General features: G+C 45.9%; 57 protein-coding genes and 1 pseudogene. 32 read left to right on the plus strand and 26 right to left on the minus strand.

Translation table 11 applies throughout. From position 1 onward, the window contains the following. Positions 1–220 precede the first annotated feature (220 nt). Positions 221–466, minus strand: coding sequence for a hypothetical protein (locus AB4274_RS10980; RefSeq protein WP_017072318.1), 246 nt, complete (start codon positions 464–466; stop codon positions 221–223). A 301-nt stretch (positions 467–767) separates the two neighbouring features. Here AB4274_RS10980 and AB4274_RS10985 point away from each other — a divergent pair, with 301 nt between their 5' ends. The 5 genes from AB4274_RS10985 (at position 768) to maiA (ending at position 7,243) form a co-directional block, all read left to right on the plus strand. Beyond that, positions 768–2,816 (plus strand): DUF3466 family protein, encoded by a 2,049-nt coding sequence (locus AB4274_RS10985; protein WP_372112026.1) that lies wholly within the window; start codon positions 768–770, stop codon positions 2,814–2,816. A 452-nt stretch (positions 2,817–3,268) separates the two neighbouring features. Further along, positions 3,269–4,342, plus strand: a complete 1,074-nt coding sequence (gene hppD, locus AB4274_RS10990) for a 4-hydroxyphenylpyruvate dioxygenase (RefSeq protein WP_017082912.1) — start codon at positions 3,269–3,271, stop codon at positions 4,340–4,342. Next, positions 4,335–5,465: a homogentisate 1,2-dioxygenase gene (locus AB4274_RS10995; RefSeq protein WP_102424054.1), complete on the plus strand. Its 1,131-nt coding sequence runs from the start codon at positions 4,335–4,337 to the stop codon at positions 5,463–5,465. Before hppD ends, AB4274_RS10995 begins: the two co-directional genes overlap by 8 nt. A 12-nt stretch (positions 5,466–5,477) precedes the next feature. Then, positions 5,478–6,515 carry a fumarylacetoacetate hydrolase family protein gene (locus AB4274_RS11000; protein ID WP_372112028.1) on the plus strand — a complete coding sequence of 346 codons (1,038 nt, stop codon included), beginning with the start codon at positions 5,478–5,480 and terminating at the stop codon, positions 6,513–6,515. Between the two features lie 38 nt (positions 6,516–6,553). Continuing rightward, positions 6,554–7,243 carry a maleylacetoacetate isomerase gene (gene maiA, locus AB4274_RS11005; protein WP_136982538.1) on the plus strand — a complete coding sequence of 230 codons (690 nt, stop codon included), beginning with the start codon at positions 6,554–6,556 and terminating at the stop codon, positions 7,241–7,243. A gap of 253 nt (positions 7,244–7,496) precedes the next feature. Here maiA and AB4274_RS11010 read toward each other — a convergent pair whose 3' ends face one another. The 4 genes from AB4274_RS11010 to murQ are packed head-to-tail and all read right to left on the minus strand — an operon-like array spanning position 7,497 to position 12,801. Further along, on the minus strand, positions 7,497–8,489 hold the full coding sequence (locus AB4274_RS11010; RefSeq protein WP_136982537.1) for an OmpG family monomeric porin: 993 nt from the start codon (positions 8,487–8,489) through the stop codon (positions 7,497–7,499). A gap of 21 nt (positions 8,490–8,510) precedes the next feature. Further along, positions 8,511–10,406 carry a glycoside hydrolase family 3 protein gene (locus tag AB4274_RS11015; protein WP_372112031.1) on the minus strand — a complete coding sequence of 632 codons (1,896 nt, stop codon included), beginning with the start codon at positions 10,404–10,406 and terminating at the stop codon, positions 8,511–8,513. Positions 10,407–10,418: 12 nt separating this feature from the next. Beyond that, complete coding sequence (gene murP / locus AB4274_RS11020) at positions 10,419–11,870, minus strand: PTS N-acetylmuramic acid transporter subunit IIBC (RefSeq protein WP_372112033.1); 1,452 nt, start codon at positions 11,868–11,870, stop codon at positions 10,419–10,421. Positions 11,871–11,898: 28 nt separating this feature from the next. Beyond that, complete coding sequence (murQ, locus tag AB4274_RS11025) at positions 11,899–12,801, minus strand: N-acetylmuramic acid 6-phosphate etherase (protein WP_372112035.1); 903 nt, start codon at positions 12,799–12,801, stop codon at positions 11,899–11,901. Between the two features lie 237 nt (positions 12,802–13,038). Between murQ and AB4274_RS11030 the strand changes: the two genes are divergently transcribed. Beyond that, the gene (locus AB4274_RS11030) at positions 13,039–13,893 is read left to right on the plus strand and encodes an SIS domain-containing protein (protein ID WP_017065115.1); all 855 of its coding nucleotides are present in this window, start codon (positions 13,039–13,041) and stop codon (positions 13,891–13,893) included. A gap of 47 nt (positions 13,894–13,940) precedes the next feature. On the opposite strand, the gene AB4274_RS11035 is transcribed toward AB4274_RS11030, so the two are convergent. After that, entirely contained in the window at positions 13,941–15,980 is a 2,040-nt protein-coding gene (locus tag AB4274_RS11035) for an acetoacetate--CoA ligase (protein WP_372112036.1), read from the minus strand. Positions 15,981–16,179: 199 nt separating this feature from the next. Between AB4274_RS11035 and phhA the strand changes: the two genes are divergently transcribed. The 20 genes and pseudogenes from phhA to rlmJ all read left to right on the plus strand — a co-directional run bounded on the left by phhA (position 16,180) and on the right by rlmJ (position 36,509). Beyond that, positions 16,180–16,974 (plus strand): phenylalanine 4-monooxygenase, encoded by a 795-nt coding sequence (phhA, locus tag AB4274_RS11040; RefSeq protein WP_017065113.1) that lies wholly within the window; start codon positions 16,180–16,182, stop codon positions 16,972–16,974. Next, positions 16,964–17,302, plus strand: coding sequence for a 4a-hydroxytetrahydrobiopterin dehydratase (locus AB4274_RS11045; protein WP_017065112.1), 339 nt, complete (start codon positions 16,964–16,966; stop codon positions 17,300–17,302). Before phhA ends, AB4274_RS11045 begins: the two co-directional genes overlap by 11 nt. 141 nt (positions 17,303–17,443) lie before the next feature. Beyond that, entirely contained in the window at positions 17,444–18,544 is a 1,101-nt protein-coding gene (locus AB4274_RS11050; RefSeq protein ID WP_372112038.1) for a Fic family protein, read from the plus strand. 179 nt (positions 18,545–18,723) lie between these two features. Next, positions 18,724–19,074, plus strand: a complete 351-nt coding sequence (locus AB4274_RS11055) for a hypothetical protein (protein WP_229647570.1) — start codon at positions 18,724–18,726, stop codon at positions 19,072–19,074. Positions 19,075–19,324: 250 nt separating this feature from the next. Further along, positions 19,325–19,534, plus strand: a complete 210-nt coding sequence (locus AB4274_RS11060; RefSeq protein WP_004732615.1) for a DUF3283 family protein — start codon at positions 19,325–19,327, stop codon at positions 19,532–19,534. A 96-nt stretch (positions 19,535–19,630) separates the two neighbouring features. Then, complete coding sequence (locus tag AB4274_RS11065) at positions 19,631–20,347, plus strand: YebC/PmpR family DNA-binding transcriptional regulator (protein WP_017057670.1); 717 nt, start codon at positions 19,631–19,633, stop codon at positions 20,345–20,347. Between the two features lie 161 nt (positions 20,348–20,508). Beyond that, positions 20,509–20,673, plus strand: a pseudogene (locus AB4274_RS11070) (LysR family transcriptional regulator); the annotation flags it as partial. Positions 20,674–20,685: 12 nt separating this feature from the next. Beyond that, positions 20,686–21,561, plus strand: a complete 876-nt coding sequence (locus AB4274_RS11075; RefSeq protein ID WP_017070192.1) for an NAD(P)-dependent oxidoreductase — start codon at positions 20,686–20,688, stop codon at positions 21,559–21,561. Between the two features lie 454 nt (positions 21,562–22,015). After that, positions 22,016–22,696, plus strand: coding sequence for a hypothetical protein (locus AB4274_RS11080; RefSeq protein ID WP_372112040.1), 681 nt, complete (start codon positions 22,016–22,018; stop codon positions 22,694–22,696). Positions 22,697–22,762: 66 nt separating this feature from the next. Continuing rightward, entirely contained in the window at positions 22,763–23,461 is a 699-nt protein-coding gene (locus AB4274_RS11085; RefSeq protein ID WP_372073623.1) for an ABC transporter ATP-binding protein, read from the plus strand. After that, a complete protein-coding gene (locus tag AB4274_RS11090; protein WP_372112042.1) occupies positions 23,449–24,747 on the plus strand; it encodes an ABC transporter permease in 1,299 nt (432 codons plus the stop codon). The genes AB4274_RS11085 and AB4274_RS11090 overlap by 13 nt, the downstream gene beginning before the upstream one ends. After that, entirely contained in the window at positions 24,740–25,522 is a 783-nt protein-coding gene (locus AB4274_RS11095) for an outer membrane lipoprotein-sorting protein (RefSeq protein ID WP_372112044.1), read from the plus strand. The genes AB4274_RS11090 and AB4274_RS11095 overlap by 8 nt, the downstream gene beginning before the upstream one ends. Positions 25,523–25,531: 9 nt before the next feature. Next, the gene (locus AB4274_RS11100) at positions 25,532–26,824 is read left to right on the plus strand and encodes a hypothetical protein (RefSeq protein WP_136977940.1); all 1,293 of its coding nucleotides are present in this window, start codon (positions 25,532–25,534) and stop codon (positions 26,822–26,824) included. After that, on the plus strand, positions 26,824–27,858 hold the full coding sequence (locus AB4274_RS11105) for a sensor histidine kinase (protein WP_136977939.1): 1,035 nt from the start codon (positions 26,824–26,826) through the stop codon (positions 27,856–27,858). Before AB4274_RS11100 ends, AB4274_RS11105 begins: the two co-directional genes overlap by 1 nt. A gap of 72 nt (positions 27,859–27,930) precedes the next feature. Further along, entirely contained in the window at positions 27,931–28,761 is an 831-nt protein-coding gene (locus tag AB4274_RS11110) for a LytTR family DNA-binding domain-containing protein (protein ID WP_136977938.1), read from the plus strand. Between the two features lie 239 nt (positions 28,762–29,000). Next, a complete protein-coding gene (locus AB4274_RS11115) occupies positions 29,001–31,769 on the plus strand; it encodes a M16 family metallopeptidase (RefSeq protein WP_372112047.1) in 2,769 nt (922 codons plus the stop codon). Positions 31,770–32,047: 278 nt separating this feature from the next. Then, a complete protein-coding gene (locus AB4274_RS11120; protein WP_017072340.1) occupies positions 32,048–32,512 on the plus strand; it encodes a hypothetical protein in 465 nt (154 codons plus the stop codon). 173 nt (positions 32,513–32,685) lie between these two features. After that, positions 32,686–34,485 carry a protein translocase subunit SecD gene (secD, locus tag AB4274_RS11125; RefSeq protein ID WP_372112049.1) on the plus strand — a complete coding sequence of 600 codons (1,800 nt, stop codon included), beginning with the start codon at positions 32,686–32,688 and terminating at the stop codon, positions 34,483–34,485. A gap of 2 nt (positions 34,486–34,487) precedes the next feature. Beyond that, positions 34,488–35,441, plus strand: coding sequence for a protein translocase subunit SecF (secF, locus tag AB4274_RS11130; RefSeq protein WP_017061264.1), 954 nt, complete (start codon positions 34,488–34,490; stop codon positions 35,439–35,441). Positions 35,442–35,642: 201 nt separating this feature from the next. Further along, on the plus strand, positions 35,643–36,509 hold the full coding sequence (gene rlmJ / locus AB4274_RS11135; RefSeq protein ID WP_372112051.1) for a 23S rRNA (adenine(2030)-N(6))-methyltransferase RlmJ: 867 nt from the start codon (positions 35,643–35,645) through the stop codon (positions 36,507–36,509). Between the two features lie 298 nt (positions 36,510–36,807). Here rlmJ and AB4274_RS11140 read toward each other — a convergent pair whose 3' ends face one another. The 3 genes from AB4274_RS11140 to AB4274_RS11150 all read right to left on the minus strand — a co-directional run bounded on the left by AB4274_RS11140 (position 36,808) and on the right by AB4274_RS11150 (position 39,931). Then, entirely contained in the window at positions 36,808–37,896 is a 1,089-nt protein-coding gene (locus AB4274_RS11140) for an alkene reductase (protein ID WP_372054499.1), read from the minus strand. Positions 37,897–37,955: 59 nt separating this feature from the next. Beyond that, positions 37,956–39,164: an MFS transporter gene (locus tag AB4274_RS11145; protein ID WP_372112053.1), complete on the minus strand. Its 1,209-nt coding sequence runs from the start codon at positions 39,162–39,164 to the stop codon at positions 37,956–37,958. Positions 39,165–39,247: 83 nt separating this feature from the next. After that, on the minus strand, positions 39,248–39,931 hold the full coding sequence (locus AB4274_RS11150) for an SDR family oxidoreductase (RefSeq protein ID WP_102320398.1): 684 nt from the start codon (positions 39,929–39,931) through the stop codon (positions 39,248–39,250). Positions 39,932–40,104: 173 nt separating this feature from the next. Between AB4274_RS11150 and AB4274_RS11155 the strand changes: the two genes are divergently transcribed. The 4 genes from AB4274_RS11155 (at position 40,105) to AB4274_RS11170 (ending at position 42,550) form a co-directional block, all read left to right on the plus strand. Then, positions 40,105–41,034, plus strand: a complete 930-nt coding sequence (locus AB4274_RS11155) for a LysR family transcriptional regulator (RefSeq protein WP_102320399.1) — start codon at positions 40,105–40,107, stop codon at positions 41,032–41,034. A gap of 113 nt (positions 41,035–41,147) precedes the next feature. Further along, the gene (locus tag AB4274_RS11160; protein ID WP_017061270.1) at positions 41,148–41,540 is read left to right on the plus strand and encodes a GFA family protein; all 393 of its coding nucleotides are present in this window, start codon (positions 41,148–41,150) and stop codon (positions 41,538–41,540) included. Positions 41,541–41,568: 28 nt separating this feature from the next. After that, the gene (locus tag AB4274_RS11165; RefSeq protein WP_017065091.1) at positions 41,569–42,036 is read left to right on the plus strand and encodes an OsmC family protein; all 468 of its coding nucleotides are present in this window, start codon (positions 41,569–41,571) and stop codon (positions 42,034–42,036) included. A gap of 169 nt (positions 42,037–42,205) precedes the next feature. Next, on the plus strand, positions 42,206–42,550 hold the full coding sequence (locus tag AB4274_RS11170; RefSeq protein WP_017061272.1) for a ribosome recycling factor family protein: 345 nt from the start codon (positions 42,206–42,208) through the stop codon (positions 42,548–42,550). Between the two features lie 144 nt (positions 42,551–42,694). Here the strand turns inward: AB4274_RS11170 and AB4274_RS11175 are convergent, their stop codons facing one another. The 16 genes from AB4274_RS11175 to AB4274_RS11250 form a co-directional block, all read right to left on the minus strand. Continuing rightward, complete coding sequence (locus AB4274_RS11175) at positions 42,695–42,934, minus strand: RNA-binding protein (RefSeq protein ID WP_017061273.1); 240 nt, start codon at positions 42,932–42,934, stop codon at positions 42,695–42,697. 107 nt (positions 42,935–43,041) lie between these two features. Further along, on the minus strand, positions 43,042–43,716 hold the full coding sequence (locus tag AB4274_RS11180; protein ID WP_171732644.1) for an SDR family NAD(P)-dependent oxidoreductase: 675 nt from the start codon (positions 43,714–43,716) through the stop codon (positions 43,042–43,044). Between the two features lie 252 nt (positions 43,717–43,968). Continuing rightward, positions 43,969–44,232, minus strand: coding sequence for a hypothetical protein (locus AB4274_RS11185; protein ID WP_017061275.1), 264 nt, complete (start codon positions 44,230–44,232; stop codon positions 43,969–43,971). Positions 44,233–44,478: 246 nt separating this feature from the next. After that, complete coding sequence (locus AB4274_RS11190; RefSeq protein WP_017061276.1) at positions 44,479–45,021, minus strand: DUF3833 domain-containing protein; 543 nt, start codon at positions 45,019–45,021, stop codon at positions 44,479–44,481. Beyond that, positions 45,018–45,593, minus strand: coding sequence for a chalcone isomerase family protein (locus AB4274_RS11195; RefSeq protein ID WP_017061277.1), 576 nt, complete (start codon positions 45,591–45,593; stop codon positions 45,018–45,020). The genes AB4274_RS11190 and AB4274_RS11195 overlap by 4 nt, the downstream gene beginning before the upstream one ends. Before the next feature lie 3 nt (positions 45,594–45,596). After that, positions 45,597–46,118: a DUF2878 domain-containing protein gene (locus tag AB4274_RS11200; protein WP_017061278.1), complete on the minus strand. Its 522-nt coding sequence runs from the start codon at positions 46,116–46,118 to the stop codon at positions 45,597–45,599. Further along, positions 46,096–47,376 carry a cyclopropane-fatty-acyl-phospholipid synthase family protein gene (locus tag AB4274_RS11205; RefSeq protein ID WP_102428125.1) on the minus strand — a complete coding sequence of 427 codons (1,281 nt, stop codon included), beginning with the start codon at positions 47,374–47,376 and terminating at the stop codon, positions 46,096–46,098. The genes AB4274_RS11200 and AB4274_RS11205 overlap by 23 nt, the downstream gene beginning before the upstream one ends. Before the next feature lie 105 nt (positions 47,377–47,481). After that, positions 47,482–48,288, minus strand: a complete 807-nt coding sequence (locus tag AB4274_RS11210; protein WP_372112057.1) for a DUF1365 domain-containing protein — start codon at positions 48,286–48,288, stop codon at positions 47,482–47,484. Then, a complete protein-coding gene (locus AB4274_RS11215; RefSeq protein WP_372112059.1) occupies positions 48,285–49,556 on the minus strand; it encodes an NAD(P)/FAD-dependent oxidoreductase in 1,272 nt (423 codons plus the stop codon). Before AB4274_RS11215 ends, AB4274_RS11210 begins: the two co-directional genes overlap by 4 nt. Before the next feature lie 2 nt (positions 49,557–49,558). After that, complete coding sequence (locus AB4274_RS11220; RefSeq protein ID WP_372112061.1) at positions 49,559–50,290, minus strand: SDR family NAD(P)-dependent oxidoreductase; 732 nt, start codon at positions 50,288–50,290, stop codon at positions 49,559–49,561. Beyond that, positions 50,290–50,721: a nuclear transport factor 2 family protein gene (locus AB4274_RS11225; RefSeq protein ID WP_017061283.1), complete on the minus strand. Its 432-nt coding sequence runs from the start codon at positions 50,719–50,721 to the stop codon at positions 50,290–50,292. Before AB4274_RS11225 ends, AB4274_RS11220 begins: the two co-directional genes overlap by 1 nt. Before the next feature lie 14 nt (positions 50,722–50,735). After that, positions 50,736–52,151, minus strand: a complete 1,416-nt coding sequence (phrB, locus tag AB4274_RS11230) for a deoxyribodipyrimidine photo-lyase (RefSeq protein ID WP_137001635.1) — start codon at positions 52,149–52,151, stop codon at positions 50,736–50,738. Beyond that, positions 52,148–53,095 carry a DUF523 and DUF1722 domain-containing protein gene (locus tag AB4274_RS11235; protein WP_017060965.1) on the minus strand — a complete coding sequence of 316 codons (948 nt, stop codon included), beginning with the start codon at positions 53,093–53,095 and terminating at the stop codon, positions 52,148–52,150. The genes phrB and AB4274_RS11235 overlap by 4 nt, the downstream gene beginning before the upstream one ends. Before the next feature lie 174 nt (positions 53,096–53,269). Next, positions 53,270–53,950: a ChrR family anti-sigma-E factor gene (locus AB4274_RS11240; RefSeq protein ID WP_137001636.1), complete on the minus strand. Its 681-nt coding sequence runs from the start codon at positions 53,948–53,950 to the stop codon at positions 53,270–53,272. Continuing rightward, positions 53,943–54,590, minus strand: a complete 648-nt coding sequence (locus AB4274_RS11245) for a sigma-70 family RNA polymerase sigma factor (protein ID WP_017060967.1) — start codon at positions 54,588–54,590, stop codon at positions 53,943–53,945. The genes AB4274_RS11240 and AB4274_RS11245 overlap by 8 nt, the downstream gene beginning before the upstream one ends. A 110-nt stretch (positions 54,591–54,700) precedes the next feature. Continuing rightward, complete coding sequence (locus AB4274_RS11250; protein ID WP_017065084.1) at positions 54,701–55,321, minus strand: LON peptidase substrate-binding domain-containing protein; 621 nt, start codon at positions 55,319–55,321, stop codon at positions 54,701–54,703. Positions 55,322–55,573: 252 nt separating this feature from the next. Between AB4274_RS11250 and AB4274_RS11255 the strand changes: the two genes are divergently transcribed. After that, positions 55,574–55,960, plus strand: coding sequence for a tautomerase family protein (locus tag AB4274_RS11255; RefSeq protein WP_102320407.1), 387 nt, complete (start codon positions 55,574–55,576; stop codon positions 55,958–55,960). Positions 55,961–56,115: 155 nt separating this feature from the next. Here the strand turns inward: AB4274_RS11255 and AB4274_RS11260 are convergent, their stop codons facing one another. After that, positions 56,116–56,913, minus strand: a complete 798-nt coding sequence (locus AB4274_RS11260) for a DUF4344 domain-containing metallopeptidase (protein ID WP_104216092.1) — start codon at positions 56,911–56,913, stop codon at positions 56,116–56,118. Between the two features lie 326 nt (positions 56,914–57,239). Between AB4274_RS11260 and AB4274_RS11265 the strand changes: the two genes are divergently transcribed. Further along, positions 57,240–57,596: a YibL family ribosome-associated protein gene (locus tag AB4274_RS11265; protein ID WP_017060971.1), complete on the plus strand. Its 357-nt coding sequence runs from the start codon at positions 57,240–57,242 to the stop codon at positions 57,594–57,596. Positions 57,597–57,671: the final 75 nt, after the last annotated feature.

Genomic DNA, 57,671 nt, shown 5'->3' on the forward strand with positions numbered 1-57,671 from the left:
AAATTAAAGTGAATTAAGACGATAGAGTGAGTTAAGACAATAAAATGAGATAAACCAATATTAGCCCTCGATCGTGTGGGAAATATGGACATTGATTTCTTTATTCATCTTAGGCCATGTATAAGCACTCTTTTGTTAGAAACGAATAGCGAGCTGACAGGGTGCTATACCCCATCAGCTCGCATTGAATTATCACTATTTTAGGATAACCCTCTAACCATTATTGACGTCTTGGTGGTGGTGGCGGAACTTCCTCTTCCGATAGACCACCGCTTCCATCTGCGTCTAGTTTATCAAAGTCATCGGCGAGTGGACCTCTGAGCTCTTCTAATTGTAATTCGCCATCACCGTTTGCATCCATTTCTTCAAAGCTTGGCATTTCTCTTGGGCCTTCACGGCTTTCAGCACACGCTTGAAGCGCGAATGTCGATGTCAGTAAAAGTAATGCCGTCGTGATTTTGTTCATCATTTAATTCCTATTCGTAACCAAATATAAGTGTAATTCTTTGACGCAAATAGGTTAGCGATCAAATTAGCAGAGAAAATGGATAAATCTAGGAGATGAAAGTTAGCGCTTAACTTTATAAGAGCATCAGATCATTAGCCCATCAAGTCAGGTTGTTTAAACCTCCATTGTTTCTACATAGTTTCCACATTTTCTATTTTTATCCTAGTCCACTATTGAACTCATGAATTTAATGCCTTTAGCAATAAAGGCAGAAAGCTATCGTTGGTATTGAAATGGATTATTTTTTAGGAGCCGTAGAATGAAGGCAATGGTAAAAAAATCAGTCGTTGTCTCTTCTACGTTGTTGGTTGCTTCTTATAGTAACGCTGCGCTTTATAGGGTGGTTTTGGAGGAATCACCAGTAGAAACGGAATCGGTGTACGGGGTCGCAGTTGAACCAGAGCTTGGTACAACGGATTGCTTTAGTACCAGTTGTGGTGACACCGACTACGCATTCGCAGGGGAAGCTCAAAATGCAGAACCAGGTTTTTCCTTTAAAGAGGAGGTCCCCTTTGGTATCGATAACACGTTCTACTATTTGGATTATGACGATATCTATAGCTACTGCACGAGCGAACTTGGCTACGCGACTTGTGAAGCTTGGAGTTCTTTATTGTGGTATGGCGATGATGATGCGGGCATTGGAGGCTTGAAAAATGAGCGTGATGCGTATTACGGGCTGAGCTATCAGACGAATTCCACGGCTTTTTATGACTCTTACTCATTAAGTGAGATCCCCGATGTTGGCAGTAACCCACCTGATGTGAGCAGTTATAGTTATTCCTTTGTTGATGGAACAGAGGAGAAGGTCATCACTAAAGTTGACGAGAATGGTTTTGTTCTTGGTAACACCAGCAGTGGTTACTACAGTTATAACAACCAATATATTCAGTTGTATAGGCAGCGTGGTTACTACGATACAGGCACTGAATTTACGGTTCTCCAACCTGAAGCCGATACCAGCATTACGATCAGCGATGCTGACGGCGAAGCGAATATAATATCCCAAATGGGAAGAACGATGGCTTTTGACTCTTTCAGTTATGGAGGGGAAAGCTATGTGGTCGGAAGCGCGTCCGTTGCGACTTTTTATTACAGTGATGGATACAAAGATTATGACTCTCCGTACACATCCGACAGTGATGCTGAGGATCTAGATAATTGTATCGATGAAGATATTGAGCCTGCTTTATATCCAGAGTGTCAGAACTTTGCTTTTGCTAATCGAGCTTTTGTCTGGAATATAACCGATGCGAATGGTCCCAATGATGATGGAAACCGTTTTGCAGTATCCGATTGGGAAACCAGTTCGACCTATTACTCTTACAACGATGATGAAGCTTCAGCACAAGCGAGTGTGAGGGCTGCAACGATTTCGTCTAGAGGGACATATAGCTCTTATCCTGTTTTAGTTGGTTACAATACGGAACTAGATGATTCAGATAACTTTCTTATGCAGGCTGCTGTGTTTAGGCCAAGCAGTACGTCAAATTTCAGCGTTTCGGAAAATGCTTGGACGACTACATTTATCGCTAATGCGACGGTAGAAGTGAGTGATTCATACATTCACAGTAATTCTGTCGCAACAGACATTAATGAAAACATGATGGTTATTGGTTATGCAAAAAGAGATGGTGATTATCCGTCGGATCGTGTGTCTGATAATCGTATGTTCGTCGCTGATGCGAATGACACAACGCCAACAGCCACATTCTTCGCAAGTTTAGGTGAAGACATTTTCTTTGACAGTGCAGAGGGAAAAGCAAGTGAGATCAACAGCTACAATGAAATCGTTGGCTATGTTGACGCCGAAACTCACGCTGAAGTAGACGGACATGAAAGAAGGCATCGCGGCTTCATTTTCCCTTATAACGACACTGGTACCGATGCTGATAGACGTGCAAGATATAATGATCAAGCTTGGTGGTTAGACGACCTAACTAACGGTGGTGACTACAGTGATGCCAACAACCACTTTAGAATATTGGACGCAACCGACATTAATGATGCGGGTGTTATCTCAGGGACGGCAATACAATGTTTTGCGAGTGAAAGTAGCTCCTCTTCTATGGCTTATGATTCAACCGCGCACTTTGCATATTGTAATGATGGAGTAGGTGACGAGAGGGTGGTGGCTGTGAAACTTATCCCGATATCTGGAGCAACAAGTGAAGACATTGCTGAAAGAAGTGATGATAGCGCTGAAGATGTTGAACGTAGTGGTGCCGGTACCGGGTTATTGGTGCTTATCAGTTTGATGTCCGTGCTTTCAGTTCGCTTGAAAAAATCTCGTTCTGTGATTACCTAAATTGATGACGTGCTCACGAGATAAACAACCTCTATTTGACCATCAACCATCAATCATCAACCATTAAAGTAATGGGTTAGAGTTGATGGCTCACCCTATGAGAATACCATTGGGATATGAAGCTTTTTAAAAGAGCATCACCTGTTTTGTGATGCTCTTTTTACGTTCAACATACACTTATCTCTTTCTGCTTTAGCCCATAAAGCTCAAATGTAACAATTCAATAACATTCCTTCTTCTTCTGTAAATCAAACCACCACCTTTCAATCCCTTGATAGCACTCACTTTCTTGTCTTGATGGTTTGTGTGTAACAAATATTTTACAAACTGACAGGGTTTCATCGAAATTGCCCATTTTCCTCCACCCATTCCATTATCTCGGCTTGTGGGCCAAATTTAATTAAGGACAAAAAATACACAACACAAAACCAATAGGTACAAGGAGAAAGTTCATGGTGGATACATACAACCCGCTTGGCACGGATGGATTCGAGTTTGTTGAATACACGGCCGTTGACCACAAGGGAATAGAGCAACTTAAAGCGCTGTTTGTGTCACTTGGTTTTGCTGAGATAGCCAAGCACCGCTCAAAAGAAGCTTGGCTGTATCGACAAGGTGACATCAACTTCATCGTTAATGAACAACCGCACAGCCAAGCGGAAGCGTTCGCTAAAGTGCATGGGCCATCGGTCTGTGGCATGGCTTTTCGTGTCAACGAAGCAACCGCTGCAATGGAACAAGCGTTTAAGGGCGGCGGTGAAGAGTACAAAACAGAAATAGGGCCGATGGAGCTGAGTATTCCTGCCATTTACGGCATCGGTGAAAGCCTGCTCTATTTTGTGGATCGTTATGGCAAGCAGAGCATCTATGACGTCGATTTCCGATTCTATGACGATGCGGAACAGCGCATGGCCGAAGCCAATGTTGGCTTGTATGAAATCGATCACCTCACGCACAACGTGAAACAAGGCAATATGGACCTGTGGTCTGGTTTTTATGAGCGTATCGGTAACTTCCGTGAAATTCGCTATTTCGACATTGAAGGTAAGCTGACAGGCCTTGTGAGCCGCGCCATGACCTCACCATGTGGCAAAATCCGCATCCCTATCAATGAGTCTTCAGACGACAAATCACAAATTGAAGAGTTCATTCGTGAATACAACGGCGAAGGTATCCAACACATCGCACTTGCTACGGATGATATCTACAAAACGGTGAAAACCTTGCGTGATCGCGGCATGGACTTTATGCCAACCCCAGACACCTATTATGAGAAAGTTGACGATCGTGTGAAAGGCCATGGTGAAGACACCGATCTGCTACGTGACCTACGTGTGCTGATTGATGGTGCGCCGACTAAAGACGGCATCTTGCTGCAAATTTTCACGCAGACAGTAATCGGGCCTGTGTTCTTTGAAATCATTCAGCGTAAAGGCAACGAAGGTTTTGGCGAAGGCAACTTCAAGGCGCTGTTTGAATCGATTGAAGAGGACCAGATTCGTCGAGGAGTATTAGACGATGCATAAATGGATCTCGTTTCCTCATCGGGAGGGGGTGTGTTCTAAACAAGCGCATGCCGACTTCCCTGAAGAGGCAATCTATGAGCGAGAGGCGGGTCGAAGTGGTTTCTTCGGCCCTGCCGCTCACTTCCATCACCAACATGCCCCAACAGGTTGGTCGGAGTGGGAGGGTGATTTACGTCCTCGCGCTTTTGATTTTACGCTGGTGGAGAAAGCTAGCCAGATAACCCCTTGGGCGGTGCCTCATCTTTTGCACAATGCGGACTGCAAAATTCGCGTATGGCGCATGGATGAGAAGATGGATTTCTTGGTACGTAACTCCGACGGTGATGAGCTACTGTTCATTCACCAAGGCAGGGCTGATCTCTATTGCGACTATGGTCATTTAGAGGTGAGTGAAGGGGATTACGTGATGATTCCGCGCTCAACCAATTGGCGCTTGGAGCCAAGTGAGCCGATGTTCATCTTGATGATTGAGAACACCGACGCGGCTTATTCCTTGCCAGAGAAGGGCATGGTCGGCAATCACGCGGTGTTTGATCCAGCGGTTCTTGAAATACCATCGATCAACGATCAATTCCGCGCTCAGTATTCAGAAGATCAAACTCAAGTTCAGGTAAAACGCCACGACAAAGTCAGCGTGATCACTTATCCGTTCAATCCTTTAGACGCGATTGGCTGGCATGGTGACTTGGCTGTGGTGAAAGTGAACTGGCGCGATATCAGACCGCTGATGTCACATCGCTACCACTTGCCACCGTCTGCGCATACGACCTTTGTTGGCGCAGGCTTTGTAGTGTGTACCTTTGTGCCACGCCCGATTGAGAGCGATCCAGGTGCGTTGAAAGTGCCGTTCTATCACAACAATGACGACTACGATGAAGTGCTGTTCTATCACGCTGGTGACTTCTTCAGCCGCGATAACATTGAAGCGGGCATGGTGACCTTCCACCCTGCAGGCTTCACGCATGGACCTCACCCGAAAGCCTTTAAGGCTGGGCAAGCGTATAAGAAAAAGTTCACCGACGAAGTGGCTGTGATGATTGATACCCGCCATGCACTGCAGTTCTCTGACGAACTCGATAGCGTTGAGAACAAAGAATATGTCTACAGTTGGCAAGAGAAGTAAGGGGCAACAAGGATGAAATTAGCAACCAAGAAAAATGGTACTCGCGACGGTCTATTGATGGTCGTGAGTAGAGACCTCAAACAGTGTGTGCCAGCGACGGAGATTTTCCACGCGATGCATCTGGCGCCAACCATGCAAGTCGCTCTGGATAACTGGGAAAGCGTTGCACCTCTGCTAGAGGAGTTATACACCTCGCTCAACACTGGCCATGTGACGGGCAGTGAAGTGTTTGCGCCTCAATATTGTGAATCGCCTCTGCCACGCGCTTATCAATGGGCAGATGGCAGCGCGTATGTAAACCACGTTGAGCTGGTGCGTAAGGCGCGTGGTGCTGAAATGCCAGAAAGCTTCTGGGTCGATCCTTTAATGTACCAAGGCGGCTCAGACGCGTTTATCGGGCCGCGTGACAATATTGAGTTTGCCAGTGATGAATGGGGTATCGATTTCGAGGGTGAAGTCGCGGTTGTCACCGGAGATGTGCCAATGGGTGCTAGTGCTAAGCAAGCGCACGATTCGATTCGTCTGCTGATGTTGGTGAACGATGTGTCACTGCGTGGCTTGATTCCAGCAGAGCTCGCGAAAGGCTTTGGCTTTTTCCAGTCTAAGCCTTCTTCGGCGTTCTCCCCGGTCGCAGTCACACCTGACGAGCTTGGCGAACAGTGGAAAGGCAGCAAGGTACATTTACCGCTGATATCGACCTACAACGACCAGCCTTTTGGTTGTCCGAATGCCGGTATAGATATGACTTTCAATTTTGCTGAACTAGTAGTCCATGCTGCGAAGACTCGTCCACTGTCGGCGGGGGCTATTATCGGTTCAGGCACGGTATCGAATAAGCAAGGCACTGACCACGGCACCTCAATTGCCGAGGGCGGCGTGGGCTATTCATGCATTGCCGAGGTGCGCATGATTGAGACGATTCGCGATGGCAAACCTTCGACTCAATTCATGTCGTTTGGCGACTCGATTCGCCTAGAGATGTTTGATACGGCGGGTGATTCCATTTTTGGTGCGATTGACCAAAAAGTTAGCCAATATCGAGCGTTATAACCCATATTATAAAGATTCAGCTCGAGCGAGATCATTGTATGAATCAGAACATGACACTTTACGGTTATTGGCGCTCTTCGGCCGCCTATCGGGTGCGTATTGGATTGAACCTAAAGCAACTCGACTATGAGTCTAAATCGGTGCATTTGGTGCGTAATGGCGGCGAGCAGCATGATCCACAATATCGTGAGCTCAACGCCAGTGAGTTAGTGCCTGTGCTGGTGGATGGTGAAGTTAAACTCAATCAGTCGCTGACTATTTTGCAATACTTGGATGAAAGATATTTATGTGAGAGCAGCCCAGACTCCTTGTTGATTCCCGAGCAAACACCATTGCGCTATCAAGCGTTGGCAATGGCGCAGGATATTGCGATAGAAATTCACCCTCTCAATAACCTTCGTGTGTTGCAGTATTTGGAGCGAGAGTTGTCGTGTGAGCAAGAGGCGAAAATAGACTGGCTTCACTATTGGATGAGCCAAGGTTTTTCGGCATTAGAAGAGAAGCTTTCTAAGCATCGTCAAACATACGCTGATTCAGTTTATAGCCTCACCGATTCACCATGCATTGTCGATATTTGCTTGGTGCCACAGGTGTATAATGCGCTGCGCTTTGGCGTTGATATGTCGCCTTATCCGCTGATTAACTCAATTGTCGAAGCGTGCAATCAGTTACCTGCTTTTATTGAGGCGATGCCAGAGAATCAAGCGGATGCGAATGATTCCATGTAGATTCACTGATGTAAACGCAAATACTTTTCCCTTACGCTACCAAAACCGTTTTTGGACTATTCTGTTCTAGCCTGATTGCTCATTTAGCAATATACGAATATCTTCACGTATTGGAAAGTCGCTTGATTGAGTGTGCAGTTTTATTGGTGCAGATTAGTATCAATGAAACGGGAGAAGTCATGATCATTAGTATACCAACCGGAGAACGCGCCTCCGGTTGGTATGTTGTTACATCGAAAATATAATCAAGCTGTTACCACTTATACTTCCAACCCGCTTGAGCTAGATAGAATTTCTGGCTGTTGTCTGAACCACTGGTTAGGCCCGCAGACTTAGACTCATCCCACTTGGTTTCTTCGTAAGCCATACCTACCCACAACGTTGATTTAGGGCTCAGTTTATAGTCGATATTCAAACCTAAACGCAGCCCGTCGTCTGTCTCATTGACGACGTTGTAGTTGTTTGACGCATCATAGATTTTCTCGTTGATGAAGTAGCGGAAATAAGGCATCACGCTCCATTTGTCATTAATTTTAGTTGGGAAGTACCCACGAATCTGGTTTTGTTCCCAGTTCTTGTTTTGGTCGTTATCCCAAGTCCAATCGGTGTATAGGTAGACTTTTGCTGTGAAACTATCACTGTGTTTATACGCAAAACCATGCTCCGCTTCCCACTCGTAATCGTTCTCTCCTACGAAGCGATCATAGTAGTAAAACGCATCCCAGTAAGAGAATGAGAGTTTATCGGTGATCTTAAACTCACCACTAGGCATTATCCAGTACAGGTTGTGGCTGCCACGAGCATCTGTTCCCGGTGCAGAGTCGTTAGATTCTTTTCGGTATGTAGCGTTCAGATTAAAGACCACATCATCGTTGCGAACTAAGTTACGAGTCGCACCAATCTGAGTACGGTTTCGTTGAAACGAGTTATCTGTGTTATTTAGATCCTCAGTGATCGAACGGCGCGCCACTTTATGTTCAAGAAAATAGCTCCATTTGGAGTTAGGGCTATTAATGAATAGCTGTGCGACTGGGGTGAGTTTGTCTATCACTGCATTGCCATCAGGGTCTCTGTGCCCTTCAAACTTTTCCATTTCCATGTAAATGTTCGACGCAACGTTCCACTCAGAGGTAAAGTTTTGGGTTAGCTCTTCCGTTTCAACTTTTACGGCGTTGTCTTCAGTCGCAAGCGCGAGACTAGGTAGAAGCAGTGCTAGTAGGGTAGCTCCAGACTTTTTATTTATCATTTTTATTATTCCTAGGACGAATTATTGGTAGTTCACTGAATGGCCGAATGGGTAAATAACGTCACCGTTGTCATTTTTTACATCTACTGGAAGAGTTCCTGTTGGTGCGTTCAGAGGCAGTCCCGTTTGAGGGTTTAAAAACAAGGTGCGAATACCAGAGCTAATGTTTGCTTCAAGTGAATTGCGGTCATTGTTGGTCACGTCGAACCCTGTGATACCGTAAATAGCGATGTTCGCTTGTACACCGTCTACATGGGCAATGTCGTAAGGATTACGCGTTGAAATCATCACCAGTTTTTTGCCTTCAGCGTTCGCGATATCTACGATTTTCTGAGCATTTGCCGCGTGGCCCATTAGGTTGTATGTCGACATGATAATCAGATCGGATTTTACAATGGTGCTACGAAGCTCATTTTCATTTAAGTTATCTTCCATTAATGCCGCTTTCTGCTCGCTAATGAACATTGGGTGATTACCTGTCTCTTGTTTCACAACGTTCAGGTACTTGGTTACAAGTGCATTGCGGCTATCTTCATCAGAAATAACTAGGATATTGCTGGCTTCACTTGGATCGACAGGCAATATATTATTTTGGTTTTCAATAAGCGTGATTGATGCATCAGCGACCTTTTTCTCTTCAAGTTTGTTCGCTTCAGAGCCTACTGAGTCGATGGCAAACTGTTTGTCTGTGGTTTGGTAAACCAGACCCATTTGAAGCTTTTTCTTTATAACGCGAGTTGCGGCTTCTTTCATACGCTCAAGGAACTCTGGATTGGTTTCCATTTTGTCTTCTAGGTAGACAAATAGGCTTTCCAACTGTTTGATTTCATCTCGGTTGGTAATTTGAAGCGGCATCAAAGCAATATCAGCACCGGCGTAAAGTGAAGCGTGAACTGCGTAGTTGCGATCAAAGTTGTCAGCGATGGCCCCCATATCGAGCGCATCGGTCACAATTAGCCCATCAAAGCCAATTTTGTCACGTAAAACCCCAGTCAAAATAGGTTTGGAGAACGTTGCAGGGATTAGCATTTCTTTGTCACTTAAGGTCGCTTGGATCATAGTGTCATCCACGCTTGGTAGCGTCACGTGCGCTGACATTATGGAATCGGTACCGTGCTCAATCGCGTACTTAAATGGAGCGAGGTCGATCGCTTCCCACTCTTCTCGTGAGTAGCTGACTTCTGGTAAATCGTAGTGTGAATCGACGCTCACGTTGCCATGCCCAGGAAAGTGCTTCAGTGCACTGATCACGCCAGCTTCATGAATACCATCCATGTAGGCGGTAGACATTTCATTGATCACATCAACATTGCTGCTGTACGAGCGTACACCAATGATTGGGTTGTTCTGGTTCACATTGACATCAACCACAGGGCCGAAGTTGTAGTTAATGCCTAAAGCGGACAGCTCTGAGCCGTGAATCTTGCCAGCAACGTAAGCATTGTTCGCGTCACCAGAGGCAGCTAGCGCCATGTTTCCTGGCATCTCTGTGCCATTCTGCAATCGAGTGACGTAACCGCCTTCTTGGTCAGTGGCGATAAGAAGCGGCAAGTTGCTGCTTGCTTGCTGAAGAGCATCGGTGAACTCAACAATTTGCTTCGAGTTCACTAAATTTTGGCGGAACAGAATTACACCGCCGATATGGTAGTCGGTGATCATCGAACTAATATCGTCATTCATTCGAGTGACAGGGATATCTTCACCTGTGTAGGAATCTTTGCCCCATGAGCGGAAATCCATCATCAGGGTTTGACCAATTATCTCTCGATTGTTCATGGTGCTAACGATGGTTTCAGCGTATTTTTCTGGTTGTTGCTGGTACTGCTCTAGGTCTTGGTTACTGAATTTATTCATGCCACTCGAACAACCGACAACAGACAATACTACTGTACTCAAAATAATCTTATTCAATTTCATCACTGCTTTTACCTAAGTTAAATCAACGTTTTTAGAACCAAATATGTAAGTCGCTAAGAAACCCACGACATACGAAATAAGCAGACCAATAACAAACACCGCCATCCCTGCAAAAATACCGCTGTTAGAAGTCATTAATGGCACAGCGACGATACCCGATGGGCCAAACACTGTGTTTAATCCGACTGGCATCCCTAAGTAAGACACCAAGCCAATAAAGAACCCGCCAGCTGCACCACCAATACAAGCAGTAACAAACGGTTTTACTCGTGGAAGGGTAACGCCATAAATCAGCGGTTCAGCGATGCCCAGTAAGCCAGGAACAATGGCACCTTTTACTTGGGTGCGAAGAAGCGAGTCTTTTTTCGCCTTGAAGTACAACGCCATGCATGCGCCAACTTGACCGCCCCCCGCCATCGCTAAAATAGGGAAGAGTGAGTTAAAACCTTGAGCTTCCATAAGTGCAAAGTAGACAGGTACAAACCCTTGGTGAATACCAAACACTACCGAGATAAGAAACAAGCCAGCAAGAATCGCAGCGCCAAATGGATTGTCGTTTAAGTTAAGGAATAACCAAGTCATACCTTTAAACAACTCGCCACCAATTGGCATGATGATCAAGTAGGTGACCGCACCCATAATCAGAAGCGTTACGACAGAGGTCAGAATCATATCGAGATCATCGGGCATGTACTTACGTACCAACTTCTCGACGTAAGCACCCGAAATTGCCGCAAGCAACACACCAATAATATTGCCGCGAGGATCGATAGAGAATCCGAAGAATTCGTTCATCCCAGAGTAGACACCAGACGTGGCTGCTGGGTCATAACCCAAAACGAACAGTGAAGCTAGAATCGCCCCGTTAACACCAGAGCCACCAAAGGCTTGCATGGCGTTGTAACCAATTAGAATACTCAAAAAGGCAAAAAGACCAGTACCAAACACTTTCATGTAGGCGACAAGATCCAATAGCGTCTTGCTTGGCTCTTGATCGACGATGTATATCTGCTCAAGTAGGGTCGCAAAACCAAGCAACAGACCCGCCGCGATAAAGCCAGGGATTAAAGGGGTAAAAATGGTGGCGAACTTGCTCAGAAATCGCTGCACTCCACTGGTTTGCTTGCTCTTCATTTGCTTTTTTTGTTCAGCCGCAACCGCAGACAAATCTTCCTCTGCATTAGTTTGTTTTACGGTCGCTTCAGGCTGCTCAAGCATCAAGCTGTTCATCAGCTCAGAAGCTTGTTGCGCTTTACCTGGCCCAAGAATGATCTGAAGTTGTTCGTCACTCTCTACCACACCCAGAACGCCTGGGGTTTTCTTGATGGTATCCAGAGACGCTTGATTGATGTCTACGAGGGCTAAGCGTAAGCGGGTCATGCAGTTCCCACATTTACGAATGTTGCCACCGCCGCCAACGGCTGACAGTAGAGTTTCAATCATAGTAGGCGTTATTTTTGCCATTTGAATTACCTTTTATAACTGAATTTAATTATTCGTCGGCGAGTGCAGTTCGGATGAAACCACCGCTTTTATTGAGTCGTGCACAGGCTTCTTCGGCGCTGATACCAGCCAAAATCATGAGAATTGCGGTTTTGCAGTTGCTATCACAAGCTTTAAGTGCGTCTTCAGCGCGTTCGCTATCCACTCCCGTTGCTTCAATCACAATATTGATTTGACGTTGGACGAGTTTGGCGTTGGTCGCCTCTACATCAACCATCAAATTTCCAAACACTTTTCCACTGCGGATCATGGCGCCGCTAGTCAGCATATTAAGAACCAACTTCTGAGCGGTACCGGCCTTCATTCTTGATGAACCCGTCACCACTTCAGGGCCCACTACCGGGGTAATGGCAATGTCTGCTGAATTCGCCATTGGTGAATCTGGGTTGCATGAAATAGACACTGTGGTCGCTCCGACAAATCGAGCATAGGTGAGGCCACCCAACACATATGGAGTTCGACCGCTCGCGGCTATTCCGACGACTACGTCTGACTCTGTTAGCGCCAACGATTTTAAATCTGCTTGTGCGAGCGCAGGATCATCTTCCGCGTTCTCTACAGCTTTTAAGATGGCTTGGTGCCCGCCAGCAATAACGCCAATGACTTGTTCAGGGCTCGTGCCATAAGTCGGTGGGCATTCGCTTGCATCTAAAATGCCTAAGCGCCCAGAAGTGCCAGCGCCGATGTAGATTAATCGGCCACCTTTTGCAAAAGCACTTGTGATCGCGTCAACGGCTTTTGCAATGTGAGGAAGGACTTCTTCTACGGCTAACGCAACACGTTGGTCTTCTTTGTTGATGACGGCTAGCATGTCAATTGTTGATAGCTTATCAATGTCTGCGCTTGCAGGATTGCGGCTCTCTGTAACCAAACGGTTCAAATCGATCTTCATTACTTGTTCTCTTACCCAATACAAACTGAGGGCGATACTAAAGAATAAAATATTCCGTTTGAGTGATAAAAATCACAGTTAGAGTTATTCTGAAGTGGTGATTTAGGTGGAATAATTGTGATAAATTTATACTAAATCCCAGGCATTCCGACTTAAGTGGCGGTTTGAACTGAATATTCATTATTCTTCATTATTCTTCATTAGGAATATTTTATTCTAAAATAATCGAGGTGAAATGTGTCAGTCGTGAATAAAATTGTCAGCCGTCGTACTCAGCTCTCTGCCAATGCGAGAAAAATTGCGGATTGGATAACATCAAATGTGGAACAGGCAGCCTCATTGACAAGCCAAGAACTGGCGCAAGCGACCAACGTGAGTCAATCAAGTATCGTGAAATTTACGCAGCGAATTGGTTTTAAAGGCTACAGTGAATTCAAGCTAGCGCTGACGGAGGATATAGGTCGAAAGCACGCCATTCAAACCACCCCACTGCACAGTAATATTCTGGCCGATGACCCATTCAGCGTTATTTCTCAAAAGCTTGTGCAAGAAAAAACCGATGCGATGATCCAGACAACCAATGCGCTGTCACTTGATACCTGCACGGAAGCTATTCGACTGTTAGATGGTGCCAATAGAGTGCAAGTCGTGGGTATTGGAGGCTCAGCACTCACGGCAAAAGAGTTTAGCTTTAAATTGCTGAAATTAGGCATTACCGCTTTAGCAGAACAAGACAGTCACGTTCAGATAGCGATAGCCCGTACGCTTACCCCGCAAGATGTCCAAGTTGTTATTTCGTTTTCAGGGGAAAGAAAAGATGTGTTAATCGCCGCAGAAACAGCAAAGGAGCAAGGTGTTAAAGTCATCGCTCTTACCTCCGCTCGTAAAAGTAAACTTCGAAGCATCGCGGATTTATCCTTTGATACGATTGCTGATGAAAGCCAATACCGAAGTTCATCGATAGCATCCCGAACAGCTCAAAACATTATTACTGATTTGCTGTTCATTGCATTAGTGAAGCAAAGAGATGAATCAGCAAGACAGCTTATTGATGACATCAACTCAGATATTCGTCAGGTTTCGCATAGATAACTGGTTACTTTACTTTCTTCTAGCTTGGATTTTTTGAGATAGGAACACTAAAGCGAAACAACACTCTTTATCTCTTCCAAAACCTCGGCGTTAGCGATAGCCCCGAGGTTCTCTACATTTTTGCCATTGATCACCTGTTTCACAGCCAACTCCACCAGTTTGCCAGAGCGTGTTTTTGGCACGTCGCTGATCGCAAATATCTGGCTTGGCACGTGTCTTGGCGAACAAGAGGATTTGAGTTTGCTTTTGATGGCTGTCAGTAACTTTTCATCTAAACTCACACCTTGCTGCAGCTGAACAAACAGCCATACCTGTTCATTGCGGTCGATGTTTTTACCGACTGCTATCGAATCGATGATGCCGTCAATGGTGTTCACTTGCTGATAGATTTCGGCCGTACCAATTCGCACGCCACCGGGGTTGAGTGTGGTGTCGCCTCGCCCGTAGAACAGGTAGCCGCCATGTTCGCTCTGTGCGACTTCATCACCGTGATGCCACACATTGTCGAACCTATCCCAATATGTGCTGTGATAGCGCTCTCCGGTGTCATTCCAAAAGCCAGCGGGGAAGTTGGGTAGGGAGTTGGTGCATACTAATTCGCCACGTTCGTGATCGACCTTTTGACCAGACGAATTGAACACCTTGATGTCGACGCCGAGCCCGGCCTGTTGGCACTCACCGCGATACACAGGCGAGATTGGGTTACCCAAAACAAAGCAGCCACAAATATCCGTGCCGCCAGAAATCGACGCTAAATGCAGGTCTTGCTTGATGTGCTTGTAAACGTAATCGAACTGCTCTGGGTAAAGCACAGAACCCGTCGAGCACAGTGTTCTCAAATGAGGAAGCGAGTGACTGTCTATTGGCGAGAGTTCGGCTTTCTCAATCGCCTCTAAATACTTGGCTGAGGTGCCAAATGTCGATACGTCAGCACGCTGCGCTAAATCCCATAGAACGTTAGGTTGCGGGTAAACCGGGCTACCATCAAAGATAACCAAACAAGCACCGCTGGCGAGCGCAGATACGTGCCAGTTCCACATCATCCAACCACAAGTGGTGTAGTAGAACACGCGATCTCTTGGTTTAATATCGCAATGAAGCTGATGCTCTTTTAGGTGGTTGATGGTAGTGCCACCGACAGAATGCACTATACATTTGGGTTTGCCTGTGGTGCCGGAAGAGTAGAGTACAAACAACGGTTCATTGAAGCCGACACGAGTAAATCGAAGAGGTTTTGTCTGATAGTGATTAATGATGCTGTGCCAGCTTAGAATCGACACATCATGTTCAACTTTTTTCTTCTCTAAATCGCTCTTCTCTAAGTCATTACTCGGTTTCAAATAACCGATCTCACACACCTGTTTTAATTCGTTTAAGTGTTCGATGATTTCACGGTTCTTGCCCGCCATATCGAACGTTTTGCCATTGAAGGTGTAACCGTCACAGGTGAACAGCACCTTAGGTTTCACCTGTCCGAATCGCTCAATCACACTCTCTACTCCAAAATCAGGCGAGGTCGATGTCCAAATCGCGCCTAAGCTGGTGGCGGCTAGCATGGCTATCACGGTTTGTGGCAGATAGGGAGTATACGCAGCAACTATATCACCTTGTTTCACTCCGCTATCGACAAGCCATTGCTGAACACTAGAGACAGCTTCACACAGGGTTTCCCATGTATAACTCTGTTGTTCGCCACGTTCATTCTCAAACCAAATCGCAAGCTCATCAGGCATGGTGTGTGCCAAACGCAGCAAGTTCTCGGCGTAGTTTACTTGTGCATTGGGAAACCAAACCGCATCACGGTTCGATTTAGGCTGCTGCCAGCGGCTCCCACCTTGAGCTTTGATGGTCTCGCTTTCTGCCTTGTTAATAGAGTCTTGTGAGCCGACTACTCCACAAAACTGCCACACGTTTTGCCAAAACGATTCCGGCTGAACTACAGACCATTGGTGGAGTTCGGCATAGTTTTTTACGTCCCTATCTAGGTTTAACCAAGACTGTTCAAGGCTATCGATGAATCGGGTTAAGTTGGCATTGGCGATACGCTGCTCGCTTGGCTGCCAAATGGGCTTATTGCTTTCGTGCATTCCTTTACCTTTAACAAAAAGTTAACGTTTTCAGTCTGGTATTTAGGTTTTACAAAGTCAAAAGTTCAGCAAAATAAGCGCTTGGTGGAATTGTGTAAATAAAATGTTACACGATCGCTTGTTTCGAAAAATCGCGCAAATTGGCGCTTATAAGGAGTGGAGATAGGCTTAAAGTGAGACATTCGAAAGGAGGAGTGTAATGACTCAATATCATTCTAAGCCCGTGAGCCAAGAGGGATGGGTTGAGTGGAGCCTCGAAGAAGACGCTATTTGGCACGACTTAGTGAAAAGGCAACTGGACGTGATTAATGACCGCGCATGCGATGCTTATTTGCACGGTTTGACCTTGCTGGATCTACCATTAGACAGAGTTCCCCAGCTGCCAGAGATAAATAAAGTGCTAATGGAAACAACCGGTTGGCAAGTTCAGCCTGTGCCTGCATTGATCGATTTCGACCGATTCTTTGATTTGCTCGCCAATAAGAAATTCCCAGTTGCGACATTTCTGAGAACGCGAGACGAGTTCGATTACTTACAAGAACCTGATTTCTTTCATGAAATTTTCGGCCATTGTGCCATGCTCACTAATGCCGATTTCGCGGCTTTCACTGAGCATTATGGAAAACTAGGCCAAGCCGCCACATCTAAACAGCGCGCTTATCTTGCCCGTTTGTATTGGTTTACGGTTGAGTTCGGTTTAGTAAAAGAAGGCCAACAACTGAAAATCTATGGCGGTGGCATTCTTTCGTCTCCAGCGGAAACTATGTATGCGTTGGGAGGGGATTTGGCCGTTCGCGAGCGGTTCGATCTGCAAACGGTTTTAAGAACGCCTTATCGTATCGACATCATGCAGCCGAAATATTACGTGATCGACGAGCTATCTGAGCTCTTTAAAATCAGTCAGGAAAACCTATTACAGCAAGCTGATCTCGCCATCGATGCGGGGTTACTACCACCACTTTTTGAACCCAAGGAACCAACACATGTTGAATGAACAAAAATGCGAAGCCTGCAGTATCGACGCGATTGCCCTAAGTGAAGATGAACAACAATCTTTACTGTTGGAGTTGTCAGACTGGCAGATCATCGAAAGAGACGGCATCCCGCAGCTTGAGAAGGTGTTCAAGTTTAAGAACTACAAGCAAGCATGGGCATTCAGCAACATAGTGTCAGAACTGGCAGAAGAAGAGTTCCACCATCCTTCGATCTTATTGGAGTGGGGCAAAGTCACCGTCACTTGGTGGAGCCACTCAATCAAAGGCCTGCACAAAAATGACTTCATCTGCGCCTCACGCTGCGATGTGTTCGCGGTGAGTGAATAGTTTTGTAGGTTAGGAGTTACTCTTGCAACCTCTGTGATGCGATTAACTCATTATTCGGCTCATAATGTGAGTTGAATAATTGCCTTAAACAGCTCATAGTATGAGTTGAATAAGTGATACTTTCGCATCATGGGGTGTAATATGTGGATTTGGCAGCAAGATAATTGGCCAAACTTTGTTTGGGATAATCAGAAAATAGGCGTGAGGTTAAGAGAAGTACGGCTTAATCAGGGCATTCTATTGGGCAAGATTACCTCACAGTCGGCAGATCAATCCCAAACCATGCTCGACACCTTATTAGCGAACATAGTCCATTCCAGTGCGATTGAGGGAGAAAAGCTTAATGCTTTCTCGGTCCGGTCTTCTTTAGCCAATAAACTCGGTGTCAGTGAAGATCGACCTTTTCCAACGACAGAACAAACCGATGGCCTAGCTGAAATTATGTTGGATGCGGTGCAGAACCTAACAGAGCCACTAGCGCTTGATAGGATCTTACATTGGCACGATAGACTGTTTCCTCAAGGCTACACCATGTTTAACCCTGTAGTTGGAGGTCAGCTACGAGGTGACGCTCCGATGCAAGTGGTATCAGGAAGAATTGACCGCCCAACCGTGCACTTTGAAGCGCCTAGCCGAGACATTCTTGATGCTGAGCTAGATACATTTATCAAATGGTTTAATGATTCACTTACCGACGCCACACTCGATCCTCTATTGCGAGCCGCAATCACTCACCTTTGGTTTATCACCTTACACCCGTTAGATGATGGTAATGGTCGTATTACTCGATTGTTGACCGACTTGGCATTAGCACAGGCCGAGCAGCAGTCGGTACGCTTCTATGCGATGTCGGTGGGAATTCTCGCTAACCGCAAGCATTACTACGAGATATTGGAGCGAACCCAGAAAGGGGGACTCGATATTAGCGAATGGTTGATGTGGTTCTTAGATACGTTAGACGAGACGTTTACAGGGGTTTTCGTTGAGGTCGACCAAACTGTATATAAGACCAACTATTGGCGCAGCATCGACCAAACCAAGCTTACAGCAGAGCAAGTAAAAGTGCTGAATAGGATGCTCGATGGTGATTTTTCAGAAGGTATCAATGCCAGCCAATATCAGAAAGTAGCAAAGGTGAGTAGTGCCACAGCAACACGTCATTTGAACGCTTTGATTGAGCATGGCTGCTTAGTTAAATCTGGTTCTGGCGGACGAAGCACCCGCTATCTGTTGCCGAAGTAGGGTCTATGCCTTTGATGTATCTCAGGGTAAGTTTGACCTAGCTATTAGCGACCACATCCCCCTGCTCTGCTTTCAATTTAGAGTATCAAAAACTCATAAATCTCAAAAGAATAATGTTATGCAACTGCAGTTCTATATTGGTATTATGATACTTTGATAAGCGTGATGAATCGAGTTAAATGATGCAGTTAGATGAGTATATTAAAGAGACGTTAGTACAGATAGTAAAAGGCGTGAATGATGCTGCTCAAGAGGTTTCTTCGTTAGGTGGCACTGTTAATCCTCATGCAACGTTTATTGATGTTGGTTTTGATGTACACCCTGAAAAGCCACCAAAGCAAACTATTAAATTTGATATAGCAATCCAAGTAAAAGAAAGCACTGATGTTGATGCTAGCGCAAAAGCCAAATTATCAGTTTTCTCTATCGGAGGCGGTATTAAAAACTTAGATGAATCAAACATTGCTCATAGAGTCACTTTTGAAGTTCCTTTAGACCTCCCTTGCCAAGCTTTTACTAATATAGAGTAAGCGTGTTAGTTATGCTGCTGCTTTTCTCGAAATGCAGCAGTATTGGCCATACAAAGATAACATTTACCCCTCTACTTTTTATCTTGTCACGGCTCTTTAGCCAAACGCACTTTCCCAAACTAGCTTGACCTGCATCAGCGACTTGCTGCTTTCTCGTCCTACAACCCCCACTATTGCTCATAGTATTGGTTTTATGAGGCTGCTCTATGATATATTTCTCGGCCAAGCGTATTACAGACGAAGGCTAATAATGTCTATCAACCTTTCACTCCTTCCACCCAGTGAGAAAAATAAAATCGAACTGGATAAGCAAGCATCGTTTCTTGTATGGAAACTGAAGCAAGCGAAATGTGGCCCTGAAGCCATTGTTGAAGAAGCAATGAAGCTAGGTGACCCAGAAGAAAAGGCTTGGTTTGATCAGTCTGTAGAAAAATACAAACGGGTAATGGGTGTCGCATAAACGCAGACAAACCTTGCCCAGCAGTGCTGTAGAATTGAAATGACACAGTAATTTGCTAGAATTTGCACCGTTAATTGAATCAGAGAGAAGATCCCGATGGGAAGAAGTTTTGAAGTGCGCAAGGCCTCAATGGCGAAAACTGCAGGCGCAAAAATTAAAGTTTATTCTAAATACGGTAAAGAGATTTACGTACTGGCTAAGAACGGCAGCTCTGACCCAGACATGAACCTACCTCTTAAGCACCTGATTGCTAAAGCGAAGAAAGACCAAGTACCAGCTCACGTTATCGACAAAGCGATCGATAAAGCGAACGGCGGCGGCGGTGAAGACTTCCAACCAGCTCGTTACGAAGGTTTTGGCCCAGGTGGCACAAGCGTAATCGTTGACTGTCTAACTGACAACGGCAACCGTACTTTCCAAGACGTTCGCCAATGTTTCGTTAAGACTGGTGCGAAAATCGGTGTTGAAGGTACTGTTTCTCACATGTTCGCTCACCAAGCTGTATTCCAGTTCAAAGGCGAAGATGACGAGATCATCCTAGAAACGCTTATGATGGAAGACGTAGACGTGACTGACGTTGAGCTAGAAGACGGTGTAATCACTGTATTCGCTCCAACGACTGAGTTCTTCAAAACGAAGACTGCACTAAACACTGCGTTCCCAGAGCTAACGCTAGACGTTGAGGAAATCACTTTCGTTCCTCAAACGACTACACCAGTAGCTGAAGAAGATTCTGAGAAGTTCCAGAAGTTCTTAGACATGCTTGACGACTGTGATGACGTTCAGCAGGTTTACCACAACGCTGAGCTGTAATCTTTACAGTAACAAAAGTTATTAAAAAACCGAGCCTAGTGCTCGGTTTTTTTATGAACGTTATACCTGATTTCCCTTGATCATCGTTCCATAATGTACGGCTGACAAAGCGTTCTCTGGTCGCGATTTATCGCTGAACTTCATTATATTGTTCGTCTTATCCCGACATGAATCTGATTTAAGTACTCCCTGAGTATCATCGGGGTGATCGCCAAGCGTATTTAGTGTACAAAGAAAGAAAATATCAGCCAAAGGCTTTGACCCTGCTTATTGATGCACTGATTGAGAGTGTTCGATCTTTTCATAGCGATGGTTTGGTCAAATAAAAGGAGAAAGAAATGAAAGTAAGTTTTATCGGGCTAGGCGTTATGGGTTTCCCAATGGCAGGCCATCTAGTCAAAGCCGGTTTTGAAGTAACGGTATTTAACCGCACTCACAGTAAAGCGCTAGACTGGGCTGATAAACACCAAGGTAAAGCGGCAGAATCTGTGGCTGAATGTGTAGCGGAAGCTGACGTGGTATTGGTTTGTGTGGGCAACGATGACGACGTACGCAGCATGACAACCAGCGAAACAGGCGCATTGGCAGCGATGAAGCCAAACGCGATTCTTGTCGATCACACTACAACGTCTGCAGTTCTGTCTGAAGAGCTTGAAGTGGCAGCGAAGCAAGCCGGTATTCGCTTTATGGATGCACCTGTATCTGGTGGCCAAGCGGGCGCAGAAAATGGCGTGCTAACCATCATGTGTGGTGGCGAACAAGCGCTTTTCAACGACCTTCAACCTGTGTTCGAAGCTTACGGTAAGTCGTCAGTTCTTATGGGTAAAGTCGGCCAAGGCCAACGCGCGAAAATGGTTAACCAGATCTGCATTGCAGGAGTGTTGAATGGCTTATCTGAAGGCTTAGTGCTTGCTGAAAAATCAGGTTTGGATATCCCAACTCTGGTTGATTGCCTTAAAAACGGCGCTGCTGGCTCATGGCAGATGGAAAACCGTGCTACCACAATGGCACAAGACAAGTTCGATTTTGGCTTTGCAATTGATTGGATGATCAAAGACTTAGGTTTCTGTCTAGATGAAGCTGAGCGCCAAGGCATCCAGCTTCCACTGACTGAAAAGACCAACAACGCCTACAAGGCACTGTCTGCCGAAGGACAAGGCCGCATGGATACATCAGTATTGATGAAAGCCGTGGTTGAAGAGACAAAGAAGTAGTCGCATCGAAGAAGCAGTAAAAGCTTCGTTTGAAAATTAAAAATAGCCGCTGATTAGCGGCTATTTTTGTTTGGTTTGAGCTCTGCCGAGTGCGTTAATCCAAAAAATAAATCCCCTCCTAGCCTCCCCTTGATTCATATGTAGATCTCTTGCTGATCGTGGAAAGGGGAGGAATAGAACATCGATCGTTAAAAATGTCGATGTATGTTCAGTGCTAATGAAAGTTCTCCCCCTCTGCTAAAGATCTAGAGATATTGATGAACCCAGATTGAGGGGGAGGTAACTATGGCTAATTATGCGAATAGTGTTCGTCTAGTTCCTATAAGGTTGAGACCCCACTCACGCCCCAGCTCAACCATTCACTCCTCATTATTACCATTCGTCGCATTGGTAAAACTGCACGACAAATTCTAGTTAACCTTTCAACGTCAACATTTGAAAGGGATTAGAAATCATGACTACTTCACACTCATTTAATTCAGGCTCTACAACTTCTGTGCTTAAGCGTTCATTGCTGATTGCTCTTGTTTCGTTTGCACCGTCGTTAGCTTTAGCGAACCCGAGTTCAGACGTGCTCGATATCTACAACCAAGCGGCGCAAGGCAATGAAGACTTGGTTGAAGTGGCTTATGAACGCCTTAATGACACGCTGCAACAAGACGGCGCTACGCCACTGACTTTAGTTTATTTAGGAAGCACAGAAACCCTGATGGGGCGTGATGCGTTCTTACCTTGGAACAAGATGAAGTATGTGGAGAGAGGCTTATCAACCATTGATAAATCACTGGTGCTGCTAAAAGACGAAGACCAACCGATTCATGAGCAACCTCGTGTTCAAGGGCTGCCAGATTCTTACTTAACTCGCGCAATGGCCGCGGTGACTTACACCTCGCTACCAGGCATGTTTAACCATTTTGATCGTGGTTATGACCTGTTCCTCGCGTTACTCGCGGAAGATGATTTCCAACAGCAACATTTCGCTGCGACATCGTGGATTTACCGTTACGCCATTACTGCATCGATTCGTGCTGAGGACTTCGAGCAAGCACAGGTGTGGCTTGAAAAGATGGAAAACACCGATGCTGGCAACATCGAGACAATGACGGCGAAAGCCCTAATAGCGAAAGCCAAATAGCGGTTTACTAAAGCTCATTAACAACTGCGAACGCTTAAAAATTATGGGTCAGCGGAGGACAAAGGAATGATTGAATTTAAAGATATCTGCAAAGCATATGTCACGGGCGGTCAACGTGTTGATGCATTAAGCGGGGTCGATGGACATATCCGGCGCGGTGAAATGGTGGCGTTGTGTGGCCCTTCTGGTTCAGGGAAAAGCACACTTTTGAATATTTTGGGTTTGTTGGATATGGACTATCGAGGACAGATCAATATTGATGGCCAACCGTATCCGACTGAGCAAATCGCCGCTGCGCGTTTTCGTCGTCAGTCGCTGGGTTTTGTGTTTCAGCGCTTCAATCTGGTTCCAGTGATGACAGCACTTGAGAACGTGGCCTACCCATTGATGTTGAACCAATGTTCGAAACAAGAACAGCAGACCAGAGCACAAGAGATGTTGGAGCGTGTTGGGCTAGGCGAATATGTACATCATCGCCCAGACAATCTTTCAGGCGGCCAGCAGCAACGTGTCGCGATAGCCAGAGCGCTAATCCACAACCCAAGCTTAGTCATTGCCGATGAGCCGACCGCTAGCTTAGACAGTCACACCGCCAACCTTGTGATCGACATTATGAAAGAGCTCGGCCATGAAATGGGCACCACCTTTATTGTCGCAACGCATGACCCAAGAATGGCGCAGCGTTGTGACCGAGTCATTGAACTTATCGATGGTCAACTGGCACTACAAGCCACAGCAATGGAGGCAATCTCATGGGCAAGTTAACACAAAGAATGAGCACTTTTTTGCTTCCTACCTCGGTGCGTTTGGCGTGGCTTAATTTATTGAGAAACGGTCGCCGTAGTCTGCTTTCGGTATTGATCATCGCAATTGCCGTATTTGCGCTGACCTCGGCTGGAGGTTATGGGCTTTATACCTATGAATCTCTGCGTGAATCGACCGCGCGCGATACTGGTCATCTTACTTTGAGTACGCCGGGATATTTTGAGCAAGATGAAGACATGCCGCTGAGTAATGGTCTAGACAATGTTCAAGCCCTAACCAAGAGCATTATTGGCGACAGCGACGTGCGTGGTGTGCAGCCTAGGGTCTATTTTAGCGGCTTGGTTTCTAACGGCAGCAAATCGACCATTTTTATGGGAACGGGTGTCAATGAGCGTGAGTTCGACATGAAAGGTCCTTTCTTAGATGTGCGCAGCGGTCAGACCCTCTCGGATGTGAAATCGCCAAGATACGACAGCCAAGAGCCACAAGTGATGCTGGGAACTGACCTTGCTCGTAATCTCAAAGTTGCCGTTGGCGATTGGGTGACACTGCTCGCGACTACCAGTGACGGCGCATTGAACGCTTTTGATTTTAAGGTGCAGGGTATTTACTCGACAGGAGTGCCTGAGCTGGATAAGCGTCAGTTATACGTACACATCACCACTGCCCAAGAGCTTTTAGCGTCAGACAAAGTCAGTACCTTGTCGGTGTTTCTATTTGAAACAAGCAAGACCTCGACCGTTCAACAGCGTATCCAAACAGCTTTAGATCGAAATAGTGCGAGCCAAAGCGATCAAGGCACAGAGATCGAGATCACCCCGTGGCAAGATCGCGCGTTTTTCTACACCAAGGTTAAAGATCTTTACGACCGGATCTTCGGCATCATGGGCGCAGTTATGGCATTGGTAGTGTTTGTGTCGTTGTTTAACACCATGACCATGTCGGTGACCGAGCGTACTCGTGAAATTGGCACCTTGTCGGCACTAGGCTGTTACCCGTCTGAAATCGTCGCAGGTTTCTTAAAAGAGGCGGGATTGTTGGCTGTGATTGGCAGCGCGATCGGCGCGTTAGTGAGTGGCTTCGTGTCGGTGTTATTGCTGGTGGTGGATATCCAAATGCCACCACCTCCCGGCAGAACCGAGGGTTACCCACTCAACATTTACTTCTCATTGGAATTAGTTGGTTACGCCACTTTAGGTGTGTTGACGATATGTTTGCTAGCTGCTTATTTTTCTGCTCGCAAAGGCGTGAATAAGCCAATCACGGAGGCGCTGGTTTATGTATAAATTTACTCGTTCACTCACTGTTTTAGGTTCTGTATTGGTTTTGGTTCTAGCATCGACACCAAGCTGGGCAGTCGATTCACAACAAGTCACAGAGATGATCGCCAAGGCGGATAGCTATCGCTTGAACAGCGCACAAGCCTCTAAGGTAGTGTCTCTGGTGGCGCTATATCAAGACGAGCAACTGGACAAAACCCGTGAATACAACGTCTACACAAGACCAAATCGAGAGTCATTAGTGGTCTTTAAATCAGCCGTTGAGGCAGGTCAAAAGATGCTGATGATTGAAGATAACTATTGGCTGTTGATGCCGAAATCTCGTCGACCAATTCGTATTACACCGATGCAAAAGCTATTGGGTGAAGCCTCGGTAGGCGATATTTCAACGCTGACGTGGAGTGAAGATTACCAAGGTGAGTGGGTTGCCGAGCAACAAGTTGAGATGCCGACTGGCGAGACACTCGATACCCATCACTTAAAGCTCGCGGCGAAAACCAAGGGGGCGAGTTACCAGTCGATTGATCTGTGGTTAACAGCAGACCGTGCATTCCCAGTTAAAGCGGATCTGTATCTGCGTTCTGGAAAACTGGCGAAACAAGCTTGGTTTACTGAAGGCGTGCGTGATGGATTACCAACAGTGGTGTCGATGACCTTGCTCGATAAGATTCAGCCGAGTAAGAAAACCGTGATTGAGTACCGCGAGGTGAGTGAACAAGCCTTGGCTGACAAATACTACAACCCTGCTTACTTATCGCGTAACAGCGTGTCTGGGCTGTAGGTGAGCGTCATGAAAGCTTCCAATTGCCGATTCCACATTAAGCCTTTAATCGCTAGCTTTCTTGCATTGTCTTGTGTGAGTAACACGACTCAAGCGGACGATCTGAGCCTAGCGTGGGACTGGCAACTGAGTGCTGAAGCCGTTGAATCGCGAGAGTCGCCATTTAGCCCTTTTGCATCTGATAATCGTCAGTCACTCAATGGTTTGTTGGATCTTGAAGTTGGATATGGCAATTGGCTTGGCCTGTTTGCCGTGAAAGCCAATGATATTTTGACTAATACTCCTCAAGACCAAGACGCGAGCTTTGAATCGGAATTTATTGTGCGAGAGTTGTTTTGGCAAGGTGGTGTCGAGCTGTCGAATTCAGCGTTCGGTGACCACTATCTTGATGTCACGCTTGGCAAGGTTCGTTTGGATTGGGGCGTGGGCTATGGCTATCGACCGTTAGACATCATCAAACCTTATCGCCAAAACCCAGTAGGCATTGTCGCAGAGGAGGGCGCGGGTGTGGCATCGGCGTCACTGTTCGATATGACGGGCGAGTGGACACTGCTTTACAGCGATTCATCATGGACTTCTCAAGACGTGAATGAGTTCGAAAAGCAGAACCAACAACAAGGCGTTGGCTTACGTCGTTACAATCTGATTGGCGACCACGAATATCAATGGGTCGCTTATTACGATGATGTACGCCATGGCTTACTTGGGGCGAGCTTGGTGTCGGTATTAAATCTCGCGTGGGAGTTTCACGGTTCGATGGTTTATCAGCGACAAAGCCTTGGCTACAGCCAGCCTGATTCCATGCTTAAACCTGTGTATCTCGAAGAGCAGGGCGAGGCCTATCAAGCGTTAGCCGGATTAACATGGGCCAATGATACTGGCCACAATGTGGTCTTGGAATACTGGTTTGATAGCCGCGCTTGGAGCAATTCTGAATGGCAAAGTGCCATAGAAAGTGCCGAGTCTTTGTCGGTTAATCCTATGACTGCATCACTGGCTGGTTCTTACGCTCAAGGCTATCAACACGCCAATTTGGTTCAACACAACCTCATGTTTCACTGGTCTTTGGACTCGACACATGGCTGGCTTGAAGATATCACGCCAACATTTGATGTCATGCTATCTCCACAAGACGGTGGCTTTATTGCTACGCAGTGGCTCAATTATCAGGCTTTCGATAATGGCGATTCATCGTTGGAATTGGAACTTGCTGCACGCTTTCTAGGCGGTAAAAGTGATTCTGCTTACGCCAACTTACCGGATAGTCATATGATTCTTTTAAATATCAAAGGACGATTTTAATGAACACTTTTTCAAACAGTAAGTTTCCATGGATTAAAAGCTTTACGCTGACCACTCTGTTTTGTTTCGTTATCGCCATCACCACTCAAACGATTTGGGGCGGCGATCTTGTGGTCAATCTCGCGATAAGCCTTGGTTTTGGCTACAGCGCGGTGGGTTCTTCTTTTATCTTAGTTGAGGTGTTTAAGAGGAAATCAAAGGTGTTTGATGTCGGGATCTCAATGGTGATTGCGATGACCTTTGGTACCTTGAACGCGCACTATTGGTTGAACGGATATTTCGGGGCCAATATCTCGGACCTTAAATCTGTAGTCTTGCTCGGTGTGATCTTCTGTTCGGTTTGCTATTACTATTTCTACACCCGAGAGCAACAACTACGCGCTGATAACGAATTGGAAGTGGCTAAGCGTCGTCAGGCCGATCAAGAAAAGGTCGTGGTGCTGAGTCAGCTTAAGCAACTGCAAAGCCAAATTGAACCGCACTTCTTGTTCAACACACTTGCGACCATCAATGTGTTGATTGAGAGTGATAGCGCGAAAGCCAAGTTGATGCTCGAAAAACTGACTGACTTATTGCGCGTGACTTTGAAAAACAGCCGCACCGAGCAATCGACCATCGCACAAGAGGTCGACTTGTTAGACGCTTATCTTAATATTCAGAAGATACGCTTGGGGGAGCGCTTAGCGTTCTCGATTGAAACACACGAGATTAGCGATTTGCAGGTGATTCCACCGTTCTTGATTCAACCTTTGGTCGAGAATGCACTTACGCACGGTATCGAACCCAAAGCGGCGGGTGGCCAAGTGAATATTCGTATTACTCAACAAGCCGAGCAGCTAAAAATTGAAGTGGCTGATAATGGCGCAGGGCTGAAAACGCCTTCTGCGAATACGGGTCACGGTGTTGGGTTAAGCAATATTCGTCAAAGAATCGAAACCCTTTATGGTGATAAGGCGAGCCTAACGATTACTGAACACGCTGAAGGCGGGGTCGTGTCGACGATCTTGTTACCGCTGACTGATGCAGTTGTCTAGAATTGCAGACCAGAAAGCACAGAACAGTGACGAAAAATAGACGATTTACAGTGTGAATTTAAAGGACTAACCATGAATAACCCAGCAATACAGCCGAGCGTAACGGCGATTATCGCAGACGATGAAGCACTGTTAAGGCATCACTTAGACAAGAGCCTTGCTGAGGTTTGGCCTGAGCTGGAGATCGTCAGTAAGGCACAAAACGGTTTGGAGGCGATGCAAAGTATTCAGCAGCTTAAGCCCGACGTGGCTTTTCTCGATATTCGTATGCCAGAGCTGGATGGAATCTCGCTGGCGAAGCAACTCAACAAGCTAGATTCACCGCCATTGATTGTGTTTATTACGGCTTATGACGAATACGCAGTTAAAGCCTTTGAACACAATGCGATGGATTACCTGCTGAAGCCAATCAATGAAGAGCGCTTACTGGCCACATGTCAGAAGGTGCAAGCGCGTTTGTTAAGCCGTCAAAAACAGCCTGGTGACACCTCAGTACAGCCCGATATCACAGCGTTAATGGCTCAGCTTCAACAGCTATCACAATCGTCTTCCCAACAAAACAAGCACCAGTATCTCACGTGGCTCAAAGCCAGTGTCGGAGAAGACATTCACCTAATCGCCGTCGATGATGTCGCTTACTTCAAAGCAGAAGACAAGTACGTGTCTATATTTAAGAAGGGTCAAGGGGGATCGCTAGAGGAGTATATTCTTCGCGTGTCACTAAAAGAGTTGATAGCGCAACTCAATCCTGATGAGTTTTGGCAGATCCATCGCTCGGTGGTGGTTAAAGTGTCGGCCATTGATAAGGTGAAGAAAGGGCTCTCAGGTCAGATGTCGGCGTATGTGTCAGGGGAAAAGCTACCGATCAGCCGTGCCTCGCAAGCGTTGTTTAAGGGTATGTAGAGAACTGGCTGAAATTTATGTAGCTTATTGATTTTAAATAGATGTAGTTAGCGAGTCTAAAATCGATTTAATAGGCTCTTATCTAAATGCCTATTTAAATGAGCACAGCGATCTTACATAACGATTGGTGGTTTATAAAATAAAGATCTAGATCACAAAGATACTCATCAGGTTCAATATTAAATAATAATCGTTAGCTCAATCTGTATATTGTCGATGAATGACATTAAGAGGTTGTTATGAAAACATATTATTTAGCGACGGCTCTATGCCTCACCTTAGTTGGCTGTAGCTCAACATCAAAAACTACCGAAACGCCAATCCAGCCGGATCCGGCATGGACTTCAGGCCAACTAGAAAATGGCCTTACTTATCATGTTTATCCAGATCATGAAGAATCCGTATCTGTTCGTTTAGTCGTGCACGCCGGTTCGATTCAAGAGACTTCTCAACAAGAAGGCTACGCGCACTTCTTGGAACACATGGCATTCAATGGCAGTAAAAACTTCTCTCAGAACGATGTGATTCGTCTATTCGAAGACGCAGGCGCTAGCTTTGGTGCTGATATTAATGCCTACACTTCTTATGAAGAGACGGTCTACCAGTTAGATTTGCCAGATAACATCCAATTGCAGTCTGCTTTGACGTGGATGCGTGACATTGGTGATGGCCTGGATCTATCAAGTTCAGAAGTCGAAAAAGAAAAAGGCGTGGTTCTTGGTGAGTTCCGTATGGCTCGCCTCGATGATAAGTCATTCGGAGATATATATTATGATTACTTCGTTGAAGGCGGCCCGTACGAATCGCAAGATGCATTAGGGACTAAATCGTCGATCGTGAATGCTACTCCTCAAGGCATCACCAACTTTTATCAGACTTGGTATCAACCTCAAATAGTTGAGCTGGTCGTTTCTGGTGATGTGGACATCAAAACTGTGATTCCACTTATTGAAGAAAAGTTTTCTAGCTGGGAGCGTGGCGATACGCCGAGACCAGAGAAACAGAAAACGACCTCATTCAATGAAGATGATTATGTTGAGTACGCAGGAAGAGAAGCGCCAAGCATCACTCTGACGTTTAACCGCGGTTCAAATATAGTTGAAAATCATGCTCAGCAGAATCAACGCAGGTTAGATGAAACCGCTCAGCAATTGATTCAACGACGATTAGAAGCGGTGTTCAATGATGCCGCGTTCCCGACTCAATGGATTGCATCTGATAGTTATCGAATGGGCGCTTTTTACTATTCGTCAATAAGTGTTGGGTTTCCGGCTGGAGACCGTGAAGTTATCCAACAAGATCTGCTTTCTACATTGGCATCATTGCGTGATTTTGGTGTTTCGGAAACGGATATTGCTGGCGAACTGTACTACTACCAAGACTTGCTGGATAACATCGAGCATAACTGGGATAAAATGGACAGTGTTGAACACGCGAATTACAAAGTGAGTGCGTTAGTCAATGATCGAATAGTCCAATCACAGAAAGATTATCAAGCAAGCTTGGAAGCTTTCATCGCTAACTTGAGCCTTGAAGTGATTAACGACAACATCAAGAATCTACTTTCTGATGATTACTTTATTGTTATTGGGATGGATGACTCCGAAGACAGAACCGCGATCATCAACTCTCTCGATAGTTTAAAAGCCACGTATAGCGAGGCGGGAGTTGCGCCGCTTGCGATTGGAACAGCCAGCGCTTTTGCTGTACCTAGCTCGCAAGGCGAGGTTGTACTTGCTGAACAAATGTCTATTGACCCATACATCCAAAAGTGGACGTTAAGCAATGGCATCGACATGTGGTACCTGCGTGATTATGAGGCAGGTGATGATGTTGGGGTGATGTACATGAGCCTCGGCGGAAAAGCCGCTTTGGATCCGAGCTTGTACCCAGCTGTTGAGGTTGCGTTACCTACCTTCGCTCGAAGTGGTGTCGGTGAGTTTACGGGCTCTGAGCTTTTAGCGTACTTTGATCGTGAAAATATTAGCGCCGATTCTTTCATTGGTAATACTCGTCATGGTATTGAATTTAATATCAATAAAGACGGACTTAAAGATACGTTTGCTGCGCTTTATACCTTCATAACTGCGCCTAAAATTGTTCCCGAGCAGTTAGAGGCAGTGAAACAGGAGTTTGTACAAGGTCAAGAATCTTTCTTGAGCAGCCCTGTCGGTCAGTTTGAGCGCGCAAGAAACCAGAATATCTATCGTCAAGACAGTGGCCACCTCTTTGTTGATAAAGAACGTGTTGAAGCGGTTTCTGTGGAAGACGTCGCTAATCTTCATCAGCAATTGTTTGGTCAAATGAGGCATAACCAATTGGTGATCGTGGGTGACATCGACCCAAGTGAATTAAAGCCTTTGGTTGAGCAATACTTGGCTTCGATTCCATTAGAAAAAGCTGAGGTTCCTGAATTTAAGGTGGCTTACAAGCAGCCATCTGAATCACGCATTGATTTAGCGATCAACAATGTGAATAGTGCAGAGTACATCCTACGAGTTATCTCTGAGCCTAGCGTTGAAGTTAAAATGTCGGCAAAAGATGTTTTCATGGAAGACTTGCTGCAGCACTTGCTGGCGACTCGTTTAGATACCTATATTCGTGAAGAGTTGAGCTTAGATTACTCGCCATATACGTATTCATCATCCGCAGATAGTGAGCTGAGTGGTGAGTGGGTTATCGGGGCGATGGTAGCGCCGGAGAACGTTGACCAAGTCGAAGTGGCGATCGATAAAGTGATTGCAGACCTTTTACAAGGCGTCTCTGAAAAGGAAATGCACGCAGTCGTGAAACAGTTTGAAGCGGACTTCACGCCTCTCGAGATGAGCTCTATTGACCAAGCATGGTACCTGTCTCGTTATTTACTTCATGGTTACGATATCGAAGCTTTGTCTCAAGTTGAGCTAGTGGCGAGGTCGATTACTGCGGAAGACATGAATCAACTTGTCCAACGCATCTTTGGTGAAGATAGCCGTAAGGTTAAGAACATCATGCGTCCTAAAGCCTAAAGCTTGAAACCAACAGAAAGAGACAACTCAAAGCCAAGCGAGCACCGCTTGGCTTTCTTGTTTTCCCACCATTCATAACGTCTATGCCTCACCTGTTGTTAAGCCGTTTTAGATCTATGTAAATCTAAATTTTGAGATCGCTTAATCGGTTGCATCGTATCATTTTCTAAAAAAATGTTTTAAATCAAGACAGCGTTTCATTTGTATTGTAGATTGACGATCTACGAGAATGTTGTTTGGATATTAGATTGCTTAAACTGGGTACCCGATTAGTCTTAATGTTGTTTTTACTGAGCTTTGGCTTAGTGAATTCTAACGGCTATTCGTTTCCTTCTAAGCCATTTCAAATATACTCGGCTCAAGAGCAATCTTCACAGAATGATCTTTGTAAACAAGCTGATACGGATAATCCGTCGAGCTACTTAGAGTGCGATAAGGCTCAGTTTGGCACCGTGCCTTCTGGTGACAGTTCTAACTATCACGACACCGAATCAAGCCTTCAAGCAGCAAACTTCAGACGTATGCTCAGTAACGAGCAAGAAAGCGTGGCCGATCTTGAGCCTGCTTATCATCTACTGATTGACTTCTCTCCCCCCTCAATACTGGCTTCCCTGCTCTTCAACACGCCGTTGTTGGATTCCAAGCTGCACTGGACCAGTATTGTGAGTTCTCCGTCCTCCCGGCTTTCTGGGTGGAAAGAGGGCAACATCCAATACTCGCATTTCCGAGAACTTCTTAGCTAATCGTTTGACCCTAAATTGGTCTTATCGATGGTCAATTGTGCCCGTTGAACTCGCCAATTAACCAAAACAAACATAGCGTCATCAGCTTTAGCATCACTATCTTTCAATCAGCTTGTTCTGGTTGCGATTAGCCATTGCTCGTGTTCGCAAAATATTAGTTCAAAGAAGAGATCTTGACTGTGAAAAAACGCATTCAAAGAAAACAAATAAACCACTACTCAAAGTGGAAATACGTGGTGCTTATCGCCACTATCATCATCATGGTTCTGAGTGCTTTACCTTCTTGGTATGGCGAGAATGCGTCGGTTCAAATTAACAACCGTTCTGAACAGACCATCGATGCGAGTCAAATTACCCAATACCTTGCGAGCGAAGGCATCCAAGCTAAATCGGCATTTCAAAAAGACAAACGTTTAGTCGTGATCTTAGAAGACGCTGAACAACAAGCGAAAGCCAAAGAGGTGCTGAATGAGCGCCTATTGGATAACGCGACGGTTGCGCTAGCGATGGAACCAGCAGCACCTAAATGGCTAACTGACATGGGCTTTGCGCCGATTCAGTTAGGCCTTGATTTACGTGGTGGTGTGCAGTTCTTATTAGAAGTGGATATGGAGCCTGTTTATCACGCGCAAGCTCAAGCGATGGTCGACGAGGTGACCAGTCAGGTGCGTTATGCCCGCGGTAAAGTGGTGAACAACCAAGTTCAGTTTGATTTCCGTACCGACGCCGATTTCGAAAAAGCCCAGAAGCTGATTCGTCAAGAGTTCCCACAATGGCTACGTAACCGCTCAGACAAGTCGCTAACGTTAACTCAGTCTGAAGAAGAGCAAAGAACGCTACGCAACCTAACGGTTCAACAAAACCTACAGATCATGCGCAGCCGTATTGAAGAGCTAGGCATCACTGAGGCATCGATTCAACGCCAAGGAGAAAGCCGTATCCGTATCGAATTACCGGGTGTACAAGACCCTGCAGCTGCGAAAGACGTGATTGGTGCTACGGCTTCATTAGCGTTCTACTCTGTGTACGACAACGCAACGCGCAATACTCAAACTCTGAAAGATTCAGATGGTAATCGTGTCGTGGTTGCTCGCAAAGCAGTGCTGAGCGGTGAACACATTATCGATGCGCGTAGTGGCATTGGTGAGATGGGCAGTGCAGAAGTAAACATCACGTTGGATTCTTCTGGTGGTAAGAAAATGTCTGAGTTTTCTCGCCATAACATCGGCAAGCCAATGGCGACCGTTTACAGCGAATACAGCCGTGACAGAGCCGGTAACAGCGAAAAAACCAGCGAAGTAATCAGTGTGGCGAACATCCAATCTCAACTGGGTAGCCGCTTCAGAATCACTGGTGCAGGCAGCATGGCAGAAGCACAAGAGCTTGCTCTATTGCTACGTGCCGGTTCATTAACAGCGCCTGTTACCATCATTGAAGAGCGTACTATTGGCCCATCTCTGGGTGCTGAAAACGTAACGAATGGCTTTGCTGCTTTGGCTCTTGGCCTTGGTCTGACTCTCACGTTTATGGCGCTATGGTACCGCCGCCTTGGTTGGGTCGCGAACTGTGCATTGGTGGTTAACATGACCACGTTGTTTGGTTTGATTGCCTTGCTACCGGGTGCGGTGTTAACTCTGCCGGGTATTGCGGGCTTGGTACTGACCGTCGGTATGGCGGTAGACACTAACGTGCTTATCTTCGAGCGTATTCGAGACAAGATGAAAGAAGGGCGCAGCTTTGCTAGCTCTATCGATCGTGGTTTCGATAGCGCATTCTCGTCAATTTTCGATGCTAACGTCACCACCATGATCGTTGCTGTGGCTCTATACACAATCGGTAATGGACCGATTCAGGGCTTCGCTCTGACTCTAGGCTTAGGTCTTCTAACCAGTATGTTCACGGGCATTTTTGCTTCACGAGCGATCATCAATTTGGTTTGGGGGCGTGACCAACGCCACGATGTAAGGATTTAAGCATGAGTACTTCAAAAATGACTATTTCAGACCGCTATTTTTCAAATAGCTATATTTCGGATAAGAATATGACTCGCCTTCGTAAGGTGATGTCTGCGATATCTATTGTGCTGTTCATGAGCTCTGTGATGCTGGTGGCAGTGAAAGGTTTTAACTGGGGTTTGGACTTTACTGGCGGTGTGGTTGCCGAGGTTCAACTCTCTGATCAAGTAACCAAAGATGCGTTAAAAACAAAACTTGATACAGCTTTCCAACAAGACGTTCAAGTGGTCGGTATGGCAGAACAGGATCGCTGGACGATTCGTTACAGCCAACTGACAGACGCTCCACAGCCAAACTTAGTGGATGCTTTGTCATCGGTAAGTGACCAAGTAAAAGTGCTTAACAGCAGCGTGGTTGGCCCTCAAGTGGGTCAAGACATGGTTGACCAAGGTGGCTTGGCGGTATTGGTGTGTTTCCTAATGATCATGCTGTACCTGAGTGTACGGTTTGAATGGCGTTTAGCACTCGGCGCCCTAGCCGCGATCATCTATGATGTGACGCTTATCTTGGGTCTATTCGCTTTTACTCAGTTCGAGTTCAACCTGACTGTGTTAGCGGCTGTGTTGGCGATTTTGGGTTATTCATTGAATGACTCGATCATCATTGCCGACCGTGTCCGTGAGATGCTGCGTGGTAATCCAAATGGTGACACTGACAACCTGCTTAACGAATCGGTTAAAGCGACCTTCTCACGCACCATGGTGACCTCAGGTACAACGCTAATCACCGTATCTGCACTTTGGCTACTTGGTGGCGCTGCGCTGCAAGGTTTCGCGATTGCACTGGTTGTAGGTATTGTCAGCGGTACGTGGTCTTCAGTTTCAGTAGGTATCACACTGCCTAAGTTACTTGGTCTACAGCCTTGTCACTACCAAGTGAAAGCGCCGGTAGAAGTTGAGGGTGAGTACCCTTAGGTTATCTATTGGTTAACAGTACAACTTAGTCAGTAACGTCAACAAAGCCCTTCGTTTATAACAAAACGAGGGGCTTTATTTTTTATAAGAGTCAAACAGTTACAGAAAAGAGAGCCTATTTCAAAAAACGATGGATTGAGCAGGCAAGCCCTCATGATATGAAGTATGTTTAGATGACGTTCGTAGAAATGAGGCAAGGGAATGGAATATCGACATCAATGTCATGTAGGCGACCATGGTGATGCGCTAAAGCATCCAGTATTGAGTGCACTTGTTCAGTCATTAATGCAGCAACATTCACGCCTCAATGTTATCGACACCCACTCTGGTACAGGGTGTTATGACCTCACCACCGCACCAAGTAATCACGCGGGCGAGTTTGCGGAAGGGGTCGGATACCTGTGGCGAAACAAGGCTTATCTTCCTCCAGCATTTAGCTCTTTTATGTCGGTGCTGGAATACTACAATCCGAATCAGCTTATCTCTTTGTATCCCGGTTCTGCTGCCATTACCTATCAACAAGGCCGCAGCCAAGACAGTTTCTATTTTTCAGACATCCAGCAAGACGAAGCCGACCTATTACAAACCAACATTGAGAAACTGCAACGCGATCTTGATGTCTCAAGTAAGCTAACTATCACCGCAGGCGACGGGCTCAAAGCGCTGCCTGATGATGTGGCCAAGCATGATAACCACCACCTGATCGTGATTGACCCACCTTACGAAACTGATTCTGAATATCTCGCGGTGATCGATGCCTTGGTTAAGGCGTATCAGCAGTCTGAGAAGGTATCAGCATTAATTTGGTACCCGCTTTACACGGATGATAAGAGCTCACTGATTTTGAACCACTGCGTGACAGCGGTAAAAGATGGCTTGCTACCAAGTCCGATCAAGTCGGAACTTCGCCTTAGAGAGCCCAAGGGTGATGATCGCCTGATCGGCAGTGGTTTGCTGTTGTTCAATCCACCACAAGGCATTGCGGGAACGGTCGCAGATACGCTCGATTATTTACACAGCCAACTCGCGACTAATGGTGAAGGTTACTGGCAAATGAGAAGTTTATAGATCTGATTTTTATGGGTTTTATGATGGTTTTCTAGACATCACTAACTAAATCACTGTTACCTATGTGGTTTAAATTGACCAAACGCTAACTTTTATCGATTGATTAATTGCAGTGAATCATTTAAAAATAGAATATCAATGCGCACAAGTGCATAATGGCTCATAAGTTAAATAATTAGTCCCAGATTAATATCAGATTGTGGTTTACCCCCTAAACTGCATTAGGCTCGCACTAGTCATGCGAGCCTTTCTTTTGCCTGAAGGAAAATCTAAGGCAGTTCTATCAATTTAAGATTCACTACAACACTGGATAATCGATGTAGCCTTTTTCGTTGCCGCCGAACAGAGTGGCGCCATCAAGTTCTGATAGTTCGCTGCCGTTTTGTAGGCGTGATACGAGATCTGGGTTGGCTACGAATGGGCGACCAAATGCCACGAGATCAGCATAGCCTTTGCTTAACACTTCTTCGGCGCGTTGTGGTGTGTAGTTGCCTGCGACGATGATAGTGTTGGAGAATTGCTCCCTTAGCTCTATTCGGAAGCTTTCAGGGATAACCGGTGCATCATCCCAGTCGGCTTCTGATAGGTGCAGGTAAGCGATGTCTCGATCTTGAAGTGCCTTCGATGCCTCTAAAATCGTTGGTACGATATCTGGGCAGTTCATGTCTTTGAAGGTGATGAACGGCGCCAAGCGCACACCTACTTTATCGGCACCTATCTCTTCAATCACAGCATCAACCACTTCAATCAGGAAGCGAAGGCGGTTCTCACGGCTTCCACCGTAGTTGTCGGTGCGTTTGTTTGAATTGGTTCTTAGGAACTGATCAATCAGGTAGCCATTACCACCGTGGATTTCCACTCCGTTGAACCCTGCCTCGACCGCTTTTTTCGCTGAGTTAGCAAAATCTTGAACAACACGATCGATATCGGCTTGGGTCATCTCTCTTGGTTGGATGCAATCCACCATGTTGCCGTTACCATTTTCATCAGAGATCCAAACCTGCGTTTCTATGGGTGCCAGTGCTGAAGGTGCAATCGGCAACTCGCCTTTTTGAAAGGTAGGGTGTGATACTCGGCCTACGTGCCATAGCTGGCAGAATATCGCGGCACCTTGTGCTTTTGCTGCTGTTGTTACTGACTTCCAACCTTCGATTTGTGCATCGGTATAAACGCCGGGTGTGAATGAGTAACCTTGAGAGTCATCAGAGATCTGCGTTGCTTCCGTGATGATCAGCCCTGCACTTGCGCGTTGTTGGTAATAGGTTGCCATCATGTCGTTTGGCACGTTTCCAGGTTGGCTAGTACGAGCGCGTGTCATGGGTGCCATAACCACGCGGTTTTGTAGTGCTAGGCCTTTCAGTTCTGATGCTTCGAATAATTTGTTCATGGTTTCTACCTTGTTTTAATGCTGTGATCTTTCGTTTTGTATTGGGGCGAGAAGTCGCGTTATTTGCTTTCTGCTGGGCTGAAAATAGAGTTGCTTTGTGGCTTGCCCGCTCGGTTGGCTTTGGCGATAAGCAGCAAACCAATCACTGGGACAACAACGGCTGCGAATGGAATCATGCCTGCGCCTAGTTGGCTGTCGAGTACCATGCCGCCAAGGAATCCACCAAAGGCATTGGCTAAGTTAAACGCTGAGATATTCGCAGTTGCTGCTAGCTCTTGCCCTTCGCCACCGTGGTTCATTACTCGAAGTTGCATGGCAGGGACGTTCGCAAATGATGCAATACCAAAGACAAATGCAGCTGCAACGAAGAGGATTTTGTTGTCTACCACAAGGCCAACCACCACCAATGACACGATCATTGCGACAGCCCAAAACATTGAAGCTTTGCCTAGGTTTTTATCTGAAGAGCGTCCGCCCAAGGTGTTACCGATGATTAAGCCAACACCCACTATCACTAAGATCCAAGTCACTGATTCTTGACTGTAACCTGTGATGTGCATGGCGATTGGCGCAAGGTAGCCGTAAAGCGTCATGAAGCCAGACCAAGCAAAAGCGGTGATTGCTAAGCTGATCAGCAACATTGGATTTTTGAACGCTAACAGCTGAGTTTTGATGTCTTTCGCTTCACTGTGACCAGTCGATTTAATTGAAGTCAGAATGGCAAGCATCGCGATAGTGCCAAGTGCTGCCACGGTAAAGAAAGTGGTGTGCCAGCCGAATTGCAAGCTAACCCAAGTACCCGCTGGAACGCCAAGAACGTTAGCGAGTGTTAGGCCTGCGAACATCTGACCAACGGCACGACCTGCCATTTTTTCCGACACTAAGTTGGTTGCGACAACCGCACCGATGCCATAGAAAGGGCCTTGCACTAAGCCTGCGATCACACGGCTTGCCAGTAGTAATGGGTAGCTTGGCGCTAAGGCCGACAACACGTTACCGATGATGAACAAAGCCATTAAGCCAATCAGTACCATCTTCTTGTTAAAACGTGCGAGGTAGATGGTTAAGATCGGGCCACCAATAACGATAGCCAATGCGTAAGCACTGATTAGGTAGCCGGCTTGACCTTCGGTGATCGAAAGGGATGTGGCAATTTGTGGAAGGATGCCTGCGATAACAAACTCAGCGGTGCCGATGGCAAAAGCTGCGAGTGTCAGTATCCAAACTTGGAATGGGATCTTTTCTTTATGGATCGCTTCTGGTTTCATAGTGAAATACCTGTGTTAATTCTTGTTTGTTAGGACGTTTAGATACACGCCCTAACGATTGTTCTTTATGTCTTTGCGGGGTGTTAGCCGAGTAGAGCGCCGCCGTCGATGTCGATGATTGACCCTGTTACGTATGGGTTGTTAATCGCGAATAGGTAACCCATAGCCACCTCTGAAGGCTCGCCAACCTTGCCTGCGGGTAGGTTATTTTTGGCGTTGTCGTACATGCTTGTACGAGCGGAATCGTCCATGTTTTTGTAGGCTTCCGTCATGGTTAAACCCGGGCTAACGGCATTGACTCGAATGGGTGATAGCTCTTTCGCCAGTATTTTAGTCACGCTTTCTAGTGCGGCGTTGATGGCGGTTTTTACGTAAGTACCAGCAACAACTTTGCGTGACAACATGCCAGTTGTGAACGTGATAGACCCGTTTGGTGTCATGTAACGAGCGGCATGTTTGGCTACGTTTAAGCTGCCCCAAAACTTAGTGTCAAAAGCTGTCTTGGCGTCTGCGGTTGCTACGTCTGTTACTTTTCCTGCGGGAGCGGATGAGCCAGCCGTTACGATTAAGTGGTCAAACACGCCAATCGATTCAAAGTATTCACAAATTGATTTTTCATTGCTGATATCAAGTCCTGTATGTCGGCTAGCGATGTGCACTGTGTTGTTTTCGTTTCTCAATTTCATCGCGAGTGCCTTGCCGATACCTGATGTGCCACCAATGATGACGAAAGTGTGTTTCTCTTGTTTAGTCGATTCGTTAGTCATGCTCTGAATTCCTGCGTTGCTCTGTTGATGTTTGCCATTATATTTATTCGACTAAATTTGATAATTGGTTAAAATATAAATTCATTATTCGGTTAACCTGAATAGTGTGACTGAGTATTCAAATCGAGCATTAAGATCGAGAAGTAAGACAAAGAGGTGGAAGCGAGAATCGTATGGATAAGTTTTCAGATATGGCGATGTTCGTCAGTATTGTTAAGCATCACGGGTTAGCGGCGGCTGGGCGCGAACTGGGTTTATCACCTGCGACCATGACAGCAAGGCTGCAGGCGCTTGAAGAACGATATGGTGTGAAGTTGTTGAATCGAAGCACGCGTCATGTGTCTTTAACCGACTCTGGCGAGCTGTATCACAAGGCGTGTCTGGAGATATTGGATAATGTCAGTGAGGCTGAAAACCTGATCCAAAATGGCGTCAAAGAGGTCAAAGGTCCACTCAAAATCGCCGCGCCGAAAGACATCGGAAAGCAGTACATTCTTCCGATTCTCTCTGAGTTCTGTCAGCAATATCCCGACGTGATCCCTTACCTCTACTTGAACGATAACCTCTCGAACATTGCTGAATCTGGCATGGATATCGTGGTCCGTTATGGTGAATTGGTCGACAGCAGTTTGATATCCAGACGCTTGTCACCAAGCCGACGTGTGCTGTGTGCTTCTCCTGAATATCTTGCCAAGCATGGAACACCGTTAACACCACAAGATTTGGTTGATCACGATTGTTTAGCCATGCTGCGCAGCAATGAAGAGCTCAAGACATGGCACTTCCAAGATCATGATATGAAGAAGTCGATTACTGTTGTTCCAAAGCGATTTTCAGACGATGGCGAAGTGATTCGCTACTGGGCATTAAAAGGCGAGGGCATTGCTCTTAAATCGGTACTGGATGTGCAAGGCGACATCAATAACCAGCGTCTTGTGACGCTGCTTAATGGCTACATGAAGAACTTCAACACCGCGATGTCGGTGTCGAGTGCCGATTTGAATGTGGTGTACATCAGCAAGAAATATCAGCCCAAGCGTATCCGGTTGTTTCTTGATTTCTTGTTTGAGCGGTTTGGCGATTTGGTTGAAAAGTCTAGTTAAATTAGCCGAGAAGCAGCGCATGACAGATCTCTTGAACTCAACACCCGGGTACGGACAGAGAACATTGAACTGGTTATGATACGACCAACATAAGGATGTGATTGGAGAGAAAAATGAAAGTCGTCGGAGATACGGTTATCCAACCTTTTCACAAGGCAACCTGCCATTGCGGTGCGGTTGAACTAGAGTTCAGCTTACCTAACGGGATAGAAAAACCACGCCGCTGTGATTGCTCTATCTGTCGTCGCAGGGGAGCGATTGTGGGCTCTGTTGCACTGGACGGCATCAAGATCCTCAAAGGTGCGGAGCATCTCAAGCTTTATCAATTCAATACCAACACCGCAAAGCATTATTTCTGCTCAAACTGCGGCATCTATACCCATCATCAACGCCGTTCTAGCCCAAATGAATACGGTTTTAACATCGGCTGTTTGGAAGGGGTAAACCCTTTTGATATTGGTGATGTGGTGACCAACGATGGTGTCAATCATCCAGCTGATCGTTAATTTATTGAGCATAAAAAAGGAAGGAATTATGTCTGAATACGGAGCGATCATTCGCTGGAAAAAAGCAGAAGATGAAGTCTTTAGCGACAATCAATACAGTCGAGGTCATACGTGGGAGTTCGATGGTGGTGTCACTGTGCCTGCTTCGTCCTCTCCACATGTTGTGCCACTGCCGTTTTCGGTGGAAGCGAATGTTGATCCAGAAGAAGCGTTTATCGCGGCACTTTCTAGCTGCCATATGCTGACGTTTTTGGGCATTGCCGCAAAGCAGAAGTACGTGATCGACTCCTATGTCGATGATGCGATTGGTGTGCTGGAAGAAGATGAATCTGGCCGCTCATCGGTCACTAAGGTGACTCTGCGCCCTAAAATTGTGTTTTTAGGTACCAAAAAGCCCACCGCCAAGCAGCTCGACAAACTGCACCACTTGGCGCACAAAAACTGCTTTATCGCGAACTCGGTAAAAACGGACATTGTGGTAGAAACTAAAGCGTAAACCACACACGTTAACATCCAAAAACCGCGAGGTTGCTTAGTGCATCACTGGCGGTTTTTTTGTGTCTGTGTAATCCTACGTACGGTTTTAATTGAGTGACAGTTAGAAAGTTTTGAGAGATAGGTAGAGAGCTCTTGAATGGTAGGAATAGATTGATTAGCAGAGAGTTATGTTTAGCGTCCCATTGAATAGTTTTGTACATCGTGTGAGTGATAAAAGCCAAGTGATGGTGAATGCTGCGGAATGTGGATGTCAGTTGAAACGAGTTCGTCGTTCGCGTAATTGGCTGTTGGTCGCTCAAGAGTATCAACTCGTTGAATTTAAAACGATGTTAACCCATGAAAAAGACGGTTGGATAGCAATTGCAATCGACAAAGTGCTGCCTAAACCCGTGGTGTGTTTGGCATCTCTGTTGGCCGCTACACCTTCAATGACTGTGGCTCAGCTGGTGATGGAATCTGGATGTTCAATGGCCGAAGCAAGACGTGCTATTGATGAACATGAAGGTCTGTAGGCGTATTCAAATCGTGTGAAAAGAGAATTGCGAGCAGCAAAAAGCCCGTAACGATATTGCGCTGGAAAACGTCATATCGTTACGGGCTTTATCATCTGTGCTGCTGTTAAGCTAAGCCATGCGGCTTATGAAGCATTGAATCGATTAAGAGTTCGCTACTTTTACACGAATCGTGTTTTTGCCAAGCTTTGACAAGTTCAGCTTGTTTAGTGCCGCTTTAGCTTCTTCTTGCTCTGGCATTTCAACAAAAGCGAAGCCTTTTGAGTCGCCAGTTTCTTGGTCTAAAACTAGGCTGCACTCTTTTACTGAGCCAAACTCAGAAAATAGCACACGGATGTCTTGCTCAGAGGTAGAGCGCGATAGGTTACGAACTAGAAGTTTCATAATAAACCTTGAATATGAATTTACGCCGAGCATTGTCGCACACTTTCATGCTCACCCTCACAAATAATTGTCTCGCGGCTCTATTTCCTTGTAGCTCTATCTAAGCACTAGCCGCGGTTTATCGTGATGTCTGATACGAAGCCATGCTCTGTGCTGGTCAACGCCTGTTGTAGCATCTGAGCGGCTTCTTGCGCGGTCATAAAGCTCGAGGTATCCATGTCTTTACCGCTTGTATTCCAAAACTCGGTCGCCATTCCTCCAGGGTAAACCGCCACGATTTTCATCGGGTGACCTTTTAGCTCCAACCTCACCGATTCGATAAAGCCTTTCACGGCCCATTTTGCCGCGCAGTAGGTGGACTCTTCCGCTTTAGCACCTTGGGCCGCCGTCGACATCACCACTGCAATGGTGACCGATTGATCTTTGTAGCGCTGCACAAGCTCGCGAATCAAAAAGATCGAAGACTCGATATTGTTCTTCAGCATGTCGCTGATGGTGGTTGGATCTTGCTGTTCTATTTTACCGAAGTAGCCACTGCCAGCACTGTGGATCACCAGTTTAGGCATTTCAGGTAACGCATCCAATAACTCACTCACTGAGTGCGGGTCACAGAGATCACACGCTTGGCTAATGGTATTCGCAGGTAGGCCTTGCGCTACTTCTGCTAAACGTTGTGCGTTGCGACCTGTAATGGCTACACGCTGAGCGTCTGTTGCAGTGTTAGCGTATTGTATCGCGAGCGCTGCGCCTAAACCGCTGCTTGATCCGGTAATTAAAATCATACTGTCTTAAGTTTGTAGAGTTGATTCGAGATAGTAAGGGGCTAGGCTAAGATTTTCTGAGATCTATGGCTAAAGTTGATCGATAGCCTGGTTGATAGCTTGGGTGATCGGTTGAGTCGTAGGGGAATAAGAGTGTGGGGAAAGTCGTTAAGAATCGACTGGTTTGGTCAGAAATAACACAGCCAAAAAGTAGCAGAACTAACAAGTAAAAGCGCCGGCATAGAGCCAGCGCTTTTGAGTAATCATAAGTGATTATTCGTCGTCGAACTGTTTGATCGTGAACGCGTCTTCGATTCGGTTAAGCTCTTCTTGTTCTTTCACTCGCTTCTCTTCTTGCAGAGTCGCTCTCGTTTCGTTGAAACGTTTTTTCTCTGACTTAGTCAGGAATTTTACAGCTTTTTTGTTGGTCAGTGCGTAAGCAACTACGTCTTCACCTTTTTCTCTGCGGTCGTTTACGCGTTGTGAGAAACGTTCATTGTCGCGAGCTTTACGCTCCGCTGAGGTCAACTTGCTCATGCTTTAAAGCCTTTTCAATTATTCATGGTAGGGAATCTACGCTTAGCGAAACAAATGGGGACTGCTTAGTGTTAGTCTAGTCCATTTGTATGCTGGTGGCGCATCTTAGCACAATGGCTTGAGCATGCAGGTATGCTATTCGAGGGATCAAACAAAACAGCCCACAATTTTCGTTGTGGGCTGTTTTGTTACGTACTGTAGATGTAGTCATCGTTTTAAAACTAAGAATCAGAAACGGCAGTTACATCAAATCTTCTCGATGTATAAGATGACCTCTCCGACTTTAAAGCCAAACTTAGACATCTCAGTCTTGTTGAACAAGCGTTTATCGTCCATTAAGAACATCCAATCATCGAGCACCACTTCATAGGTGCTGCCGTCTACTTCAATCTCTAAGTCATATTTCCAATACAGCGCAGAACCTTGGGTTTCACCATAAGCGGTTCCAACGACATCGTTGGCAGTCCCAGAATAGGTGTTTTCGCCCGTTTTGATTAGATTCCAAACGCGAGTTGAGCGCTCGCCATCAGCAAAAGAGAACCACTCTTTTATTTCTCCGTTGTCACCGTCCCAAGTCGCGATCAGTTTGGCATCAAAGCGGCGCAGTAAGTTACCAGAGCGGTCTAGCACCATGCCGTAGGCCATTAGCTCGCCATTAAAAAAGGTTTCAAGCTTGAGCTCTGGCGTAGTGTCGACATGGTCTTCTAAACTTGCAGAGCCACAGCCCACTAGCCAAGTGAGTGAAAAAAATGCCAGAGCAAATTTTATTATTGTTGTTTTTGGATTCATTTGTTCAAACCTAAAAGTTGTTTACGAAGACCGGGTTCAGAGGTGTTTTCAGACAACCAAATCGCTAGAAAGGCTTCACCAAATTGCTTGTCTTGGATGGTGCCGATCGGTTGTTCATCGAAATAAAAACGACTTACGTTATCTTCAGCGACACGAATCGTGAGTGTGCTTCCTTCTTCCACGTTCGGCCACATCGCGTACAAGGGTTTCAACCAACGTTGAATGTTGCTGTCAGAGTAGCCAAGCTTGTTCCACTGATCTTCGGTAGCGTCTACGAGGTCTTTGCTATCGATAGAGCGGTAATACTCAAGCTTCAAAGCTCGTTCGGAGTTGGTTGGAGTCGCGTAGAATTCTGCCGAGTAGAGAGTCCAAAACAGGTAACTCATTTCACCCTCACCACGTTTGTTCAGATCATCGACAGCAGAGGCTCTAGCGTGTCCGGCAAATAACAGCGCAGCAAAGATTAACGGGAGAGTAATAAAGCTTAGAAGTGTGTTTTTTGCTTGCTGATGAGCGCGAACAATACCTCGCTCAGGTTTGAACGTTTGTGTCGGGTTGCGTGGATAAGCCATAAGTCACCTCGTTATTGCCATTTTAGGTTGTATTAAGTTGGAGTAGGCGGCCACCAGTAAGGGCAACAAAATCCCCCAACTTATTGCAAGGGCAGCAACTACCGATGCATCTGGCCAAGTAGTAAGAAGAGCACCTGCTTTGATGCCTCCCCAATAACTACTAGTACCTGCTACGAACCCTATGACAAACAAGATCACTTTCGAGCATTTTAAAAGCCAATTTAGGCTGTGGTTAAAACTGATTAAGAACATGATCCACAGGCAGACAAGCCACACCGGGAACCACGATTGATTAGCAATTTCAGAGTCGACGGCAAACACGCCGAAGTGGAGTAAGAGGCTATCAAGCAATAGCCCCAATGGTAATAAAATGAGTATCTTCAAATCGCTACTGCGAGTCGGTGATAGAAGGAAGTGAACCACTACAATCAGTGGTGTGACGAACGGGGCTTGCGCGGTAAAGAAAGCACTGCAAACCCAGGTCGCTTGAAACAGTACGAGATTAATAATCCAAAACCGCTTCATCTTTTGCTCCAAAGTAACGAGGTTTTCTTGCGACTACATGGTGAGTGCTGATCACGCGCTCTTTGAATGCGCCTTCACAGTAGCAGAAGTAGAAGGTCCATAAGCGTTTAAACTCTTCTGAATAGCCGAGAGACTCTAGCTCTTCCCAACTATTTTCAAAGGCGATGTTCCAATCATTCAGCGTTCGAGCGTAGTGCAGGCCAATGTCATCAATTTCTTGAACCACAAGGTCGGTGCTGGTCGCAAGGTGTTGGGTCATCACTGAAACAGAAGGTAGGCAACCGCCGGGGAAGATGTACTTCTGAATAAAGTCGACACCTTTACGGTATTTGTCGTAACGGCTGTCAGCAATAGTAATTGCTTGAATCAGCATCTTGCCTGAGGGCTTAAGTAGCGAGGAACATTTTTCAAAGAAGGTTTGTAGATACTCATGTCCGACCGCCTCTATCATCTCGATCGAAACCAACTTGTCATACTCACCAGTGAGATTGCGATAATCCTCTTTGAGCAGGGTGATTTTGTCGGTTAAACCAAGCGCTTTTACTCTCTGTTCAGCAAGCGCATGTTGGGCATCTGAAATAGTGGTTGTGGTGACATGACAACCGTAGTGCTGTGCCATAAAGATGGCTAAGCCGCCCCAGCCTGTGCCTATCTCGACCACGCTATCTTTCTCAGACAGCTCTAGTCGCTCACAGATGGTTTTCATTTTGTTTTGTTGAGCCTTCGACAAGGTTTCTGCGTCTTCGCTGTAGATAGCGGAAGAGTACTGCATCGAGCTATCTAAGAAGCGCTCATACAGCTCGTTGCCAATATCGTAGTGGGCGAGAATGTTGCGCTTGGAGCCTTGTTCGGTGTTGGCATTCTTGCGACGCAGCAAGAGGTTTTTGATGCGAGAAATCCACTGTGTCTTGTCATCAAGTTCATCCAATTGGGCTTGGTTACGAGCCATGATTTGAATCACACGCGTGAGATTTGGACTGGTCCATTTGCCATCGATGTACGCTTCAGATGCCCCGATGCTGCCGTTGATGACCACATCTCTAAAAAAGGTAGCATCATGAATCACGATTCGACCTTTTAAGTCTGCTTCTCGATCACCAAATACTGAATGCTGGTCGCGCTCAATGATCTCAAGCGTCGCGAATTGCAGGCTTTCTAAAACCTTAAAAATTAAAGCTCGATATTTACAGTTGCTTGAAACAGCAACGGCTTTAGCTTGTTGTTCAATATTGTTGTTTTGTTTGGCAAGCTGTTCCATGTAAACCTCGCTGATAACTCATTCTAATATTTTGTGCCAACTAAGCTGAGTTCAGCTCCTTGATTGGAGCGAACCCAAGCTTCAATTGAGTTCTTTCATGTGCGCTTAAGATGTTGAGTCTGGATGCGCCACAAACGGTACTTTTTTCAGGAATAATTTGAGAGCCTGATAATAAATTCCCATCACGACTTTTATCGTCATTGCGGGAATCTTGAATACCGTTCGTCTAATGTTTGTCTTAGTTACTGACTGCTTCGTCAGAGCCAGTGTCGCATCGAAAAGCTTGTCGTCTCGGCGGCTTTCGATGTGGACTAACGTGCGTTTCGCTGGTGGCTTAATTTTCCAAAAATAAGTCATGTTCAAATCCATGAACGGCGAAACGTGAAACTCTTTTTTTACCTTTAACTCTTGGTGCATGTCGATCAGATAGTAATGTCGTTGGCGCCACGGCGTGTTACTCACCTCAGCCAACATGTACTTGCAATCTCCAGTTGCGTCGTAACAGAAGAAACAGTTGATTGGGCTGAAGTAGATGCCCAAACAGCGGCACTGAGCCAGCATCGTCACACGGTTTGAATCAGACCAAACCCCACCAAGTTGTTGCACTTTGGAAGCTATACGTTGCTTAAGTGATTTTGGTTCATCCGTGGTGACATTTTCTTTTTTTTCAGCGAGATAATCCGATTCGACAAAGCGAATCGGGTTGTACCAACGAGTTCCGAACAGCGCACTGCGCGCTGTGGTTTGGGGCAGCTCATCAAGATCTAACCCCATCATATACAGCTGATAACTGAACTCATGGGTGATGTCGCCAAAGCGGCGATGTCTGACGTTACCCCAATAGATACCGCTGAGCTCTTCACGCTTTTCGGATGCGATCCCCATCTCGGGTGTCAGGGTTTGACTGTTCATAGCGCGGAACTCGTACTCAAATCTAAACCGAAGCGTTTGGTCACATCGAGTGCACTGTGGACACCGTCTTCATGGAAGCCGTTATACCAATAAGCACCAGCAAAGTGCGTCTGGTTTTTGCCACAGATTTGCTCACGCTTGTGCTGAGCTTCGACCGTGTTCGAGTTAAGTACCGGGTGATGATAAACAAAGCTGCGAATAATTTTTTCTGGGTCGATGGCTTCGCTTTGATTCAAGGTGACACAGAAGGTGTCTTGGCTTTCGAACCCTTGCAGAATGTTCATGTTGTACGTGACACAGGCAGGTCGTTTACTGTCGCCATCCAACATGTAGTTCCAGCTTGCCCAAGCCAGTTTTCTGTCTGGTAACAAGCGAGTATCGGTGTGCAGAACCACTTCATTGCGGCTGTATGGGATCTCGCCCAGTACCTGTTGCTCTTGTTCTGTTGCATCACCAAGCAAGCGTAAGGCTTGGTCTGAGTGGCAAGCAAAGATTACTTCGTCGAAACCTTGTGCGCTGCCATCTTCAAATTCAATCGTGACGCCTGTTTCTTGGCGAGTCACTTGTTTAATCGATGTATTCAGTGCAACAGTCTTACTTAGGCGTGAAAGGATGATTTCAACATAAGAACGCGATCCCTTTGGTATCACATACCACTGAGGACGGTTCGCGATATCGAGCAATCCGTGGTTGTAGAAAAACTGGATGAAGAACTTGAGCTCAAATTCTTCCATCTCTTCCAAGCTTGTCGACCAAATCGCCGCGCCCATCGGTAAGATGTAGTGCTGGCTGAAAAAGTCGGAAAATTGATTATCTCGTAGGAAACTGCCAAGGGTAACGTCTGGTGTGAATTCATTGCTTTCAAACTGAGCCTTACACAGCTTGTTGAACTTGAGAATGTCAGACACTAAAGACCAGAACTGAGGTTTGAAGATGTTGCTCCTCTGCGCGAATAACGAATTAATGCTGTGGCCGTTGTATTCAAACTTGGTCGTCGTGTTGTGGACGCTGAAGCTCATCTCAGTCGGTTGCCTTTCGACATCGAGTTGTTCTAGAAGCTGATTGAAATTCGGGTAGGTTCGATCGTTGAATACGATGAAACCTGTATCTATCGAAAACGCCGAGCCTTGATGTTCAATATCAACGGTCGCGGTGTGCCCCCCAACGTAATCATTCTTTTCGAATACTGTTACGTCGTGGTGCTTATCTAATATATGCGCGCAAGTGAGTCCAGAGATACCTGAACCAATAATGGCGATTTTCTTCATTGTTATACCATCCTTGAAGCGAGTTTTTGCCAAACTGGAGTTGGAAGCATTCTTAGTAGCTTCATCAACATGATGAATCGTCTTGGGAAATCAATTTCACTCTTTCCTTGAGCGATACCATTTACGATTCGCTGAGTTGCGGCCTCACTACTAATAATCATAGGCATAGAGAACGTATTTCGCTCGGTTAATGGCGTTTCAACAAAGCCTGGGTGCACAATTGAGACATGAATGTTGTGCGTTGCCAGATCAACCGAAAGTGTTCTGCCTAAGTAGGTGAGGGCTGCCTTTGAAGCGCCATAAGCCTCGGCTCTTGGCAAAGGTAAAAAGCTGGCGCTGGAGCTGACTAAAACCAAACGGCCGCCGGGCTTGATGTTTTTTAACCAAGCTTTAAGGGCGTAGCCAATTGAAATTAGGTTTATGTTGATGACGCGCTCAAAAAGCTCGGCATCAAAATTCACTGGGTCGTCGATGTACTCACAATCACCCGCATTTAAAATCAGCAGATCGAGCGGCTTGTCTTGGTCGAGTTCTGGAAAGTTGTGGTAATCAGTCAGATCGAAACAGAGCGGTGTAATTGATGAATGCGCGATGTCTGTATCGTGAGAATCAACTAAGGCTTGCAGTTTGTCTGGATTGCGGCCACAAGCAATCACCTGATGCCCTTGCTGAGCGTAATTTTTAGCTAGGGATTGGCCGATACCTGAGGTCGCGCCTGTAATCATAATACGCATTATCGGCTCGCCCTCTTTTTGATGGATTTGATCGCGCAGCCCAGTACTGGAATGTGTTCGTACAACATAGAGCCGACGTCGAGGTAGTCTCTGTGGTAGACCACTTGACCGTCGAGCATCTTAAGGTGGCTGTGCCCTTGTACTTCGATTGGCTTTTGCCCATTTAATTGCTTGTGAGCAAACTGCATCGTCCAGTAAACGGAAGCTTCGTCGTTCGCTTCGAAAGTGTGTTCGATATGAAAGTAACAGCTGGTTACTTGGGTGTAGAGGTTCTCGAAGTAGTGCGTAAGCGCCGAAATACCGCTGACATGATGCAGCGGATCTTGGAATTCAATATCAGGGTGATAAACCGTCTTAAGCACGTCGAAATTGTCGGTTCCGAGTTCTCGATACATGTTGAGAAAGTTATCAAGCCATAGAGAGTTATCCATAATATTCACTCTAATTATTTGAAGAAGGCTAAGGCTCTCAATCGTGCTTCTTTATGCTCAACGATGGGTTGCCAGTATTCGCTGTCTATTCCGTTTTTAGCGATAAAGTCATGTGGGAAATGTACATGCTTATCTGGGATATTTTGCAGCTCTGGTATGTACTTACGAATAAAAATTCCTTTTGGATCAAACTTTTCACTCTGAGTGATTGGATTGAAAATTCGGAAGTAAGGTTGAGCATCACAGCCAGTACTTGAAGCCCACTGCCAGCCACCATTGTTGGCACTAAAGTCTCCGTCGATAAGGTGCGACATAAAGAAACGCTCGCCCCAACGCCAGTCAATAAGCAGGTGCTTGGTTAGGAAGCTTGCCACCACCATTCTTAGTCTGTTGTGCATCCAGCCCGTTTCAACCAGTTGACGCATTGCGGCATCAACCAATGGATATCCTGTTTTTCCTTCGCACCAAGCTTTGAAGCTAGGATGATCGTGATACCAATCTAAACCATTGTATTTTTGCTGAAAGTTAGCACCTTTGACCAGTTTAGGGTGGTGGAACATCAAATGCTTATAAAAATCTCGCCAAATCAATTCATTGAGCCAACAAAAGGCCGGTAATTGCGTATCAAATAACAGATCGGGTTGCTGCTGAATCAATTGAATCGCTAGCCAACGTGGGCTCACGGCGCCAATCGCTAAATAAGGTGATATCCCCGATGTTCCTTTAACTGAGGGGATATCTCTCAGACGTGCGTAGTCGTTGACTTTATTGCCTAAGAAATTGGGGATCACATTGCCCAATACATCTTGGCTTAATGGCCAGCGACTCGAATCAACACGCGGAAAATCGAAATCATAGTCAGCAGAGATGGTTAAGGCTTGTAAGTCGTCAGGAAGCTGTGTTTGTGAACGTTCAGCTGACTCGACAGGAGCTGGACTGCAGATGATGCCTTTCACCTGAACTTCTTTTAACCAAGCGTTCTTAAAGGGCGTAAAGACTTTGAACATCTCGCCTTGTTTGTTGAGAACGCTACCGAGTGGCAGCATAACGTCACAATCGCTGATCTTCAGGTTTAGGCCGCTTGAAATCAGCTTTTTATCGCGAGCTTGTTCATCGACCTCTGGTTCAGAGTTAGCGTAGACGCACTTGGCATCAAGCTGCTGGCACAAATCGATGAGCTGTTTGGATTGGTCGTCAAAGTCGCTAGCTTTCAGGTGAAGCAACGTTATCCCGAATTCAGCGAGCTGGGAATCGAGTTGTTTTAGATGACGATAGATGAAATCAGCTTTGATCGGCGCAAGGTGGTGTTGCCGCCACGTTTGAGGCGTTGAAATGAAAACGGCGGTCGTTACGCCGTTTTCAACTGCCGCGACGAGCGCTGGGTTATCGTGAATCCGCAGGTCTCGTCGTATCCATAGTATGTCGCTCAATATCCGTATCTCAGTTTAAGTTCTTGAGGGTGCGGGTTTAGGTAAACCTGTGATTCTAGGTATTCGTTCGGGTATTCCATCAGGTAGTGATTGATCAGTGTCAGTGGCACTAGCAGTGGAACAACGCCCTCTCTGAATGATGCGATCTGGTTGGTCAGCTCTTGCTTGTGAGCGCTACTCAGTTGTTTTTTAAAGTAACCCTGCAAATGATGCAGCGTATTGGCGTGACTGCCTCGATTCGCGTGATGAGACAACGCCGTCATCAAGCCTTCGATGTATTGAGCCGCTAGTTCGTCGATATCTAAATCATTACCCGCTAGCAGTTTGCCTAAGCTTTTGTAACCCTCAACGTGGTGACACATGACTAGATATTTGTGGGCGCTGTGGAACTGAATCAGTTTGTGCTTGGTCACACCTTCATCCACAAGATCGAGCCATTTTTGGTAAGTGAACACTCGAGTCATGAAGTTTTCACGCAAAATGGGATCGTTAAGGCGGCCGTTTTCTTCAACGGGAAGTAACGGGTTGCCGTCCATAATTTGTTGGGTGAACATGCCTATGCCTGTCGATTCAGAGCCGCGACCATGGTGGTGGTACACCTTCACGCGCTCCATGCCGCAGGTTGGGCTTTTTTGACACACAATAAAGCCAGCAATGTGTTGGTTTTTCTTTGAGTAGTTTTGACCGAACTCGATCAGTTCGTTGGTCACATCACCTGAGCCATCAGGGCGAGAAACATGGATGATGTCATCTAGCATTCTTGTTTGACGAATGGTTGGGCGAGGGGTTGGAAGACCAACAGCCATCTCTGGGCAAACAGGTTCCAATTCCACGTAGTCTGCTAGGTCGTCTGTACAAAAACGAGAGCGTTTATGACCTGTGTCGAAACGTACTTTATGTCCAGCAACACATGCACTGATACCGATTTTGATTTTCTTTTCCATTGGCCAACTCCTTTGCTCTTGCTCTGAGCTTTTTCTTATAGTTCAACATTGCTAATCGTATTTACAGAGCTGGGTGTGTTTTTACTTTGACACCGTAGTTGTTTTTATTCAGATGTATTGACGATATACAGGATAGCTTTATGCCATCCTGTATATTTATAGCCTGCAACTGGGTTAATAGATATATTTTCCAAGTGGATTGAATAGTTGGCTCACACCTTTTGTGAAGTAAAGCGCATCACTTGAAACGGTTAAACAGACACAACCTTCTTTTGTTGCCGGTTGATGAGTGTGATTGCCATCCAACCAGATGAAGTCACCTTTGTTGTAAACGCCCATTTCGTCTTCGAAACTGCCCTCTAGAAGAAGCGTGATCTCGAAGCCTCTGTGGGTGTGGCAAGGCACTTGTCCATCTTTGTCGATGTGCAACAAGCTGGTGTGGTGTGCTTCGTCAGCAAAATCGAGTCTTGCTCGTGAAATTTTGCCTAGGTTCATCCAGTCCTTTCTCGCTACTGAGTTTAGAGCGCGAGGGATTGTGAATGTCGTGTCAGCAACAGTTACTTTCTGAACCTCTGGAGTCACTTCAACAGACTGAGAAGTATCAGCTGTGATTTGCTCTATCGCGTCAAAATCAAAGTCCATGTCGTCCATTGAGAAGCTGTCTAGATCTTCATTTGAGAATACTGGCTCTGCGTCAAAAGCATTATTCGCTGCTACAGCTGTAAGCTGCTTGACTTGTTGTTGGCAGTGTTCACACAGCTCTACATGGCTAGAAACAATCAAAGAAACTGAATCAGCCAACGTGCCATCGACGAAGTCTTTCAAGATTGCCGCGTTTGGGTGATGTTTAATCATGGTCTTGTTCCCCCATGTGAACTTTTAATTTGGCTAAAGCGAGTCTCAGACGTGATTTCACTGTTCCAAGTGGGACGCCAAGTTGCTGAGCGAGTTGCTCTTGAGAGAGCTCTTGAAAGTAAACGCCTTTGACGATGGTTTTCTGAGCGAGAGGCAACTTTTCTATTTGAGTCATTACGTGTCGGCTCATCAAATGGTCACCGAATGGCAAATCTTCGCTTTGAGACTCGGCTACCATCGCATCGATTGGCCAGATATCGTCGGCTATCGTTTGTTCGGCTTTCGCTTTCACTTTGCGCAACATGTCGAATGCTGCATTACGCATTACCGTGTAGACCCAAGTGGTCGCAGCGCCTTTATCTACATTGTAGAGATGTGCTTTCTTCCAAACATTAGTCATCGTGTCTTGAACTAGCTCGTTTGCAGCAGCTTCGCCACCCAACTTACTGATACCAAAACGCTTGATCTTAGGAGCGAAGAACTTGAACAAACAGGTGAACGCCTGCTTGTCTCGGTCTGTACCAACCAACACCAGCCAGCTCGAGAGCTCTGTCGGTACTTTGTTGTCTGTAGGTACTTTGTTATCGGGAATAATGACATGCTCCTTGCCGTTCCCTGAACTTCTGCTTTCCACTTGCATAGTAACTAACCATCATGCGAATTTGATGGGCACTACGTGAAAGGAGAAAGTCGGGATCACTTTAATTTAAATTAATTTCTACTATACAAAATTATAGTGAAGAAAAGTGCTTATTGCCCCGTAATGATTTGATTCAAAAAAGGAACTAGAGACGGAAAACTGGCTGGCTCAGTAAATTCTGTTTTCTTTTCCAGTGGGATAGGCATCATTTCGAGCAATCGCGCACAGATCCATTGTGGGCTCTCAAAATCAGGAGTGGGATAGAGTGTTCTTATCGAATCGTGGTCGCGAAACAACTGAACCAAAAAAGCGGTAAACACGTTAGGCACTTTATATTCATCGGTAGGCCAGTGAGGCAACAAGCTGAACTTACTTTTAATCAGGTCATCATCGTCTCGAAACGACCCATGCAATTGCACCAACTTTTCGCCTTCGACATCAATTTCTAATATCTGGTCGTCCGACATATTGAAGTCGACGATGGTCACCTTTGTTCCCCAAGAGCTGAGATGATCAGAGTTAGATTTGTCTTGAGTGGCGATAATGAAACCATCGCCCTGCGCTGCGTGAGCGACCATCGCGAGATACTTTGGCTCAAAAATGCGCAGTCTTTGTCTGCCTCCCGGTAAAAGGAAGATGGGGAGGGGAAACACAGCGAGCTCCAGAGAAGACTCTACGGGTGTTTCTGGTTCGGCGTCTGTCCGCGTGGTCTTCCTAGGTGAATTCGGCACATAGTACTCCTTAGTTCAGATGTGATTCGAGAAGATATACGCGGGGAGGGTGGTGTTCGATCAATTCGCTTCGGCTTATGTTCGCAAAGGGATAGATATTTTGTTGCACCTGTTCATAAATTCATTGTTTTTACCTTTTCTCATACGCGTCATTAGGTAATATATGAACAAATAGTAAGCGAATGGGTAGTTGCCAGACGATGCTTCTATCTGACGTTCTTCTATACCTAACATCGCATCAAAGGAATGGTCATGATTGTTATTTATGGTATCAAAGAGTGCTTAAATCCAATTAAGTTGCAGCTCTCTAATGTGTTGCAGCAGTGCTTGAACAGTGAAATGGGTTTACCCGATGACAAGCGAGCACATCGGTTTGTGCCATTGGAACGAGATGACTTCTTTTACCCGGAAGGAAGAACAGAAGCCTATACCGTCATTGAGATAAATATGATGGAAGGTCGAGCGGTAAACACCAAAAAGCGCTTAATTAAGAAGATATTTTCTGAGATAGAGAAGCAGTTAGCTATCTCTCCGATTGATATTGAAATCACCATTAAAGAGCAGCCTTCACATTGTTGGGGTTTTCGAGGGATGACGGGCGATGAAGCACAAGATCTGAAGTACAAAGTGAACGTCTAGGGTTTAAGCTCTTAACTCTTAACTCTTAACTCTTAACTCTTAACTCTTAACTCTTAACTCTTAACACGTAAGACTTAAGCCAATCTATCGAGTGACGGCTTTGGAATTTGATGCCAAAGCCGTTTTCCTAGTTCTCGACACTAACCTTTAAGCATCTAAGCATCGTCACTCTTTTTTAAATACTGATGCCAATTTTCATCGATCACGTCAAAGTGCTCAACGCAGAACTCTTTTCTGTCTTTCAAATAGTCGTTTTCCACTTCATCGAGCAAGTTCTTATAGGCATCGGGATCGCTGCCATACACCAAGCATAACGTGGAGAAGTAACGCTGCAGATCGAAACTGTGCTCGTCGATGTATTCCCCCAAGTCGTAATACTCTGGGCGGTCTTCTGACTCGAAAGCGAACATGTCTGCAGCGCTGATAGCAGCGTCGGCCCCATGCTCTACGTAGTTAAGCAGTAGCACGGTTGCTAGGTTATCAACCGCATCTTCTTCTTTACCCAATATGGCAATGTTCTGATCTTCGATATACGCATGCCCAGTCTCGTGTAGCAGGGTGTGCAGCAAGGTATCAATAGCGCCGGTTTGCGCAGATTTCCCATACTCTTTTTCGTATTGGTTCTTCTCAAAGTAATTGAGTGACTCAGCGTAAAAACTGTAAGGGATCAGTACTTGATGGGTTTGTGGATCGTAGAGTGGTCCTTTTTCCCCGCCATATTGAATGGTTAATGGCTTCTCAAACATGAAGAGTTGGTTTGATAGGTCGACCACGGTGTCATTAACGCCACTGCTTTGAATCTCTCGTTTGAGCTGCTCTTCTTCGGTATTTTGCGGTGTAGAGTACTCGACGATTAGGTTACTTTGGGTGGCTTGTTCACTAGATGCATAAGTTGTGGCAAACATTGCACTCAGGGCTAGGCTGCAGGTCAATGTTCGTTTCAATAATGTCATCGGCTATCCTTGTGATTACGTTGCGATTCAGAGTCGTGCTGGGGGTAACAACTCCAAGCTGTGTACCCTGATTTAGTTATTTCGTTAGAGTATAAGTTTAGACGGAATTTTGATGCATCGAGGACTGCAATTTTTGAAGTAGGCGCTATCATATCAATGAATAATCCGCTTAGAGATTCGCCACAAAGAATAAGTAAGCTGAATGAGCGGTGTCGATGTGATTCGTTTCTATTGGTAATTAACAGATAAATTTCGGTTCAACACAACCCTTGTGCTATACTCCGCGCCCCAATCCGAATTGGCTTGTTTAATCTTAGGAAATTATTATGAGTGTTAAAAACGAACTTCAACAAATTAACAACCGTCTAGACAAGTGTCGCCACAAGTTAGATGCTGCTAAAACTCGTAATGATCGTCCTGTTGTTCGTCAGTTCGAGGAAGAGATTAAGAAGCTAACTAAGAAAATTGCCCAGCTTAAACACAAAGAAAGCTATGATGTGAACCAAGAGCGTAAGTCTCTGGTTGATATGCCATTTAGCCGTGAGATCACTAAGGCTGAGCAAGCGGATATGGGTAAACTTAAAAAGTCTGTTAAAGGACTCGTAATTGTTCACCCAATGACGAAGATCGGTAAAGAACTTCGCATTGAGGTTATGACTGGTTACGCACCGAAAAAATTCTAATTACCAGCGATGGTGATGAAAGAGGAGCTAGAAATAGCTCCTTTTTGCTTTTTTAGGTATTAAGAAAGCAGAGTC

Origin of the sequence: Vibrio sp. 10N.261.55.A10 (assembly GCF_041470825.1) — a bacterium.
Classification (GTDB): domain Bacteria; phylum Pseudomonadota; class Gammaproteobacteria; order Enterobacterales; family Vibrionaceae; genus Vibrio; species Vibrio crassostreae_C.

Bases quoted from the DNA above. Each gene is read 5' to 3' on its own strand.
- AB4274_RS10980 (WP_017072318.1), bottom strand. From the start codon at position 466: ATGAACAAAATCACGACGGCATTACTTTTACTGACATCGACATTCGCG.
- AB4274_RS10985 (WP_372112026.1), top strand. From the start codon at position 768: ATGAAGGCAATGGTAAAAAAATCAGTCGTTGTCTCTTCTACGTTGTTG.
- hppD (WP_017082912.1), top strand. From the start codon at position 3,269: ATGGTGGATACATACAACCCGCTTGGCACGGATGGATTCGAGTTTGTT.
- AB4274_RS10995 (WP_102424054.1), top strand. From the start codon at position 4,335: ATGCATAAATGGATCTCGTTTCCTCATCGGGAGGGGGTGTGTTCTAAA.
- AB4274_RS11000 (WP_372112028.1), top strand. From the start codon at position 5,478: ATGAAATTAGCAACCAAGAAAAATGGTACTCGCGACGGTCTATTGATG.
- maiA (WP_136982538.1), top strand. From the start codon at position 6,554: ATGAATCAGAACATGACACTTTACGGTTATTGGCGCTCTTCGGCCGCC.
- AB4274_RS11010 (WP_136982537.1), bottom strand. From the start codon at position 8,489: ATGATAAATAAAAAGTCTGGAGCTACCCTACTAGCACTGCTTCTACCT.
- AB4274_RS11015 (WP_372112031.1), bottom strand. From the start codon at position 10,406: ATGAAATTGAATAAGATTATTTTGAGTACAGTAGTATTGTCTGTTGTC.
- murP (WP_372112033.1), bottom strand. From the start codon at position 11,870: ATGGCAAAAATAACGCCTACTATGATTGAAACTCTACTGTCAGCCGTT.
- murQ (WP_372112035.1), bottom strand. From the start codon at position 12,801: ATGAAGATCGATTTGAACCGTTTGGTTACAGAGAGCCGCAATCCTGCA.
- AB4274_RS11035 (WP_372112036.1), bottom strand. From the start codon at position 15,980: ATGCACGAAAGCAATAAGCCCATTTGGCAGCCAAGCGAGCAGCGTATC.
- phhA (WP_017065113.1), top strand. From the start codon at position 16,180: ATGACTCAATATCATTCTAAGCCCGTGAGCCAAGAGGGATGGGTTGAG.
- AB4274_RS11045 (WP_017065112.1), top strand. From the start codon at position 16,964: ATGTTGAATGAACAAAAATGCGAAGCCTGCAGTATCGACGCGATTGCC.
- AB4274_RS11050 (WP_372112038.1), top strand. From the start codon at position 17,444: ATGTGGATTTGGCAGCAAGATAATTGGCCAAACTTTGTTTGGGATAAT.
- AB4274_RS11055 (WP_229647570.1), top strand. From the start codon at position 18,724: ATGATGCAGTTAGATGAGTATATTAAAGAGACGTTAGTACAGATAGTA.
- AB4274_RS11060 (WP_004732615.1), top strand. From the start codon at position 19,325: ATGTCTATCAACCTTTCACTCCTTCCACCCAGTGAGAAAAATAAAATC.
- AB4274_RS11065 (WP_017057670.1), top strand. From the start codon at position 19,631: ATGGGAAGAAGTTTTGAAGTGCGCAAGGCCTCAATGGCGAAAACTGCA.
- AB4274_RS11075 (WP_017070192.1), top strand. From the start codon at position 20,686: ATGAAAGTAAGTTTTATCGGGCTAGGCGTTATGGGTTTCCCAATGGCA.
- AB4274_RS11080 (WP_372112040.1), top strand. From the start codon at position 22,016: ATGACTACTTCACACTCATTTAATTCAGGCTCTACAACTTCTGTGCTT.
- AB4274_RS11085 (WP_372073623.1), top strand. From the start codon at position 22,763: ATGATTGAATTTAAAGATATCTGCAAAGCATATGTCACGGGCGGTCAA.
- AB4274_RS11090 (WP_372112042.1), top strand. From the start codon at position 23,449: ATGGGCAAGTTAACACAAAGAATGAGCACTTTTTTGCTTCCTACCTCG.
- AB4274_RS11095 (WP_372112044.1), top strand. From the start codon at position 24,740: ATGTATAAATTTACTCGTTCACTCACTGTTTTAGGTTCTGTATTGGTT.
- AB4274_RS11100 (WP_136977940.1), top strand. From the start codon at position 25,532: ATGAAAGCTTCCAATTGCCGATTCCACATTAAGCCTTTAATCGCTAGC.
- AB4274_RS11105 (WP_136977939.1), top strand. From the start codon at position 26,824: ATGAACACTTTTTCAAACAGTAAGTTTCCATGGATTAAAAGCTTTACG.
- AB4274_RS11110 (WP_136977938.1), top strand. From the start codon at position 27,931: ATGAATAACCCAGCAATACAGCCGAGCGTAACGGCGATTATCGCAGAC.
- AB4274_RS11115 (WP_372112047.1), top strand. From the start codon at position 29,001: ATGAAAACATATTATTTAGCGACGGCTCTATGCCTCACCTTAGTTGGC.
- AB4274_RS11120 (WP_017072340.1), top strand. From the start codon at position 32,048: ATGTTGTTTTTACTGAGCTTTGGCTTAGTGAATTCTAACGGCTATTCG.
- secF (WP_017061264.1), top strand. From the start codon at position 34,488: ATGAGTACTTCAAAAATGACTATTTCAGACCGCTATTTTTCAAATAGC.
- rlmJ (WP_372112051.1), top strand. From the start codon at position 35,643: ATGGAATATCGACATCAATGTCATGTAGGCGACCATGGTGATGCGCTA.
- AB4274_RS11140 (WP_372054499.1), bottom strand. From the start codon at position 37,896: ATGAACAAATTATTCGAAGCATCAGAACTGAAAGGCCTAGCACTACAA.
- AB4274_RS11145 (WP_372112053.1), bottom strand. From the start codon at position 39,164: ATGAAACCAGAAGCGATCCATAAAGAAAAGATCCCATTCCAAGTTTGG.
- AB4274_RS11150 (WP_102320398.1), bottom strand. From the start codon at position 39,931: ATGACTAACGAATCGACTAAACAAGAGAAACACACTTTCGTCATCATT.
- AB4274_RS11155 (WP_102320399.1), top strand. From the start codon at position 40,105: ATGGATAAGTTTTCAGATATGGCGATGTTCGTCAGTATTGTTAAGCAT.
- AB4274_RS11160 (WP_017061270.1), top strand. From the start codon at position 41,148: ATGAAAGTCGTCGGAGATACGGTTATCCAACCTTTTCACAAGGCAACC.
- AB4274_RS11165 (WP_017065091.1), top strand. From the start codon at position 41,569: ATGTCTGAATACGGAGCGATCATTCGCTGGAAAAAAGCAGAAGATGAA.
- AB4274_RS11170 (WP_017061272.1), top strand. From the start codon at position 42,206: ATGTTTAGCGTCCCATTGAATAGTTTTGTACATCGTGTGAGTGATAAA.
- AB4274_RS11175 (WP_017061273.1), bottom strand. From the start codon at position 42,934: ATGAAACTTCTAGTTCGTAACCTATCGCGCTCTACCTCTGAGCAAGAC.
- AB4274_RS11180 (WP_171732644.1), bottom strand. From the start codon at position 43,716: ATGATTTTAATTACCGGATCAAGCAGCGGTTTAGGCGCAGCGCTCGCG.
- AB4274_RS11185 (WP_017061275.1), bottom strand. From the start codon at position 44,232: ATGAGCAAGTTGACCTCAGCGGAGCGTAAAGCTCGCGACAATGAACGT.
- AB4274_RS11190 (WP_017061276.1), bottom strand. From the start codon at position 45,021: ATGAATCCAAAAACAACAATAATAAAATTTGCTCTGGCATTTTTTTCA.
- AB4274_RS11195 (WP_017061277.1), bottom strand. From the start codon at position 45,593: ATGGCTTATCCACGCAACCCGACACAAACGTTCAAACCTGAGCGAGGT.
- AB4274_RS11200 (WP_017061278.1), bottom strand. From the start codon at position 46,118: ATGAAGCGGTTTTGGATTATTAATCTCGTACTGTTTCAAGCGACCTGG.
- AB4274_RS11205 (WP_102428125.1), bottom strand. From the start codon at position 47,376: ATGGAACAGCTTGCCAAACAAAACAACAATATTGAACAACAAGCTAAA.
- AB4274_RS11210 (WP_372112057.1), bottom strand. From the start codon at position 48,288: ATGAACAGTCAAACCCTGACACCCGAGATGGGGATCGCATCCGAAAAG.
- AB4274_RS11215 (WP_372112059.1), bottom strand. From the start codon at position 49,556: ATGAAGAAAATCGCCATTATTGGTTCAGGTATCTCTGGACTCACTTGC.
- AB4274_RS11220 (WP_372112061.1), bottom strand. From the start codon at position 50,290: ATGCGTATTATGATTACAGGCGCGACCTCAGGTATCGGCCAATCCCTA.
- AB4274_RS11225 (WP_017061283.1), bottom strand. From the start codon at position 50,721: ATGGATAACTCTCTATGGCTTGATAACTTTCTCAACATGTATCGAGAA.
- AB4274_RS11235 (WP_017060965.1), bottom strand. From the start codon at position 53,095: ATGGAAAAGAAAATCAAAATCGGTATCAGTGCATGTGTTGCTGGACAT.
- AB4274_RS11240 (WP_137001636.1), bottom strand. From the start codon at position 53,950: ATGATTAAACATCACCCAAACGCGGCAATCTTGAAAGACTTCGTCGAT.
- AB4274_RS11245 (WP_017060967.1), bottom strand. From the start codon at position 54,590: ATGCAAGTGGAAAGCAGAAGTTCAGGGAACGGCAAGGAGCATGTCATT.
- AB4274_RS11255 (WP_102320407.1), top strand. From the start codon at position 55,574: ATGATTGTTATTTATGGTATCAAAGAGTGCTTAAATCCAATTAAGTTG.
- AB4274_RS11260 (WP_104216092.1), bottom strand. From the start codon at position 56,913: ATGACATTATTGAAACGAACATTGACCTGCAGCCTAGCCCTGAGTGCA.
- AB4274_RS11265 (WP_017060971.1), top strand. From the start codon at position 57,240: ATGAGTGTTAAAAACGAACTTCAACAAATTAACAACCGTCTAGACAAG.